This window comes from Sphingomonas sp. 1185 (assembly GCF_040544655.1).
Lineage (GTDB): Bacteria > Pseudomonadota > Alphaproteobacteria > Sphingomonadales > Sphingomonadaceae > Sphingomonas.
In genome coordinates, this window is sequence record NZ_JBEPKL010000020.1 from 1 (window position 1) to 57671 (window position 57671).

General features: G+C 62.3%; 40 protein-coding genes and 2 pseudogenes (1 of these 42 running past the window's edge). 16 read left to right on the forward strand and 26 right to left on the reverse strand.

From position 1 onward, the window contains the following. Window positions 1–168 precede the first annotated feature (168 nt). The 3 genes from ABIC44_RS13415 to ABIC44_RS13425 form a co-directional block, all read right to left on the reverse strand. A complete protein-coding gene (locus tag ABIC44_RS13415) occupies window positions 169–852 on the reverse strand; it encodes an HAD family hydrolase (RefSeq protein WP_354295992.1) in 684 nt (227 codons plus the stop codon). A 145-nt stretch (window positions 853–997) separates the two neighbouring features. After that, window positions 998–1801, reverse strand: a complete 804-nt coding sequence (locus tag ABIC44_RS13420) for a class I SAM-dependent methyltransferase (protein WP_354295994.1) — start codon at window positions 1799–1801, stop codon at window positions 998–1000. Window positions 1802–2098: 297 nt separating this feature from the next. After that, a complete protein-coding gene (locus tag ABIC44_RS13425) occupies window positions 2099–2638 on the reverse strand; it encodes a recombinase family protein (protein ID WP_354295996.1) in 540 nt (179 codons plus the stop codon). Between the two features lie 17 nt (window positions 2639–2655). On the opposite strand from ABIC44_RS13425, the gene ABIC44_RS13430 reads away from it, so the two are divergent. From ABIC44_RS13430 to ABIC44_RS13445, 4 genes and pseudogenes are all read left to right on the forward strand, one after another. After that, entirely contained in the window at window positions 2656–2964 is a 309-nt protein-coding gene (locus tag ABIC44_RS13430; RefSeq protein ID WP_354295997.1) for a transposase, read from the forward strand. Between the two features lie 21 nt (window positions 2965–2985). After that, window positions 2986–4209: an IS256 family transposase gene (locus tag ABIC44_RS13435; RefSeq protein WP_354295999.1), complete on the forward strand. Its 1224-nt coding sequence runs from the start codon at window positions 2986–2988 to the stop codon at window positions 4207–4209. Between the two features lie 102 nt (window positions 4210–4311). Next, window positions 4312–4782, forward strand: coding sequence for an IS5 family transposase (locus ABIC44_RS13440; RefSeq protein ID WP_354296079.1), 471 nt, complete (start codon window positions 4312–4314; stop codon window positions 4780–4782). After that, a pseudogene (locus ABIC44_RS13445) lies at window positions 4775–5185 on the forward strand (transposase); the annotation flags it as partial. The gene ABIC44_RS13440 and the pseudogene ABIC44_RS13445, both read left to right, overlap by 8 nt. Window positions 5186–5579: 394 nt before the next feature. Here the strand turns inward: ABIC44_RS13445 and ABIC44_RS13450 are convergent. From ABIC44_RS13450 to ABIC44_RS13480, 7 genes are all read right to left on the reverse strand, one after another. Next, window positions 5580–6101: a winged helix-turn-helix domain-containing protein gene (locus ABIC44_RS13450; protein WP_354296000.1), complete on the reverse strand. Its 522-nt coding sequence runs from the start codon at window positions 6099–6101 to the stop codon at window positions 5580–5582. A gap of 78 nt (window positions 6102–6179) precedes the next feature. Beyond that, complete coding sequence (locus ABIC44_RS13455; RefSeq protein ID WP_354296002.1) at window positions 6180–6935, reverse strand: SapC family protein; 756 nt, start codon at window positions 6933–6935, stop codon at window positions 6180–6182. A 45-nt stretch (window positions 6936–6980) separates the two neighbouring features. Beyond that, complete coding sequence (locus ABIC44_RS13460) at window positions 6981–7736, reverse strand: SapC family protein (RefSeq protein ID WP_354296004.1); 756 nt, start codon at window positions 7734–7736, stop codon at window positions 6981–6983. A 14-nt stretch (window positions 7737–7750) separates the two neighbouring features. After that, window positions 7751–8932, reverse strand: coding sequence for an invasion associated locus B family protein (locus ABIC44_RS13465; protein WP_354296006.1), 1182 nt, complete (start codon window positions 8930–8932; stop codon window positions 7751–7753). Beyond that, window positions 8919–27014: a YDG domain-containing protein gene (locus tag ABIC44_RS13470; RefSeq protein ID WP_354296007.1), complete on the reverse strand. Its 18096-nt coding sequence runs from the start codon at window positions 27012–27014 to the stop codon at window positions 8919–8921. Before ABIC44_RS13470 ends, ABIC44_RS13465 begins: the two co-directional genes overlap by 14 nt. Before the next feature lie 117 nt (window positions 27015–27131). After that, window positions 27132–28802 carry a ShlB/FhaC/HecB family hemolysin secretion/activation protein gene (locus ABIC44_RS13475; RefSeq protein ID WP_354296009.1) on the reverse strand — a complete coding sequence of 557 codons (1671 nt, stop codon included), beginning with the start codon at window positions 28800–28802 and terminating at the stop codon, window positions 27132–27134. A gap of 194 nt (window positions 28803–28996) precedes the next feature. Further along, window positions 28997–30190: an EAL domain-containing protein gene (locus tag ABIC44_RS13480; protein WP_354296010.1), complete on the reverse strand. Its 1194-nt coding sequence runs from the start codon at window positions 30188–30190 to the stop codon at window positions 28997–28999. Window positions 30191–30428: 238 nt separating this feature from the next. On the opposite strand from ABIC44_RS13480, the gene ABIC44_RS13485 reads away from it, so the two are divergent. Then, a complete protein-coding gene (locus ABIC44_RS13485) occupies window positions 30429–31508 on the forward strand; it encodes a tyrosine-type recombinase/integrase (RefSeq protein ID WP_354296012.1) in 1080 nt (359 codons plus the stop codon). 108 nt (window positions 31509–31616) lie between these two features. Here ABIC44_RS13485 and ABIC44_RS13490 read toward each other — a convergent pair whose 3' ends face one another. Continuing rightward, the gene (locus tag ABIC44_RS13490) at window positions 31617–32525 is read right to left on the reverse strand and encodes a LysR family transcriptional regulator (protein ID WP_354296014.1); all 909 of its coding nucleotides are present in this window, start codon (window positions 32523–32525) and stop codon (window positions 31617–31619) included. 152 nt (window positions 32526–32677) lie between these two features. Between ABIC44_RS13490 and ABIC44_RS13495 the strand changes: the two are divergent. The 3 genes and pseudogenes from ABIC44_RS13495 to ABIC44_RS13505 all read left to right on the forward strand — a co-directional run. Then, window positions 32678–33019 (forward strand): annotated as a pseudogene (locus ABIC44_RS13495) (helix-turn-helix domain-containing protein); the annotation flags it as partial. A 56-nt stretch (window positions 33020–33075) separates the two neighbouring features. Continuing rightward, window positions 33076–34341 (forward strand): IS256 family transposase, encoded by a 1266-nt coding sequence (locus tag ABIC44_RS13500; RefSeq protein WP_354296015.1) that lies wholly within the window; start codon window positions 33076–33078, stop codon window positions 34339–34341. Between the two features lie 88 nt (window positions 34342–34429). After that, a complete protein-coding gene (locus ABIC44_RS13505) occupies window positions 34430–34900 on the forward strand; it encodes an IS5 family transposase (protein ID WP_354296017.1) in 471 nt (156 codons plus the stop codon). 117 nt (window positions 34901–35017) lie between these two features. Here ABIC44_RS13505 and ABIC44_RS13510 read toward each other — a convergent pair whose 3' ends face one another. Genes ABIC44_RS13510 through ABIC44_RS13530 form a run of 5 tightly spaced genes read right to left on the reverse strand, consistent with a single transcriptional unit; the run spans window position 35018 to window position 41421 of the window. Then, complete coding sequence (locus tag ABIC44_RS13510; protein WP_354296019.1) at window positions 35018–35527, reverse strand: lytic transglycosylase domain-containing protein; 510 nt, start codon at window positions 35525–35527, stop codon at window positions 35018–35020. Further along, the gene (locus tag ABIC44_RS13515; RefSeq protein ID WP_354296020.1) at window positions 35524–36057 is read right to left on the reverse strand and encodes a restriction endonuclease; all 534 of its coding nucleotides are present in this window, start codon (window positions 36055–36057) and stop codon (window positions 35524–35526) included. The genes ABIC44_RS13510 and ABIC44_RS13515 overlap by 4 nt, the downstream gene beginning before the upstream one ends. An 8-nt stretch (window positions 36058–36065) precedes the next feature. Further along, window positions 36066–39023, reverse strand: a complete 2958-nt coding sequence (gene mobF / locus ABIC44_RS13520; RefSeq protein WP_354296021.1) for a MobF family relaxase — start codon at window positions 39021–39023, stop codon at window positions 36066–36068. Further along, a complete protein-coding gene (locus ABIC44_RS13525; protein WP_354296022.1) occupies window positions 39020–41125 on the reverse strand; it encodes a type IV secretion system DNA-binding domain-containing protein in 2106 nt (701 codons plus the stop codon). The genes mobF and ABIC44_RS13525 overlap by 4 nt, the downstream gene beginning before the upstream one ends. Beyond that, entirely contained in the window at window positions 41122–41421 is a 300-nt protein-coding gene (locus tag ABIC44_RS13530) for a ribbon-helix-helix protein, CopG family (RefSeq protein WP_354296024.1), read from the reverse strand. The genes ABIC44_RS13525 and ABIC44_RS13530 overlap by 4 nt, the downstream gene beginning before the upstream one ends. Window positions 41422–41945: 524 nt before the next feature. On the opposite strand from ABIC44_RS13530, the gene ABIC44_RS13535 reads away from it, so the two are divergent. Together ABIC44_RS13535 and ABIC44_RS13540 are read left to right on the forward strand one after the other, a co-directional pair. After that, entirely contained in the window at window positions 41946–43184 is a 1239-nt protein-coding gene (locus ABIC44_RS13535) for a tyrosine-type recombinase/integrase (RefSeq protein ID WP_354296026.1), read from the forward strand. Beyond that, the gene (locus ABIC44_RS13540) at window positions 43177–44460 is read left to right on the forward strand and encodes a site-specific integrase (RefSeq protein WP_354296027.1); all 1284 of its coding nucleotides are present in this window, start codon (window positions 43177–43179) and stop codon (window positions 44458–44460) included. The genes ABIC44_RS13535 and ABIC44_RS13540 overlap by 8 nt, the downstream gene beginning before the upstream one ends. Here the strand turns inward: ABIC44_RS13540 and ABIC44_RS13545 are convergent. Then, window positions 44457–47045 carry an N-6 DNA methylase gene (locus ABIC44_RS13545; protein ID WP_354296029.1) on the reverse strand — a complete coding sequence of 863 codons (2589 nt, stop codon included), beginning with the start codon at window positions 47043–47045 and terminating at the stop codon, window positions 44457–44459. The genes ABIC44_RS13540 and ABIC44_RS13545 overlap by 4 nt on opposite strands. A gap of 541 nt (window positions 47046–47586) precedes the next feature. Here ABIC44_RS13545 and ABIC44_RS13550 point away from each other — a divergent pair. The 5 genes from ABIC44_RS13550 to ABIC44_RS13570 all read left to right on the forward strand — a co-directional run bounded on the left by ABIC44_RS13550 (window position 47587) and on the right by ABIC44_RS13570 (window position 50607). Next, window positions 47587–48120 (forward strand): hypothetical protein, encoded by a 534-nt coding sequence (locus tag ABIC44_RS13550; RefSeq protein WP_354296031.1) that lies wholly within the window; start codon window positions 47587–47589, stop codon window positions 48118–48120. Next, a complete protein-coding gene (locus ABIC44_RS13555; RefSeq protein ID WP_354296033.1) occupies window positions 48117–48647 on the forward strand; it encodes a hypothetical protein in 531 nt (176 codons plus the stop codon). The genes ABIC44_RS13550 and ABIC44_RS13555 overlap by 4 nt, the downstream gene beginning before the upstream one ends. After that, a complete protein-coding gene (locus ABIC44_RS13560) occupies window positions 48644–49588 on the forward strand; it encodes a HEPN domain-containing protein (RefSeq protein ID WP_354296035.1) in 945 nt (314 codons plus the stop codon). Before ABIC44_RS13555 ends, ABIC44_RS13560 begins: the two co-directional genes overlap by 4 nt. 14 nt (window positions 49589–49602) lie before the next feature. Further along, on the forward strand, window positions 49603–49908 hold the full coding sequence (locus tag ABIC44_RS13565) for a sigma factor-like helix-turn-helix DNA-binding protein (RefSeq protein WP_354296036.1): 306 nt from the start codon (window positions 49603–49605) through the stop codon (window positions 49906–49908). Window positions 49909–50364: 456 nt separating this feature from the next. Next, window positions 50365–50607, forward strand: a complete 243-nt coding sequence (locus tag ABIC44_RS13570) for a hypothetical protein (RefSeq protein WP_354296038.1) — start codon at window positions 50365–50367, stop codon at window positions 50605–50607. Between the two features lie 64 nt (window positions 50608–50671). Here ABIC44_RS13570 and ABIC44_RS13575 read toward each other — a convergent pair whose 3' ends face one another. The 7 genes from ABIC44_RS13575 to ABIC44_RS13605 form a co-directional block, all read right to left on the reverse strand. Continuing rightward, entirely contained in the window at window positions 50672–51190 is a 519-nt protein-coding gene (locus ABIC44_RS13575) for a hypothetical protein (protein WP_354296040.1), read from the reverse strand. A 282-nt stretch (window positions 51191–51472) separates the two neighbouring features. Continuing rightward, window positions 51473–52444, reverse strand: coding sequence for a DUF2493 domain-containing protein (locus ABIC44_RS13580; RefSeq protein WP_354296041.1), 972 nt, complete (start codon window positions 52442–52444; stop codon window positions 51473–51475). 520 nt (window positions 52445–52964) lie between these two features. After that, window positions 52965–53261 carry a DUF4326 domain-containing protein gene (locus ABIC44_RS13585; RefSeq protein ID WP_354296043.1) on the reverse strand — a complete coding sequence of 99 codons (297 nt, stop codon included), beginning with the start codon at window positions 53259–53261 and terminating at the stop codon, window positions 52965–52967. Window positions 53262–53757: 496 nt separating this feature from the next. Next, the gene (locus ABIC44_RS13590; protein ID WP_354296045.1) at window positions 53758–54771 is read right to left on the reverse strand and encodes a DUF2493 domain-containing protein; all 1014 of its coding nucleotides are present in this window, start codon (window positions 54769–54771) and stop codon (window positions 53758–53760) included. Window positions 54772–54840: 69 nt separating this feature from the next. Further along, complete coding sequence (locus ABIC44_RS13595; RefSeq protein ID WP_354296047.1) at window positions 54841–55056, reverse strand: hypothetical protein; 216 nt, start codon at window positions 55054–55056, stop codon at window positions 54841–54843. A gap of 83 nt (window positions 55057–55139) precedes the next feature. Next, window positions 55140–55646 (reverse strand): DUF736 domain-containing protein, encoded by a 507-nt coding sequence (locus ABIC44_RS13600; protein ID WP_354296048.1) that lies wholly within the window; start codon window positions 55644–55646, stop codon window positions 55140–55142. A 424-nt stretch (window positions 55647–56070) separates the two neighbouring features. After that, window positions 56071–56577 carry a hypothetical protein gene (locus tag ABIC44_RS13605; protein WP_354296050.1) on the reverse strand — a complete coding sequence of 169 codons (507 nt, stop codon included), beginning with the start codon at window positions 56575–56577 and terminating at the stop codon, window positions 56071–56073. 162 nt (window positions 56578–56739) lie between these two features. On the opposite strand from ABIC44_RS13605, the gene ABIC44_RS13610 reads away from it, so the two are divergent. Further along, window positions 56740–57012, forward strand: coding sequence for a hypothetical protein (locus ABIC44_RS13610; protein ID WP_354296051.1), 273 nt, complete (start codon window positions 56740–56742; stop codon window positions 57010–57012). A gap of 25 nt (window positions 57013–57037) precedes the next feature. Here the strand turns inward: ABIC44_RS13610 and ABIC44_RS13615 are convergent, their stop codons facing one another. After that, window positions 57038–57247 carry a hypothetical protein gene (locus ABIC44_RS13615; RefSeq protein WP_354296052.1) on the reverse strand — a complete coding sequence of 70 codons (210 nt, stop codon included), beginning with the start codon at window positions 57245–57247 and terminating at the stop codon, window positions 57038–57040. Window positions 57248–57282: 35 nt separating this feature from the next. Continuing rightward, on the reverse strand, window positions 57283–57671 hold the 3' end of the coding sequence (locus ABIC44_RS13620; protein WP_354296054.1) for a S8 family serine peptidase. Its footprint extends 1102 nt past the window's final position; 389 of the gene's 1491 nt are visible here — the last part of the coding sequence; the start codon falls outside the window, past its right edge; it ends in the stop codon at window positions 57283–57285.

The following is a 57671-nucleotide window of genomic DNA, read 5'->3' on the forward strand; positions in this document are numbered from 1 at the left end:
ATCCCGAGCATGACCTTCAATGTACCCCATGCCCGAAGATTACACCGTCCCGGTACGCTCGGGAATCCACAACCCTGTTTTCGGACGGTCTGGATCCCAAACGGGACGGCCGCGGCCGTCTCGATCGCCGTTCCTTTGTGAGAAAACTCTCCCGGCCTCACTGCGCGCCTAGCGTACGGAAGAGACGCCGTCGACCAATGCGAGGACCTCTGACAATCTTTCGATCACCGCGCCAGGTGGGGGCGGCAGGTCAGCGGGCCAATCCATTCCGCATCGAAACCACGCGGTACTCAATCCGGCATTATGGGCACCAAGCACGTCTGCAACCGGGTTGTCGCCGACGAAAAGGCATTCCGAAGCTTGGACGCACAGCCGTGCCGCGGCCCGCTCAAACAACGCCGGATCGGGCTTCCTTAATCCTTCAGTCTGAGAAATGAGGACGGCATCCACCATGCGGTCGAGACCTAACGCTTCGATATGCCGTGACTGAAACGCAGTTTCTCCGTTTGTGATAATTCCAAGCCGCCTCCCTCGAGAGCGCAGTTCTTGCAGTGTTTCGGCCATACCAGCGAACGGCCGCGCGAAAGACGAGCATCGCTTCCGGTAGTCATCCAGCAACTCATCTGCCGCGTTGGGGTCACCGTTGAACTCCGCCAAAATCGCAGGATAAACGACGGATTTGTGCGTATGTCCGCGAGCATCCATCGCAATGAACCGATCTCGCCATGCCTCAAAAGCCGCATAGCCCAATCTTGAACGAAAACGACTATGCTGATCCGCTAGAAAAGCGATGAGCGATGTCGTCCGGTCCAGCAGCGTTTCATCAAGGTCGAAGAGAATGGCAGCCGTCATCGCTCATTGATGCCATCGGTTGGCGTCGGATTTCCATCCCCAGCCCGGCCTTTCCCGGAATACCATCCCAATGGGAATGTCCCAGCCGTCTTGCCCAACCTTCCCACTCGGGACGGCCGGAACCGGTCCAAGTGGGGCCTTCAGATCAAAGTGGCTTTAACGCCAACGTCGCAAGGAAGGTCGGCAGATATTGGTCGATGACGAAGCGCGGGGCCGGTGCACGGGCCTCCGCAAACCCTGCGATTCTGAAACCTGCCTCGGTCTGGCCACCAATCTGATCGGTCAGGCTATGGCCGTAGACCAGCGCTTCGCCACGCTCGACTTTTGCCTCTAGTTCGTTGGTCTCCATGTCTTCGGTATCGGCATAGGGCAGGGCGTATATAGGACGGATAAGCCCCTGCTCTCGCCATTGGGGATCGCGGTCACCCACGAAGACGACCGGGTTGTAAAAGCTCGCCAGCAGCCGCCCGCCCTTGCGAAGGGTCCGGTAACATTCCTTCCAGACAGGCCGGATATCCGGCACGTAGAGATTGGAAATGGGATGGAAGATGATGTCGAAAGACTCGTCCGGAAACACGGACAGGTCGCGCATGTCGCCTCGGATCGTGGACAAGGCCAGGCCCTCCCGTGCTGCCACCAAGCGGTCCTGCTCCAACTGCCCTTCGGACGCATCCAGGACGGTGACGGTTGCGCCCGCCGCAGCGAGAATGGGGGCTTGTTGACCACCAGCGGATGCAAGGCAAAGCACGTCGCGGCCTGCCACCTGCCCCAGCCAATGGTCGGGCATATCGTCCGGTATCAACCGCACCGACCAATCGCCTCGACGGGCTCCCGCAATGGCCTGCGAAGACACCGGGCGGGACCATTCGCAATCCTGCGCTGCGAGCTTGTCCCAAGCCGCTTGATTATGCGCGACAATGCTATCCGGCGAGCGGTTTGAAAATGTCATAACGATACCTGTTGAATTGCTCGTTCTGACGCAGCCGCCCGTGTAAGATTGGGGCGCGTTGGAACAAGCGAGTTGACCTAAAACGAAGTCATGCCCGCGACATTTTGGACAAAGGCTCAAACGGGAGCGCGCGATGCGCAATCGACCAATATGACTTCGTTACAGGATCACTGTCAGGGCACTCCGATATCGCGAAACAGATAAGCGCAAGCCGTTTGAAAAGCAAATCGGTCAAACGGTCGGTGTCTCAAAACTCAATTCCAATCGGCAAGAATTACGACATTGCAGCGGACTGGCTTAGCTATCTGGCGGCTCGCCTGCCGGGCAATGCCGATAAAAAGTCGATAAGCCAACCTGCAGCAATTTTGCGATTTTGGCCGGTTTGTCTCCTGCCGCCAGCAGCTTGCGCGCGGTGTCGATCTTGTCGGCCGTCATAGTTGGTTTACGGCCACCATCGGTGCCGCCCTTCGCCCGGGCGGCTGCCAACCCAGCGATCGTCCGCTCCCTGATGAGCTCTCGCTCCATTTCGGCGACTGAGGCGAGGATGTGAAAGAGCAGCCGCCCTGAAGGGGTGGCGGTATCAAAACCATCGGTCAGGGAGCGAAAGTCAATCTTCCGGTCGGAAAGACCCGCGGCAAGGTCGATAAGGCCCCGGATGGAACGACCAAGCCGGTCGAGTTTCCATATCACGAGCGTGTCTCCGGTGCGCAGGAATTGCAGAGCTTCCGTCAAACCCGGTCGATCAGTCTTCGCACCGCTCGCCTTATCGGCGAACATTCTCTCGCAACCGGCCCTGGCTAGGCATCGTGGACAAAGCTTGACGTCGTGGTGCGCCACTGATTCAAGGCTGCCTTTTGGAGGCAGACTTGGGCGAACGGATCGGTTTGTCGGATGAGGAATGGTCGCTGATCGGGCCGCTGCTACCGGCCGAGCGTGGACGAGGCTGTCGTCCCGCTGGTGACAATCGGCCCTATTTCGAAGGCATGATGTGGATTGCGCGGACGGGTGCGCAGTGGCGGCATCTGCCGGAGGAGTATGGCAAGTGGAATAGCGTGTTCCGCCGCTACCGTCGCTGGGCGACGACAGGTGTGTTCGACGCCATGCTGGAGACGCTGGCCGGTGCGGTGGGGCGTGTCAGGAATTTCGTGTGCGGGCGGGCATAGAGGGAAAGAAGGAGACCCTGTATGTCCCGACGCAAAGAGCCTGCGATACCGAACGAGCTGCTTGATCAGCTGCTGGCTGGCGCTGATGCTGGTGCCGCCCTGGCGCAGGGCGGCCTGCTGGATGCGCTGAAGAAGGCGCTGACGGAGCGCGCTTTGATCGCGGAGATGGATCATCATCTGGCCGGAGACGAGGGCGCCGGCAACTCGCGCAACGGCTACGGCCGCAAGACGATCACGACCGATACCGGCAAGCTGGCGATCGACGTACCACGTGACCGGCAGAGCAGTTTCGACCCGCAGCTGATCGCCAAATACCAGCGGCGCTTTCCGGGCTTCGATGAGAAGATCGTGTCGATGTACGCGCGCGGCATGAGCACCCGGGAGATCACGGGGCACCTGCACGATCTGTACGGCATCGACGTGTCGCCGGACCTGATCAGCACGGTGACCGACGCGGTGCTCGACGAGGTGGCGATCTGGCAGCAGCGGCCGCTGGATCCGGTCTACCCGCTCGTCTTCTTCGACGCCTTGCGGGTGAAGATCCGCGACGAGGGCATGGTCCGCAACAAAGCCATCCACATCGCGCTGGGCGTCCGCGCCGATGGCGCCAAGGAGGTGCTGGGCCTGTGGCTCGAGCAGAACGAGGGCGCCAAGTTCTGGCTCAGGGTCATGAACGAGCTGAGAAACCGTGGCACCGAGGATATTCTGCTCGCCGTCGTCGATGGACTGAAAGGTTTTCCAGAGGCGATCACAGCCGTATTTCCCGATGCCGTGGTTCAAACCTGCATCGTCCACCTGCTGCGCAATTCCATGGACTTCGTCTCCTGGAAGGACCGCAAGGGCCTGGCGACCGCGCTGAAGGAGGTCTACCGCGCGCCCAGCGCCGAGGCGGCCGAACAGGCGCTGACGGCATTCGAGGCCGGACCATGGGGCACCCGCTATCCCGCCATCGGCCAGAGCTGGCGGCGCGCCTGGGTCGAGGTGATCCCGTTCTTCGCCTTCCCCGACGAGGTCCGGCGGATCATCTACACCACCAACGCCATCGAGGCGCTGAACTCGAAACTGCGCCGGGCGGTCCGGGCCAGGGGCCATTTCCCCAGCGACGAGGCCGCCACCAAGCTGCTCTACCTGATCTTGAACCGCTCGGAAAAAGAGTGGAGAATGCCACCACGTGAGTGGACCATGGCCAAGGCCCAGTTCGCCGTCATCTTCGGCGAGCGCTTCATCCGAGCCATGGCGGCGTAATGTTCAGCCGCCCGCCCGCACACGAAATTCCTGACACTCCCGTGCGGTGGAACGCGATGGCCGCGCCGACATGATCGACAGTACGGTCGTCCGGGCACACCACTGTGCCGTGGGCATAAAAAAGGGACTGGTGCGGCCGAGGCGCTCGGTCGATCCCGCGGCGGCTTTACCACCAAACTCCACGCCCGCTGCGATGTCAGAGGTCGCCCGCTCGCCTTCGTCCTGACGCCGGGTCAGGCGCATGACACGCAAGGCTTTGGCCCATTGATGCGCATGACCGCCGACCGCATCGACGCGCTACTTGCAGATAAAGGCTATGACCGCGACGCGGTTCGCGACACCCTGGCCAGCATGAACGTCGAGGCCGTGATCCCGGCCAGGCGCAACCGCCGCAACCCGGCGGCGCATGATCGGGTCAAGTATCGCTGGCGTAACCAGATCGAGCGCTTGTTCAACAAGCTCAAGAACTGGCGACGTGTCGCCACACGCTACGACAAAACCACCCAGTCCTACATCGGCTTCGTTAGCCTCGCCTCAGTCCTGCTCTGGCTACCCTTTGTCCACGATGCCTAGGCAAAGCCAGGCATGCCAGTTGCTGATGTCGATCCCCGGCGTCGGCGCCGTCACGGCGACGACCTTCACCACCGCCATCGAAGACCCGGCGAACTTCGCGAAGTCACGATCGGTCGGCGCGTGGGTCGGCCTGACGACCAGGCGATACCAGTCCGGTGATGTCGACTATGACGGGCATATCTCCAGGCGCGGCGATGCGAACCTGCGCTCACTGCTCTACGAGGCCGCGACGACGATCCTGACCCGCGTTCACGCCGATAGCGACTTGCGAACATGGGGGCTGAAGCTTCGCGAGAGGCTCGGCTTCAAGAGGGCCGCCATTGCCGTTGCGCGCAAACTGGCCGTCATCATGCATGCCATGCTGCGATCCGGCGAGTTGTTCTATCGGACCGCTGCCGCCTGACTTTTTCACAAGCTTGGACGCGCTGCCCGCAGCGCCCCGAGGCGTCCCTGCCGGGACGTGAGCTGGATCATTCCGAGGATCGAGTTGCACCACCCAGCCAAGAGCAAGGCGCGTGCGTCCAAAACATTGGAAGATCCGCTTCGCAGACACCCATCATGCGGCGACATGTCTCGACCGCGAAGACGACCGTGCCCCGGCATACGACGTATCCTCGAACCAGAAAAAGGACTTGCCCTATGACATGCGATTAGACGACTCGATCCCGATCGGGACGGGACCGCAAACCTTGGGGTGTCATTCCGCCCCCAACCGTACCGACCACCAGCGGCGCATTTTTCAACAGCCACCGCCGTTTATGCTGCCGCTGTCTTGCGACGATACTCCCAATTGCTAACTAATCGCATGGTGCATTCTCGCCCAGCAGCGCGGTGATTCCCGCAACGACATCCGGAATGAGTCGATAACTGCGCCGACCGGTTTGGATAGCTTCAGCGGATATTCCCATCATGCGCAAGCCACATCGAAGGTGGCATATATAAACTTTGACGGCCTTTACATCGGCAGTACGGATACCGGCGGCACGAACCAGTTCGTCGCAAGCAATGTACACGCCAGGCTCATCAAGCAGGCGCAGGAGAATTGCAGCTCCGTTACGTCCTACACGGGGCTGCAATGCGACGAGACGATCTATGGCAGCGGTGCGCCTTCGGTCCTGCCCAATCTGCTTTAGCATGCGTTGCGGGTTGGGGCCGGATATCGACTGCAGCGACGGCGATCGCCTTGAACCGGAATGTGGCGCAGTCTGTTCGTCCAGCCGGTGAAGCATCGCGCGAGCGGTTGCCAAAGCCTCGAGCCCCGTCTCGATCAGGCTGGTCAATTCACGATAGTTGTCGAAACTTGCATGGTCCTGGACCATGATCCCGCACTCCCTCCATTTCCGACCGTCCATGATCCGGGGACCGCGGAAGACCGTGCCGCGCCCCCCGGTGTTCAATCAGAGCAACGGCTCGTCGGCAAACAGCGTGCCGATCCGGCGCAGCGAGAAAAGGTGCGCGAAGATCAGCGCCAGCGCACCCGATTGAACCAGCTTGCGATACTGGTCGCCACGCAGGCTCTTCAGCTTGTCTTCGGACACCATCTGGAAGCCGCGCAGGATACGCGGGGTGCCGTCCTCGCCCGCCACACTCGCCTCGGCTTCGATCAACAGATCGAGGTCGCACAGTTCGGCCACAAAGCTTTCGGTGCGTCGGATCGCCGCCTCGAACTGCTCGCAAAATGCCAGGATGGCGCGGGCCTGATCGGTGGGTTCATCCCCAGCAAACAGGTTGCCCGCCTCGCCCTCGACCAGTCGACCGCTTTCGCTGTCAAAGCACAGGGTGAGGTCAGTCGCCTTGTCGTCGAGTTTGGCGAGAAGAAAGGGATAGCGGCGAACATAGGCCGGGACATAGCGCTCCGCCTGCCAATGCCCCTCACCATCGACATGACGGTTCTTGCCCCCCGGCATACCGGTCATGACCACCGGCATCGGATTCTCACCGCTGGAGAAGACGATCGGGTAATCGGCCTGGGCCGCGATGAACTCGTCGGTGGTCAACACGATCGCAGGGCTGTCGGCAGCGAACCCGAAATTGGGCTTGGCCTGCTCCTCGAAGGTCAATGTGCCGTGAAGCTGGCTCATCAAAGGGGTTACCGCCTTGTAGAATTGCGGCAAGGTCTGGTCTTGGGTTTTGTCTTGGATCTGATCGGTCATGTCATTCGCTTTGTTTGAACGTTCGGGATATCCGGCAAAGAGGGCTTAACCCTCGTCTGCCACGTCGGAGCTCGGGGCCGGAAAGGTCTGCCCCAAATGGCGCAGCGAGAAGAGATGGGCGAAGATCGCACCTTGTGCGCCCGTGCTCATGAGCTTGCGCAGCGGCTCGGCCCGCAATTGGCGAAGCCGTTCCTCATCAACCATTCGGTAGCCCGGAACAGTGATCCGTCCGCCTGCGCCGTCATCGAGCCGCAAATCGACGAGCAGGTCGAGTTCGGCCAGTTCTTCCATGAAGCTGCGCGTGCGCCGCACCGCAGCCTCGAAACTCTGGCAGAATTCAAGGATCTGGCGGGTCGTCTCGCTGGGACTGTCGTCTTCGCCGAACAGATTGCCCTCGTCCCGATCACTCAGCCAGGGGCAGGCACCATCGAAGCACAGGCTCATCTCATCCAGTTCAGGGTCGAGCCGGGCGAGCAAGAAGGGATAGCGGCGAACATAGGCCGGAACATAGGCTCCGGGTCGCCATGCGCCCTGAGCGTCCACGAACTGGTTGCGCTGGCTGCCGGGCTGACCGGTCAAGACCATCGGCCTCGGCGCCTCACCACCGCCAAACACGATCGGATAATGCATGACGGCCGAGGTGAACTCGTCGATCGTCAGGTCGATCGTGTCGGCCCGCACGGCAAAGCCATAATCCGGTGTTTCGGGTGCATCATAGGCCAGATGACGATGAAGCCTGCTGATGAGCGGCGTCACGAAGCGATAGAAGCGCGGCAACGGCGCGCTAGGCATCGGTGTCATGGAGTTTCTCGCCTTTAACGAGGGGTGGTCGACGTGGCGGCTGGCTGAGCCGGACGCGCCTTCGCCCAGGCTTGGTTGCGTACGGTCATCACCTGCATCGCCTGAGAGAAGCCGTTGAGCGACAGCGGCAGGACAACCGGCTTGCCCGAACGATCGGCGACCGCAATCAGCCCCTTGGTCGCCTTGAAAAAAGGCTCGATTTCGACGCGGGTCATCACCCGGTCGATGAAGCACCCATCCGCCTCGCAACGGGTGATGCGAAAGCCCGGTATGTCGGTCTTCTCGTCCAGCCGGATCAGCGGCGCGGTCTGGACCAACACGCCCAACGGCACCTGAAACTGGACACCATAGCGGTCGCCCTGCCCGGCATAAGCGAACGAGAAGCGCAGCTGCTGGGTGTCACCGTCCTTCCGCTGCACGCCTTGCACCACTTCACACGGGGGCAATTCCGCGCGCTCAACGCATAGAACCGACCAATCTCCATAGCGCTCAGGTTGGCTGGCGGGCGCTGACTGCGCGGGTACCGCCGCTTGCGGGGGCGTCGCGGTGGACGCTGCCGACGCCAGAGCAGTGGCGGCCAATAGCGGAATCATCGTGTCTTTCCTTCCTTTGTTGAGGGCTGCCTGACCACCGGCCAGGATCGCGGAGTTACGGCCGAGCATGTCGGCGAAAGCGGCAGCAAAGCCTTGGCGAGCAATCGGAATGTCCTGCGAGCCCGCTATGCTGTCGCGAAAACGAAAATGGATGCCTGATGCACGAACCATCTCCCGCCCCAGGCTGAGCGGCAGTACCGCTCCGACAAGGCAGCGCACCGCGTCGCAGTCGATCACCGGTAGTTCCAGTGGCGTGGTCGCGCCGAGTTGGAGCAAGGCCCCCTGCCCTCTTACCAGGCTGGGCGGCAGGGCCAATTGGATGGCACAACGCTCTTGTCCATCACTACAGCTCAGCGAGACCTGCAGGATCGGTCGCCCGGCGCGGGCGCTATCTTCGACGCGCTGCGCCACCTGGCAATAGTCGACCCGGCCCGCAGCGCTCGGACATTGCACCGACCATGCGCCATGAATGGCGGCGGGCGCCGCCGGAGGGGATGGGCTGGCATCGGCGGCGGCCGGGATCGCGGCGGAGGCGATCAGAGCCGCCGCCATCACCTTTTCCCAACCGGCACCGGACATCGCCCGGTGCTTAGTTGCCGACATAATAGACCGCGTTCCCCAGATTCGTCTGCGGCACCACCTGGCGATAGACTGCCTTGGCGTCCTGATCGCCGAAGCGCGCGGTGACATAGGTTGTATCGGCCTTGGACGTCATGACCGTATCGGTCAGCATGCTGCCCGCGCCGCCCGCGATCGTAGCGTCGGCCGGCTCACCCCGAAGAAGAGCTGCGACGCCAGTCGCACCGGTAGAAACCGGAGTCCCCGCCATCGCCTTGAAGGCCGGGGCGCCAGGCAGAAGGCCGCCCACGGTTGCGGGGCCACCCGTGAACAGGTTGCCAGCCCCAATGGACGCTGCCCCCAATCCACCGCCAGAAGCGGAACTGATCGCCGCCGCGCGTGCAGCGAGGTTATCCGCCGCAACCCTTGCCTGATCGATCGAACCGCCCGCCGTGCAGGAGCCGGAAATCTTTCCGGCCCCGGACGTGCACGACACCGTGCCGCCGAAATGATTTCCGCTATTGGTCAACGTGATATCGCCGACCGCATTCAACACGGCATTACCCGTGACCGTGACATACTGATCCTGCAGGATGCGGCCCGTGCCGCTCTTGCCCGCCGTCACCGACAGGTTGCGTCCAACGCTGGTTGGCCCACGCAGGACAGCGTCGCCCCCCGCTATGATTGTCAAATCACGTAAAGCCTTGGTCCCGCCGACACGCACCGCCTGATCACCGACGAGCGTCACATCGCGTCCCGAAATCGACAACGTTTTAAGATCGGCCGCGCCCTGGTGAATTACCACGTCGCCCGTCATCGCGATCGAACCACCCGTCTGAGTGAACGCGTCGAGGACCTTCACATTGCCCGCCCCGGTCAGCGCTCCACCACGCTGGATCAGCGTATCGATGCTCAAATTCTGGGCGACGACCAGATTGCCCTTGAGCAGGGTCAGCGCGGTATCCGTGCTGCTGGGAACGGCGTCCGCATCCGGGGTGGTAAGCAGCCGGTCAATCGACACGCGCCCGACCCCGTCGAAGTTTATCGCCGTGCTGGCCGGAAGGACAACGTCAGCGACGTTAGCCCCATCAGGGATGGCTCTCCCCGCCCAGTTGGCCGGATCGAACCAGCTCTTACCGTCACCCTTCCCGGTCCAGAGGACGCTTGCCAGACGGGTGATATCGGCAGTCAGCCCAGTCGGCTGGACGATGGTGTAATTCCCAGCATCGGCGCCTCCTAGCGTATAGCCCGAGGCAATTACGATCTTACCCGTGCCGACATTGCGATCTTCGAACCGGGCGACTGCACCAGTGGTGACCAGGGCAACGGTATCAGGCGCAAGCGCCGTGACGAACCCGCCCGAGGTCGAGGCCGCAACATTGCCGTCATAGACCTTGTTTGCGACCGTGACGCCCTTCACGCTCAACTGCGCCGGGGTGATCGTGGCGGTCAGCCCGATCGGCTGAACGACGCTGTAATTCCCCGCATCGGCCCCACCAAGCGTATAGCCCGAGACCGTCACGGTCTTACCCACGCCTGCCATCCGGTTGGCAAAAGCCCCCCTCACGCCCTCCGTGTCGAGAGTCACGCTATCGCCTGCAAAGGCGGTCACGCCGCCCCCCGAAATAGCCGCCAGAGTGGTCGCATCATAAACCTTGTCGGCGGCGCGGGCACCGGTGACGAAGAGCTGCGCCGGCGTGATATCGGCGGTCAGCCCGGTTGGCTGGACTAGCGCATAATTACCGGCATCCGCACCGATCAGGGTCAGACCACTGACACTGACGGCCTTGCCGTTACCGACATTCTTGGTCGCAAACCGTGCCTGGGCGTTCTTCGCATCGAGTTGGACCGCATCTTGGGCCAAAGGCCGCACCTCGCCCCCTGCAAAGGTCGCACCGGTACCCGCGTCATAGCTTCGGTTCTGAATCATCATTCCATCCACCACCAGCGTTGCGCGCGTTATCGTCGCCGTCAGCCCAGTAGGCTGGATCAGAGTATAATTGCGGGCATCCGCGCCCGAGATGGCATAGCCCGACGCGGTCACCATCTTGGCGGTGCCGACATTCTTGTCGGCGAAACGCCCGCTGGCTCCTGCCGCCGACAGCGTGACCACATCGCCGCTCAAGGCGCTTACCGTGCCGCCCCGGAGGGTGGCGACCGTCGTCGCATCATAGGTCTTGTCGAGCGCCATCGCGCCCGACACCGCGAGATTAGCCGGGGTGATGTCCGCCGTCGCGGTCAGAGCGTTCGAGACAAGTCGATAATTGCCCGCATCCATCCCTGTCAGCGCGCCCATGGCGTCAAGCATCACACGCTTGGCGTTGCCGACATTCTTGTCCGCAAAGACCCCGTTCGCCCCGCGCAGGTCCAACCCGACCGTATCGCCCGCCATCACCCCCGCAAGCGACAGCCCGCTGACATCGACCTGTGCAGCGACGGTTGCGTCATAGACCTTGTTTCGAGCGGTGAAGCTGCCCGCCAGCGTCAGGGAAGCGGGTGTGATCGACGCGCTTAATCCAGTTGGCTGCACGAGCAGGTAATTGCCCGCGTCCGCCCCCGAAATGACGTAGCCCGACGCCGTCACGGCTTTTCCGACCCCGGCATTCTTGTCGGCGAAGCGCCCGGAAGCTCCGCTCTTCGACAGGGTTACCGCATCTGCACCCAAAGCCGATACCGTGCCACCCGATAAGGTCGCATCGACGGTCGCATCATAGACCTTGCTCAGCGCACTTACGCCCTGCACCGTCAGGCTGGCCCGCGTAATATCCGCACTAAGCCCGGTCGGCTGGATCAGGGTATAGTTGCCAGCGTCCGTGCCAGAGATGGCATAGCCCGATGCCATCACCGCCTTGGCGGTGCCAGCGTTCCGGTCCACAAAGCGACCGACCGCTCCCGCCGTCGACAGCGTCACCACGTCACTACCCAATGGCCGCACCACGCCGCCTGCCAGCGTGGCGACGGTTGTCGCATCATACACCTTGCCGATCGCGGTCACACCAGTCACCGCCAGGTTGGCCCGGCTGATATCGGCCATCGTCGTCGGCATGGCCGAGACGATAACGTAATTGCTAGCGTCCAGACCGATCAGCGAGCCCGCCGTACTGAGCGTGACGATCTTGGCCGTGCCGACATTCTTGTCGGCAAAAGACCCCGTCGCGCCGTTCAGGTTCAATCCGACCGTATCACCGGAGAGGACACCCGCGATCGACAGACCGCCGACATCAACCTGCGCCAGGGTCGTCGTGTCATAAACCTTGTTTCGCGCTGTAAAACTACCTGCGAGCGTAAGGGACGCAGGGGTGATCGACGCGCGCAATCCGGTTGGCTGGACCAATATGTAATTACCAGCATCGGCGCCCGATAGGGCATAGCCGGACGCCGTCACCACCTTGCCAGAACCAACATTCTTGTCCGCGAAGCGTCCGGTTGCACTGCCCGTCAGGAGGGTCACGACATCGCCGGGCAATGCGCTCACCACGCCGCCGATCAGCGCCGCATCGGCACCGGCGTCATAGACCTTGCTCTGTGCCGTCACGCCCCTCGCGACCAGCGTCGCCCGACTGATGTCCGCCGTCAGCCCGGTCGGCTGCGCCAGGAGGTAATTGCCAGCATCGGTGCCCGACAGGGCATAGCCCGAAACAAGCACGGTCTTGCCCGTACCGACATTCTTGTCCCTAAAGTTACCGCTGGCCCCAATCGTCACCAACGTCACGGCGTCGCCAACGAATGCCGTCACCGCCCCACCGCTAAGGCTCGCCAGGGTGTTGGCATCATACGTCTTGTTTGCCGCACGCACACCCACGACCGACAGGGTCGCCGGAGTGATGTTCGCCATCAATCCGGTCGGCTGGACCAGCAGATAATTGCCAGCATCCGCGCCCGAAATCGAAAAGCCCGATACGCTCACCCGTTTGCCGGACCCGACATTCTTATCGTCGAAGTGTCCCACTGCGCCCAAGGTCGACAAGATCACGACGTCCTGGCCCAACGGCGTCACTGCGCCGCCGGACAGTGCCGCCGTCGTAGTCGCATCATAGACCTTGTTCTGGGCGGCAACGCCCGTCACGGCCAGGGCGGCCTGGGTGATATCCGCTGTCAGACCCGTCGGCTGAACCAGAGCGTAGTTGCCTGCATCCGTGCCGGAGATCGCATATCCCGACGCCGTCACCGCCTTGGCCGTCCCGACATTCTTATCCGCGAATGCACCCGAGGCACCGTTCGTGGATAATAGGACGACGTCATGGCCCAGTGCGGTTACCATGCCGCCCGACAGTGCCGCCGTCGTCGTTGAATCGTAGACCTTGTTCTGGGTGGTCACGCCCGTCACGGCCAGGACGGCTTGGGTGATATTCGCCGTCAGCCCCGTCGGCTGGACCAGCGTATAGTTGCCCGCATCGGTTCCTGAAATGGTGTAGCCGGATGCGGTCACCGCCTTGCCGGTTCCGACATTCTTGCTCGCAAAGCTGCCGGTCGAGCTAGTCGTGACTAACGACACGACATCGCCGCTCAGCGCCGCGACCGCGCCGCCGGACAACGTGGCCGATGTACCGGCATCATAGACTTTGTTCGCAACGGTAACGCCTGTGACCAGCAGGCTGGCCTGCGTGATGTTCGCGGTCAGTGCAGTCGGCTGAACCAGCGTGTAATTGCCTGCGTCCGTCCCCGAAATGGCATAACCCGATGCCGTTACGGTCTTGCCCGTCCCGACATTCTTGTCCGCAAAGGCTCCTACCGCGCCGGCCTTCGACAGCGTGACCACGTCGCTACCGAACGCGGTCACCCCTCCCCCGGACAGGGCCGCAGCCGTAGTGGCGTCATAGATCTTGTTCGCAACCGTCACACCCACGACGAAAAGGTTCGCGCGCGTGATATCCGCCGTCAGTCCGGTCGGCTGAGCAAGCGTATAGTTCCCCGCGTCCGTACCCGAGATGGTGTAACCGGAGGCGAGCACGGACTTGCCCGTGCCGACATTCTTATCCGCGAACGCACCAACGGCGCCAGTGGTGACCAGCGTCACCGCGTCGCTGCCGAGCGGCCGCACCGATCCGCCCGTCAGGCTGGCAATCGTCGAAGCATCATAAACCTTGCCGAGCGCACTTACGCCGGCGACGTTCAACGTGGCAGGCGTGATGCTGGCCGTCGTCGTAGGGGCCGAAGCCGCAAAGCTGTAATTGCCCGCATCCGCACCGGTCAGCGAGCCCGCCGTGCTGAGGGTCACGAGCTTGCCCGTCCCGACATTCTTGTCGGCGAAGCGGCCGCTTGCCCCTGCCAGGTTCAGCCCGACATCGTCTCCCGCAACGACGTTGGACAGGCCCAAACCACTGGTGTCGATCGATGCCGTGGTCGTCGCATCATAGACCTTGTCCCGCGCAGTGAAACTGCCCGATATGCCCAGCATACGCGCGGTAATGTCGGCCGTCACGCCGGTCGGCTGGATGAGCGCATAATTGCCTGCATCCGTCCCCGAAATGGTGTAGCCGGAGGCCGTCACCGTTTTGCCGGTCCCGACATTCTTGCTTGCGAAACGTCCTACCGCGCCGCTCGTCGACAGCGTGACCACATCGCTGCCCAGGGCGGTTACCGATCCACCCGACAGGACCGCCGCGGTCGTGGCATCGTAGACCTTGCCTGCCGCTGTTACACCGGTGACAGACAAGTTGGCACGCGTAACATCCGCTGTCAGTCCAACCGGCTGAACAAGTGCGTAATTGCCCGCATCGGTCCCCGAGATGGTGTAGCCCGAGGCCGTCACCGCCTTGCCAGTCCCAACATTCTTGTCCGCGAACTCGCCGGACGCCCCCGTTTTTACCAGCGTCACGACATCGCTGCCCAATGCGGTCACCCGGCCGCCCGAGAGACCCGCGGTCCTGGTCGCGTCATAAACCTTACTGGCTGCGGTCACGCCCGAGATCGCCAGACTGGCCTGGGTGATATCCGCCGTCAGCCCACTCGGCTGAACCAGCGTGTAATTGCCCGCATCGCTCCCCGAGATGATATAGCCCGAGGCCGTCACCGCCTTGCCGGTCCCGACATTCTTGTTCGCAAAGGCCCCGCTCGCCCCGGTCGTGACCAAGGTCACCACGTCGCTGGCCAAGGGGTTCACCGATCCACCCGTCAGGTAAGCGATCGTCGAGGCGTCATAGACCTTGCCGGATACGCTCACGCCGGCAACGATCAGCGAGGCTGGCGTGATGGTAGCCGTCGTCGTCGGAGCCGAAGCCGTGAAACTGTAATTGCCAGCGTCGGCCCCCGTCAGCGCGCCCGCCGTGCTGAGCGTCACGGTCTTGGCAACGCCGACATTCTTGTTCGAAAAACTACCGGTCGCCCCGCTCAGGTTCAAATGGACATCGTCACCGGCCACCGCATTGGACAGCCCCAAGCCACTGACGTCGATTATCGCCGCAGTGCCCGCATCATAAACCTTGTTCTGTGCCGTGAAGCTTCCCGACACACCCAAGGCACGGGACGTGATCGTGCCAGTCAGGCCACTAGGCTGAAGCAGCGTATAATTGCCAGCATCGGTGCCCGACAGGCCATAGCCCGAAGCCGTCACCGTCTTGCCGGCGCCGACATTCTTATCCGCGAACAGGCCTCGACCGTCCGTTAGAACGACCGTATCACCCGACACCAAGCCAGACAGTGAGCCTGCGCTCAGCGTCGCAGCCGCCGTGCCATCATACACCTTGCTCGTCACCGTAACGCCGGTCACGGCCAACGCCTTGGCGGTGATGATCGCGGAAACGCCGCTTGTCGCAGACAGTGTATAGTTGGAGGCAAGCCCACCATTGCTGCCATTGGCCAGCCTATAGGCGACGGCCGTCGTGTAGCTGCCGACATTCTTGCTCGACAGCGCCACCCCGGTGCCGGTCATGTCCAGCGTCTCGCTGCCGATCAGCCCCGACACGGTGCCGACATTGACCCCACCGGCACTTGTCGTCCCGTCATAGATCTTGGCGGAGATGCTGGTGCCGCTGATCGACAGCGCTTTGGCCGTGATCGCCGCCGACACACCACTTGTCGACGTCAGCGTGTAGTTCGACGCCAAGCCGCCATTGCTGCCATCCGCCAGGGCATAGGCGACGGTCGTCGTGTAGCTGCCGACATTCTTGCCCGTCAGCGCTGCCGCCGTGCCCGACACGCCCAGCGTTTCGCTGCCCACCAGACCCGACAGGCCACCAAGGGTCAGCGTACCTGCCGCCGCTGTCCCGTCATAAGCCTTGGACGCGATGCTCGGCGCGCCGATCGTCAGCGATTTGGCTACGATGGCCCCCGATACGCCAGTGGTCGATGCCAGCGCGTAGTTGGAGGCAAGCCCACCGTTGCTGCCATCCGCCAGCGTATAGGAAACCATCGTCGTGTAGTTGCCGACATTCTTGCCCGTCAGCGCCGCCGCCGTGCCCGACACGCCCAGCGTCTCGCTGCCCACCAAACCCGACAAGCTGCCAATGGTCAGCGTACCTGCGGCCGTTGTCCCGTCATAAGCCTTGAATGCGATGCTCGGAGCACCGATCGTCAGCGACTTGGCCGTGATCGTGCCGGTCAGCCCGCTCGGTTGCGTCAACGTGTAGTTGCCGGCGTCCGTACCCGAAATCGTATAGCCCGACACGGTGACAGCCTTGCCCGAACCGGCATTCTTGTCAGCGAAGTTGCTCGTGACCCCGGTCGTCACCAACGTCACGACATCACTGCCCAGTGGACTCACCGCCCCGCCGGTCAAAGTCGCCGTCGTGGCGGCATCATAGACCTTGTCCACGACCGAAACCCCGGTGACCATAAGGCTGGCCGGCGTGATGTTCGCGGTCGTGGTCGGCGCCGACGCGGTGAAGGTGTAGTTTCCGGCATCCGCGCCCGTCAGCGATCCTGCCGTACTCAGCGTAACGACCTTGCCATTACCGACATTCTTATTCGCGAAGCTGCCGGTGGCACCGGTCAGGCTCAGCTGCACATCATCCCCGGCCACGGCGTTGGAGAGGCTGAGACCACTGGTATTGATCGACGCCGTCGTCGTTGCGTCATAGACCTTGTTCTGTGCGGTAAAGCTACCTGAAAGGTTCAAGGTCCGCGCGGTGATATCGGCCGTCAGGCCGGTGGGCTGGACCAGCGCATAGTTGCCCGCATCCGTGCCCGAGATCGCATAGCCTGACGCCGTTACCGCCTTGCCCGTTCCCACATTCTTGTTGGCGAAGGTCCCGACCGCATTTGCCGTCGACAGCGTAACCGCATCGCCACCGAATACCGTGATCGTTCCACCGCTCAGATCTGCGGCAGTCGTGCCATCGTAAATCTTGTTCGCGGCACTGACACCTGTGATGACGAGCGAAGCGGGTGTGATCGTGGCCGTTGCGGTCGGCGCGCCTGATGCCAACACATAATTGCCTATATCCGCGCCGGTCAGGACACCCGTGGCACTCAGACTTACCGTCTTGTTGGCGCCGACATTCTTGTTGGCGAAGCTGCCCGTTGCGTTGCTCGTCTTCAGGGAAACCGAGTCACTGCCCAGGACGCCGGACACCGTCAGACTGTTCGTCGTCACCGCGGCCACTGCCGTCGCATCATAGCTACGGTCGCTGGCCGTGAAGCTGCCGCCCAAGGTCAGCGAAGCAGGCGTGATCGTCGCCGTTGCGGTCGGCGCGCCTGATGCCAATACATAATTGCCTGCATCCGCACCGGTCAGCACGCCCGACGCGCTCAAGGTTACCGTCTTGTTGGTGCCGACATTCTTGTTCGCGAAATTGCCCGTTGCGTTGCTCGTCTTCAGGGAAACCGCGTCACTGCCCAGGACGCCGGACACCGTCAGACTGTTCGTCGTCACCGCGGCCACTGTCGTCGCATCATAGCTACGGTCGCTGGCCGTGAAGCTACCTCCTACGGTCAACGAAGCCGGGGTGATCGTCGCCGTTGCGGTCGGCGTCCCTGCCGCCAACACATAATTGCCTGCATCCGCGCCGGTCAGCACGCCCGACGCGCTCAGCGTTACCGTCTTGTTGGCACCGACATTCTTGTTAGCGAAATGACCCGTGGCGCCGCTCGCCTTAAACGACACGGTATCACCGGCGACGACACCCGTCATCGACAGGCCATTCGTCGCGATGGAGGCCAAAGTCGTGGTATCATAAACGCGGTCACTGGCGGCAAAGCTGCCCGACAACGTCAATGCGGCTGGCGTGATCTCGGCGGAAAGTCCCCCGGTCGAGCCGAGCGAATAGTTGGAGGCCAGCCCACCATTGCTGCCATTGGCCAGCGTATAGGCGACGGCCGTCGTGTAGCTGCCGACATTCTTGCTCGACAGCGCACCAGCCGTGCCGGTCACGCCCAGCGTCTCGCTGCCGATCAGCCCCGACACGGTGCCGACATTGACCCCACCGGCACTTGTCAGCCCATCATAGGTCTTGGCGGAGATGCTGGTGCCGCTGATCGACAGCGCCTTGGCCGTGATCGCCGCCGACACACCATTTGTCGACGTCAGCGTGTAATTGGATGCCAAGCCACCATTACTGCCATCCGCCAGGGCATAGGCGACGGTCGTCATGTAGTTGCCGACATTCTTGCCCGTCAGCGCCGCCGCCGTGCCCGACACGCCCAGCGTCTCGCTGCCGACGAGGCCCGACAGGCTGCCAATGGTCAAGGTGCCAGCGGATGTTGTCCCATCATAGGCCCTGGACGCGATGTTCGGCGCGCCGATCGTCAGCGATTTGGCAATGACGGCTGCTGATACGCCAGTGATCGATGCCAGCGTGTAGTTGGATGCCAAGCCGCCATTGCTGCCGTCCGCCAGCGTATAGGCGACGGTCGTCGTGTAGCTGCCGACATTCTTGCCCGTCAGTGCCGCCGCCGTGCCCGACACCCCTAGCGTCTCGCTACCAACGAGGCCTGACAGGCTGCCAATGGTCAGCGTACCTGCCGCCGTTGTCCCGTCATAGGCCTTGGATGCAATGCTCGGCGCGCCGATCGACAAGGCCTTGGCCGTGATCGTACCGGTCAGCCCACTCGGCTGCGCCAACGTATAGTTGCCGGCGTCCGTACCCGAAATCGTATAGCCGGACACGATGACGGCCTTGCCCGACCCGGCATTCTTGTCATTGAAAACTCCCGTACCGCCGCTCAGATTAACGGTATCGCCCGACACTAATCCGGAAAGAGTGGCACCTGTCAGTGTCGCGGTCGTCCCTCCGTCATAGACTTTGCTGGTGACGCCGACACCCGTCACCGACAGGGCCTTGGCGTTGATAATGCTGGCGGTGTTCGCGACCGAACTCGACGTCAGCGCATAGCCATAAACACGTTTGCCATTCGAAGTGGCGCTGGCGATGCTAAGGCCGCTGGCCGTCACCGTCTTGCCTGTGCCCGCGGTTTTCAAGTCATAGCTCGCACTGGTCGCCGCCAGCGTAACCGTGTCTCCCGTCAGCATGCCCGTGGCGGCCAGGCCGTTGACGGTCGCCGTCGTCGTGCCGTCATAGGTCTTGCTGCTCGCGCCCAGCGTCGCACCGAGCGTCGGGGCCAGCGTATAGAAAAGCCCGCTGCCTGAGCCCAGGACCGCACTCGAGCCGTAGCTCGCGGCATATTGCTTGAAATCGAAAACCAGCCCACCGACCGTGTCGTTGGCGGGATTGATTGACCAGACCTGCCAATTGCCGTTGGCCGCCGCAAGGGCGGACGAACCGGAATTATTGGTGAATTTCTGCCCTGCCAGAACGATGGCGTTGCCCGTACCGCTTGCCGTCAGGCTTGCGCCACTTGCCAGCACGATCCCGCTGCCGCTGGTCGTCCCAGAATTGACGGCACTGATCGTCCCGCCCGTGATCGAGGTCAGGGTGATGTCGCCGCTCAGCAGGTTCGTCTTGCCCGTTCCGGCGCGCAACTGCGCCACCACCGCCCCGGCCCCCGCATTGATCGCAATGCCCGACGCCATGGTGATCGCAGCCGCGCCCGAATCCCGCTGCGCATCGACCACGCCATTGGCCAGCATATCGTTGCCGATCAGCGTCACCGCGCCGCCCTGGGTCGTGATATTAGCGTTGATCAGCACCGAACGGCCGGCCTGAAGCGTCAGGCCTCCGACGTTGGACGGCGATCCGGAAACTGTGATCGCGCTGTTCACCGTGATGTCGTTCGACGCCTGCAGCGTGATCGCCGTACCCGCCGCGAGTTGCGACGCGATATCGGCCGCTTTCAGCGTGACAAGGTTCGCCGGCTCGAAACCATAGCTTTGCGTCATCGCATTATGGGACGTCGCGCTGAACAGATACACCGCGCCACTTTGCGGCAGGAGGTTGGAAGCACCTGCATCCGTTATGCTCCCTACCGCCAGCAGGTCGCCAGCCGCGTTGAGCGAGATCCCCGAACCGAAATGATCCATTGGGTCGAGCGCAGCGACATCGACATTCTTGCCACCGCTATAGCCCTTGCCCAACACACTCTGCTGCGCGACGCTGCCATAATTGGTGTCGGTAAAGTCGAAGATATAGGCGGCACCATAGTCGTTACTGGCCGATGAACGAGCGGCACCATCGTCACCTGAGGCACCTATGGCCAGCCGATTGCCAAGTGCGTTAAGCGACACAGCGGAGCCAAAATTATCGCCTGCGCTCAGGCTGACATTAACCTTCCCGCTTCCAGTATACCCGGCACCGATAGTCGCCAGGTTGCTACCAGCCGTATAATTACCCGAGCCATCCATCGACAGACCGAACAGATAGACGGCGCCAGTTGCCGATCCGCTCCCCGAAGAACCCTGATCATTTACCGCACCGACCGCAAGCCGATCGCCGATCGCGTTCAGAGAAACGGCACTTCCGAAATTGCTGCTGGCTGGCAACCCAACACTCAGCGACTTGCTCTTACCCAACGCGACGGGGGACGTGCCAGCGACGGCGAGATTGAACAGATAAACGGCCCCTGTGCCGCTTTGATCACCCGGAGCACCAACGGCCAGGCGCGTGCCAGCCGCGTTCAAGGACACGGAGCTGCCGAAGAGATCGGATGCCTGCAACCCACTGACATTGACGCTGGCGGAGCCATCGGCACTGCCATACCCCTTGCCCAGCTTGCCCGACTGGGCTCCGCCGCTGAAGTTCGTATCGGTGAAGCCGAACAGATAGACCGAACCGCTATTGCGCGTATCGTCATTCACTCCGCCATCGCTCGTCGCACCAACGGCCAGCGTCGTGGCATCCGCGCTCAGGGCAACCGACGCGCCAAAGCCGCGAACCTTGCCCAGCGATCCGACGTTAACGTTCTTGCCGCCGCTATATCCGCTCCCCAGAACCGCCTGCAAAGCGCCGCCGGTAAAATTGGTGTCGGTGAAGCTGAATAGATAGACGGCACCCACAGCCGTCGCACTGGACGCCGCATTCCCATCGTAAAGGGCTCCCACGGCCAGGCGATCGCCCCGTGCATTCAACGCAACCGATGCACCGAACCGATCTGCATAATCCAAGCGGGTGACATCGACATTCTTGCCGCCGGTATAGCCCTTACCGGCAGTGCCCATCAGCTTGCCGCCGGCAAAGCTGGTATCGGCAAAGCTGAACAGATACGCCGCGCCGCTATTTGCGGTGGTGTTACCATATCCGGCGTCCCGGCTTGCGCCCACGACAAGACGCGCGCCGTTCGCAGCAAGGGCAACGGAACGACCAAAACCGTCATTCGTTTCCAAAGCGCCAACGTCGATATTCTTGCCGCCGGTATAGCCTTTACCGGCAACGCCCAAGAGGGAGCCGCCGTTAAGATTGCTATCCGAAAAGCCGATCAGATAGACCGCGCCGCCACCCGTTGTAGTCGCGTTACTACTGGGGCCGGCGTGGTCCCATGCGCCAACAGCAAGGCGATCACCCATGATATTCAGCGATACCGATATGCCGAAACCATCGCGTGATTGAAGCGAACTGATATTTACATTCTTGCTTCCGCTGCTGCTATCATAGCCCTTTCCTATGATGACCGACTGCTGCCCCCCGCTAAACGGGGCATCGGACCGCGTATTGTCAAAGCTGAATATATAAACAGCGCCGGAATCCCCCGCGCTATTACCGTAGCCATCATCCCCGAAAGTTCCGACTGCCAGCTTATCGCCGGCCGCGTTCAAAGATACGGAAACACCGAAATAATCATCGACCTCCAGCGTGCTGACGTCGCGATATTTGGCCGTCCCGCTCGTCGGCGCATATCCCTTGCCAATCACCGATTCCAGGGTCGCACCGCTAAATGTCAAATCGGCAAAGCTGAACAGGTAAACGGCACCGGCACCTCTCACATTCTTCGAAGCACCCGAATCCAGATGGGCTCCTACTGCGAGTAACTTTCCTGTGCTGTCAAAGGATACGGAATGGCCAAATGCGTCCCCCGCACTCAGTCGAGAGACATCATAATTCTTGCCGCCCGTAAAACCTTTACCCAACACCGCATGCTGTACGCCGCCCGAGAAGTTGCCATCGGAAAAGGCGAATAAATAGACGGCCCCTGTATAGGCGCCCGTTGCGCGGTTTACGCCGTAATCGCCGACCGCCCCCACGGCCAGGCGGTCGCCAGCCCCGTTGAGCGCAACCGATTGCCCGAACAGATCACCAGCGACCAACGTCCCGACATTGACATTCTTGCCGCCGAAATACCCCTTGCCGACGATACCGGCGAGTGTCCCGCCGTTAAAATTGCCGTCATTGAAGGTAAAGAGGTACACGGCTCCGGCCTTGGCCGCCGTCCCGTCAAAGCCCGCGTCCCCAGGCGCACCGATCGCCATCCGTGTGGCGTCCCCGTTCAGCGCAACGGACGTGCCGAACGCATCCCCGGCCGACAGCCGCGAGACATCGACGTTACGCCCACCATCGCCGATATAGCCCTTGCCTATCGTACCAAGGAGCGTACCGCCGGTGAAGGACGTATCGCTGAAACCAAACAGATACGCTGCGCCGCTGTAGAGAGAATTGTTACCAGCGCCACTATCTAGCCATGCGCCAACCACCAAACGGTCGGCGTACTTATTTAGCGAAACGCCAGAGCCAAATTGATCATTCGAATCTAGAATGCCCAAATTGACATCTTTAGCGCCAGTATAACCTTTGCCGATAATCCCTCTCTTGACGACACCTGAAACGTTGCCGTTTGTGGAGATAAGGTTAAAAAGGTATGCTGCCCCTGAGTTTTTATCACCAGGCGCGCCAACTGCAAGTGCATAGCCATATGCATTCAACGCTACTGCACTGCCAAATCTATCGCCCGCGCTCAGCGCGTCGAGATTGAGATCGCTAGATCCGCTATAGCCCTTCCCAATAGTAGCAACCATCGCCGGATTTTTATAAGGATCGGAACTGTTAGAGTTGTCAAAACTCATCAAATACACGGAACCGGTACCGGATGCCGTATTATTAGCCCCGACGGCCAGCAGTTTGCCATCGCCGCTTAATGATACGGCAGAACCAAAGTGATCCTTATCATTTAGTGAATTTATATTGTAGTCTTTGCTGCCTGACTTTCCACGCCCAACAGCAGCAATCAGCGCACCATTAGAGAAATTATTATCACTGAAATTGAGCAGGTAGACTGAGCCGTACTGACCCGACCTACTGCTTCCTCCGTCTTGTTGCGCACCGACAGCAAGCAAATTGCCCGCACCATTTAGCGAAACCGAAGTCCCGAACCTGTCACCGGGCACCAACGCGTCCACGTTGACATCATAACCCTTGCCGACCGTCGCCCTTAGCTGAGCGCCAGAGAAGTTGGTGTCATTGAAAGCGAAGAGGTAGACGGCGCCACTATCTACAGTGGCATTCTGATACCCATCATCGAGCCAAGCCCCAACGGCAAGGCGATCTCCCGCCGCATTGAGCGCAACGGCTGACCCGAATAGGTCACCCCCCTGCAGCGCGCTGACGTTGAAATTCTTCCCACCGGTATACCCTTGACCAATAATCCCCTGAAGGGCCCCTCCAGAGAAATCACCGCCGATGAACGAGAAGAGATAAACGGCTCCATTGTTTGAATCGTTACGATTCACGGTAAAATCGCCCGACGCGCCCACGGCCAGACGATCACCATTGGCGTTCAGGCTAACCGAAGAGCCAAAATGATAATCAACTCCAATGGTCGATACATCAACATTCCGGCTGCCGGTATAGCCGCTACCCATCGTCCCCACGAGCACACCGCCGGTGAAGTTCGTGTCAGCAAAGGAAAACAGGCGCACCGCGCCGCTACCGCTAAGCCTGTTACCGGCACCGCCGTCACCGCTCGCGCCGACGGCTAATCGATTCCCCAGCGCATTCAGCGATACCGAAACGCCAAATAGATCACCGCCGTCAAGCGCACCGACGTCAACATTCTTGGCACCGCTGGCAGAGGTATAACCCTTACCCAGAACGGCTTGTTGCTGGCCGCCAGCGAAATTGGTATTGGAGGAAAATCCGAATAGATACACGGCACCGGCATTAGTCCCGCCACCATTGGCGTAACCACCGTCACCAGTAGCGCCGACCGCCAACCGATCCCCGGCTGCATTCAAAGATACCGATGACCCAAAGACATCCCGGGATTCAAGTCCTGATAGATTGATGTCGTTAGCGCCCGAATATCCTTTACCCAATATCGCACGCTGGGTTACACCCGAAAATGCCGAACCGCTGTCAAAGCTAAAAAGATAAACGGCACCGACGCTATCAACATTTCCAGAAGCGCCCTTATCACCAAGGGCGCCAACGGCAAGCTTATCCCCGGCGGCGTTCAGAGCCACGCCCTTGCCAAAATAGGTAGCGACGGCAAGCCTGCTTACATTGTAGTTTTTACTACCAGTGCTGCTGTCATAGTCCTTGCCTATCGTGGCTTCAAGTTTGCCACCGCTAAAGTTATAGTCTGTGAAACTAAACAGCCGTACGGCGCCAGCGGAACCGGTGTCACCTTTGAAGCCACTATCGCCATGGCTGCCGACTGCCAGCTTATCTCCAGTTGCGTTCAAAGACACCGAACCGCCAAACCAAGTGGTACTAACGGCTATGTTCTTTGCGCCAGTGTTGCTATCATAGCCTTTCCCGATGATCGCTTGGAGCGATCCACCGCTGAACATCGTATCGGTAAAGCTGAACAGATACACTGCACCGCTATTGGATGCATTTTTGCTATAGCCGCTATCTAGGACGGCGCCGACAGCCAGTCGATCTCCCGCCGCATTCAGCGCAACGGAATAGCCAAACCAATCTCCTGATCTAATATTTGTGACATCGATGTTTTTCCCACCGAAGTAGTTTTTTCCGATTATCGAAGCGAGCGAACCACCGCCAAAATTTCCATCCGTAAATGTAAAAAGATAGACGGCGCCGCTATCTTGGACACCACCGGTTTCTCCATCTGCTCCAATCGCACCAACGGCTAGACGATCACCCGTCGCGTTCAACGCTACGCCATAGCCGAACTGTTCGTTAGCCGTTAAAGTCACCGCATTAACATTGGCGCTGGCATAGGCCTTGCCGATGATACCCTGATAGGCCCAGGACTGAACCGATTTCAGGTCGCCGATGATGATGTTCTTCGGATCAAGCAGCAGGTGGCCGCCGCCGACCAAAACATGCCCGAGATCGGCGCGGCGAAGGTCTTTGCCTGAGGAGATTTCGACCGCACCGCCGCTGCCCTTCGCGCCGCTGCCGCGTGCGTCGACACTGCCCAGGAAGGTGGTCCGCGCATCCGACCAAATGACGGCCGCGCCACCCTGCCCCTTGGACGACGCGATGTCGACCAGCGTGCCGTCATTGACGAAGGCATGGCCTGCGGTTGCGAGCGTCGGCAGATCGCCCCAGCGGTCAAGGAAGCTATTATAATAGGACTGGGTCTTATCCGGCGTCTTCCCACCTTGAAACGGCCCGCCCAGGCGAACCAGGCCACCGCCGCCCCGCCCGGTCGCCGCGACCGTGGCGCTCAATAGGCGCAGGTCCATTGCGGTCATGTCGATCCGGCCACCCAGACCGTAAACGCCATCAGCGAAATAGCGGCCTGAGCTCATTGCCATACCACTGATCAGCGAGCGGATCGTGCCGCCATCGATCAGGCCGGAAACGTTGGTGCGTCCGCCATTATTCTCGAACAACCGCCCGGCTTGATAGGTCACGGTACCGCCTGAACCGAGCAAACTGCTCGCCAGCGTCGTGCTGCCCAGTGACAACAATCCGTCGGACTTGACGGCAACTGTGCCGCCGGTCTGCTTGATCCCGGTCGAGGACGCGTCGATCAACCCACCCAAGCCGACGCTGCCGCCGGTAATGGTCACGCTGCCGCCGGAGGCGCCTGCCACCGAGATTACCGATCCCGTCTCGGTCCCAATCCCGCCTGGGCCGGACAGGGTGATGACCCCGCCCTGCGAAGAGACGGAATCCGCGCGCACGATCCCCGCCACGTTGACCGAGGCATTGACCACCTCGCGTGCCGCCGTCGCGGTCAGCAGGATCTTGCCGCCCTGCGCCGCGATGGTGCCGTTATTCTCGACCAGCGCCTTGATCGGCTTGCCCTTGGCATCCTTCAGCGTGCTGGTGATCGCGTCCGACGTGGCGAAGCGGACCAGTCCGTCGCCGTACAGGTCGATGCCGAACCCCTTGCCCGCCGCCAGCGACACCCGGCCCATATCGGCCGTGATGAGCCCGGAGTTGCGGACATGCGGCGCGACGAACGCCGCCATGCCGGCATCGCGGATGGTGATCCGCCCCTCGACCACGATCTCCGCCTGGTTGTTGCCGCCGTCGTTGAAGCGCAGCAGCGAGTCGCCGCGCATGAATCCTTGCGCGTCGATGTCATGCGTCGAGACGATCAGCCCGGCGGTGTCGACCTTGGAGCCCTTGCCGAACAGCACGCCGTTGCGGTTGATAAGCACCACCTGACCATTGGCCTGGATCGATCCCAAAATGGACGATGGGTCGCCGCCCGTCACCCGGTTGACGGTGATCGACCTGGCGTCTGGCTGCTGAAACACCGCCATGTCGCCTTCGCGGAGCGAGAAGCGATCCCAGTTGACGATGGCGCGGTCGCTGGTCTGGGTGATCGTCGTCTGCGACGTGCCCTGCCCGCTGATCGTCGCCTGACCGGCGACGACCCGACCGCCCGAAACTTGTGCGAAGGCCGGTGCGGCGTGCAGCAACGCCCCCGCCGCGACCGTCATCGCAATCCCGCTCGTGCCCCCGTACCAGCGCTTGCCCCTGTTCATCATCCCACTACATCCTGAAAATCGATTGGCCCACACGGCCCGCGGCCGGACTCCCGACGCGGCCGCGGGCGGTCAAAACCGGAAGGAAACACTGCCGAGCAGCCGCCCGCCATGCTCGCGCTGGCTGCCGTTCGGTGTCCTGATGATGCGGCTCGCCTCGATGCCCCCGCTGATATGATCGGTCAGGCTGAGCCGAAGCCCCAGCCCCGCCGACGCGGCTGAGGCCTGGCGGCGCTCACCGGGCAAAAGCCTTCCCTGCTGCCAGACCTTTCCAGCATCGGCAAAACCGTAAGCCTGCACGCCCACCGGTATGTCGCCGATGTTGGCGGGTGCGCTCCAGCGCAATTCGACGCTGGAGAGCAGGCAATGATCCCCGACCAACGCGCCCGCGTCGAACCTCCGCCCGAAGCGGCGTCCGCCAAAGCTGCATTCCGCCGAACTGTAGAGCGGCCCCTTTGCCGCCGCCTGACCTTGCCCGGACATGAGCATCGACACCTGGCCGCCCGCCACCCGCGCGATGGGCTGGAGCCGCTGCACCTCCATAGTCAGCAGCAGATAGTCGAGCCGCCCGTTCGCCCTGCTATTGGCGCGCGCGTCGAGCTTCTTGATGCCCTGCTCCAACCCCAGCCGCAGCGAATTGGCCGCCAGATGCGCATCGGTCACATCATAGGTCAGCGCCGTCACCACCGAACGCAGCCGGTCGCGCATCTCGGTACGCCCCAGCAGTTCGGAGTCGGTATTGGCGATGGCGCCCCCCACCTCGATCGCGAGATTTTCGGTTCGCGACCGGATGAAAGGATAGCTCAGGCTGACCCGCCCGGTCGTCGCACCGCCCTGATAGCCGAGCAGGCGCAGCAACGGCGTGGTCGGGCGGGTGTGCGAGTAGTTGCCCGACACCGCCAGGCTCAAACCGTCCTGGTCGAGGATCGAGACATAGTCGCCCGACAGGCTCCAGTATGCATTGCTGGTGATGCTCTGATAAGCCCCCAGTCGCAGCCGGTCTCCTCCGGTGAGCAGCGCGTTGCCCTCGACCGTCCCGCCCACGACATGGGTGCCGAGCGTGCGCGGCATGAAGCTATTATAGCCGACATCCATCGAACGCCGCTTCCGCGCGATGTCGATGGTCAGGATCGAGCCCCCCACCACATCGGGTGCCGGTGACAGGGTCGCACGTGCGGTTACGCCGGGCACGTCGTTGATGAGCAGCAGGTAACGTTCGAGATCGGCATTGCGCAGGGGCCGCGACTGGCGGATGCGCTCGGCGATATCGGCGACGGGCCCGCGTCCCAGCAGGCCGCTGGGCAGTTTCGCGCCGGTAAAGTCGATTCGGCTGACAAAGCCCTCGACGACGCGCAGCGTGACGACACCGTCCTTGATCTGCTGCTCGGGCACCACCCCGAACGAAATGGCATAACCCTTCTTCGCATAGAGCCGCGTCACGGCATTGGCGAAGCGGAACACGTCCTCGACGCTGACCTCTTCGCCCGGCGCATGCTTCCATTCGCGCATCAGCCGCGCGACGGGGATTACCGTGGCCCCCTCAATGCGCACGTCCTTCCACACGAAGCGGGTGGCCGCCGCCGCTTCCGGCGCGGCCTGCTGCGGCGATACCTGGATCACCGGCGGGGTTGAGGGCACCGGCTCAGATGGGCGCGAAACATTGTCCTGCACCCGGTTTGGGTCGAGCGTCGGCGGCACGACCTGCGGCGGCACGGCCTGCGCCCCCGCCGGTGATGCCAGCATCAGCCCCAGCGGCAAGGTCGTCGCACCGCCCAGGCCCCGGATCGAAAATCGGGAGGAGCGCAGTCGGAGACGGAAAAAATGGGTATTGGGCAGGTACACGGAAACCTCGGGGAACGAAGCCCGCCGGTCGACGGGACGTAAGCTGACGAAAGAGGAAAGCACGCAGGGTTTCACGGCAGCGCGGAACCGCCGCATCAGCGCACCGCGCCCGCCGCATCGGACAGGGCGGTCCAGCCCTGACGCCACAGCCGGGTCAGCGAGGGCATGGCGTGGAGATAACCCTGCTGCCACACCGCCCCCGCCGCCTCGACGATCTCGGCCTGGGCGCGGGTCTCGATACCCTCGGCCACCACCTCTGCACCGAAGGAGCGGGCCAGTTCGACCAGTTGGCGAAAGATCGCCGCGTCACGCGGGCCCAGCACCGCCCGGTCGAGGAACAACCGATCGATCTTGATGATGTCGGGCGAAAAGATGATCAACTGCCGGATCGACGTGAAGCCCACCCCGAAATCGTCGACCGCGATGCGACACCCCAGCGCCCGGACCCTCGCGACGAACGCCACCGCGCGGTTCATGTCGGCAACGAGCGCGGTCTCGGTGATCTCCCAGACCAGCCGCCGCGCCACATCGGGCCGCCGTTCCAGCCGCTCGAGCACCTCGCTCCACATATACGTACAAGACAGGCTCTGCGCCGAGACATTGGCCGCCAGCACCACGCCGGGCGCCGCCTCCAGTTCGTCGATCACCGCCGAGACGACATGCCGGTCGAGCAGGCACGCAAACCCCAAGCGCTCGAGCGCCAGCAGCAAGGGCTCGGGCGACTGCACCGCACCATCGGGGCCGCACGGACGGCTCAATGCCTCATGATACAGAACCCCGCCTTGAGCCCCCACCACAGGTTGCCAGTACAGGACCAGAGACCTGTCGCCCTTCGGCGCAGGTCCCGCCTGCGGCGCAAGGAGCAAAGGCAGCACCTCGGCGGCCAACGCCATGTCGGCGCGATAGAGCGCCGCTGCATCCGGTTCACTTCCGATCGGCGGGCCACAGAAGGGGAATATCCGCTCCCCTTCATCACTTCCCAGCGCCCCTTCACCGGACAGCCAGACACATAGCGCTCCAGCCTCGGTAGAGACAGGCCGCACCAACGTCGCCGAGCAGAACGACGCAACCCAGCGCGGCAGGAACTCCGCGACGACTCCGCCCACCCCGCAGCCCTCATCAGACATAGTGACGAACAATGTCTCCGGACCAGCCGCCCGGACCAGACCGCCCGTCGGCAACACATCGACCAACCGGCCCCGGATTTCCTCCACGACCATATCCGCGACCACCGATCCATAAGCGCGGCCGATATGGGCGTAATTGCAGATGCTCAGGGATAAACGCACCCCCACGGCATCAACGGGGCGATGAGCCAACCCTGGAACGAACGGCCGCTCCCCCGCCCGCATCAAAATGCCGCGCCCCATCTGCATCATCACCCGCACCCCCCCGGAAACACGCCTGTCAAGTCACCGCTCCGGTTACGCTTTAGCCAAAAGTGTATCAGCTGTTCCGCAGCGATACGTTGCACAATATTTTTTTATAAAAATAAGAGGCGAATCATATTTTATGGGAGAACTCTCGATGAATACCATGATCTTTAACCATGACGGACAGCGAAAATACCTAAACCCCAACGAAATTGATTTGGTAATTTCTCATTCCAAAAATTTTCCCGCATCTGTTCAAATGTTTTGCATGATGATTTCTTATACCGGCTGCCGTATATCCGAAGCATTATCTATGACAACTAACAGCATTGACTTTTCATCAAGACACGTTGTCATCCGGTGTCTGAAAAAACGGGGAAAGACGGTATTTCGGTCGATTCCTTTGCCACCCCTATTCCTAAACTTGATTGGAAGATGGATTAAGAAAGAGAAGAATAATGGCGAACGTCTTTGGCCATGGTCGCGCATGACGGGATATCGTCGCATTCGCGATGTCATGACGGCCGCCAATATTCGCGGTCGCCATGCCTCCCCCAAGGGATTACGCCATGGATTTGGCGTGCGCGCGGTTCAGGCGAGCGTCCCGCTTACACTTGTTCAGCGCTGGCTAGGGCACGCCGACATCAAGACGACGGCAATCTACACCAATGCGACTGGACCAGAGGAGCGGCGAATTGCATCGCGCATGTGGCGCAAAACTATTGTTGGCGATATGAAACCCCAAGGATGCGAGCCCCCGAAAGGGGGTGGGGCAGCGGTCGAGAATGCATGGGTGGAGCAAAATGCCTGTGCCCCTAAAGTTGTGGCGCCCGTCGATCTGTTAAATTTCCGTTTACCAATTTCACCTGTCGGCAATTCTCCCAGGGAAATTTCTCCAACAATCAAAGCAACTTCTGGAATAATCTCAACAAGTAAAGACGCCGGTTGCACTTTGATACACTTTTGGCTAAAGCGTAACAGATATTATCTCAATAATACAAAATCTTATGTGGGCAGCCCACGCTGCGAGCGCCATCATGTGCCCACCGGGTGTTTTAACCTGTCTTTAGGAAATCCTGACGGGGAAATTAATTCAGATCTATTCCACAGAAACGGCGTGATGCTGACTCCTTCGTCGCGGGCCATGGGGCGGACGACGTACGGCGCATACTCTAATCCGTATTCTTTATCGCCCGATGGAAACTCCATCTTGGTTGCAACGGTCACAAAATGACGCCGGGTAGGCCATGCATGCCCTTTATCGCAGCCAAACCGCCGCGCTGCGAGGCCATGCATAGCCCGATCACCTTACTTCCGGCCTAACCCTTCCATCATGCCGTCATCATGCTCGCTCCGATACCGGCTCTTCGCGCAAGGCTAGGACGGCCATATCGATGAAGGCCCGCAGTCCGGCCGTCATCCGGCGGTCCGGCAAATGAACCATCGTCAATGGCCGCGCCTCCGGGGCATAGTCCGGCAGGACACGGCAAAGCCGCCCAGCGGCCAGATCGGCGTCCAATGTCACGCGGGATTGCATGATGATGCCGAAGCCCGCCACCGCCGCCTCGCGTAGCGCCCCACCATGATCGATACAGAGCCTGGAGGGCGGCAACGGAACATGATGCACGCCATCGCGACCAAATAACGTCCATATCACATTGGCTTGCCATTGGGGAAAGCCGATCAACCGGTGAGAACATAGGTCCATCGGTGTCGAGGGCCAGCCATAACGCTCTAGATAGGCGGGCGCCGCCGCGAGTATCAGCTGATAAGGCGCAAGCGGCCGGGCGATCAGCCAATCCTGTTCGAGTGCCCCGATGCGAAAGGCGAGATCGAAGCCCTCTTCCATCAGGTTGACCTTATCATTGCTGAGAACCAGCTCCACCCGCATCTGCGGATAGCGATCGAGATACGCCGCAACTAGCGGTGCAACACGCGCGGCACCGAATGCCACCGGTGCTGCAAGACGTAAAAACCCAACCGGCGTCTCCGCGACCTCCGCGGCTACCGCTTCTGCTTCCGCAACCTCGGCGAGGACGTGGCGACAACGTTCCGCGAATCGCCTCCCGGCATCGGTGGGGGACAATCGGCGCGTCGTCCGGTGCAACAATCGCGCGTGGAGCCGCGCCTCTAACATATTGATATGCTTTGCGACCATGGTCGAAGATATCCCATGAACGTCGGCCGCTGCAGTGAAAGTGCCCCGATCGATCACGGTCACAAACACCGCCATGCTGGTCAGACGATCCACAAGCCACCTTTTCCTTTTCCGAACTCACAGTTGTGACAGGTCGCACTCAACCCCTCTTTATCATATCGAACGTTTGAACACGCCTAGTGGATTGATCGGGACGGAAGAGTCCCGCTGGTAATTCCGCGCGGCGCGTTGGCGTGCGAAGATGGGTGAAGCGCAGAGGGATCGAGATCAGCGTCACGGCATCGGACAGGGCACGGCTTGAGGGGATCGTTGCGGCGCGGGGCTCGCCGCAGAAGCATGTGTGGCGGGCGCGGATTGTGCTGCTGAGCGCCGATGGTCTGGGGACGGTCGCGATCATGGCGGCGACGGGCAAGTCGAAGACCTGCGTGTGGCGCTGGCAGGAGCGATTCATGGCCGAAGGCGTGGATGGCCTGCTGCGTGACAAGACGCGGCCGCGAGGGATCACACCGCTCGAAACCACACTGGTCGACAAGGTCGTAGCGCTGACACTGGAGCCGCCAGACCACGAGGCGACGCACTGGACGGTGGGAGTGTCAGGAATTTGGTGTGCGGGCGGGCATAAGGGGAAAGAAGGAGACCCTGTATGTCCCGACGCAAAGAGCCTGCGATACCGAATGAGCTGCTTGATCAGCTGCTGGCTGGCGCTGATGCTGGTACCGCCCTGGCGCAGGGCGGCCTGCTGGATGCGCTGAAGAAGGCGCTGACGGAGCGCGCTTTGAACGCGGAGATGGATCATCATCTGGCCGGAGACGAGGGCACCGGCAACTCGCGCAACGGCTACGGCCGCAAGACGATCACGACCGATACCGGCAAGCTGGCGATTGACGTACCACGTGACCGGCAGAGCAGTTTCGACCCGCAGCTGATCGCCAAATACCAGCGGCGCTTCCCTGGGTTCGATGACAAGATCGTGTCGATGTATGCGCGCGGCATGAGCACCCGGGAGATCACGAGGCACCTGCATGACCTGTATGGCATCGACGTATCGCCGGATCTGATCAGCACGGTGACCGACGCCGTGCTCGACGAGGTGGCGATCTGGCAGCAGCGGCCGCTGGATCCGGTCTACCCGCTCGTCTTCTTCGACGCCTTGCGGGTGAAGATCCGCGATGAAGGCATGGTGCGCAACAAGGCCATCCACATCGCGCTGGGCGTCCGCGCCGATGGTGCCAAGGAGGTGCTGGGCCTGTGGCTCGAGCAGAACGAGGGCGCCAAGTTCTGGCTCAGGGTCATGAACGAGCTGAGGAACCGCGGCACCGAGGACATCCTGCTCGCCGTCGTCGACGGGCTGAAAGGTTTTCCCGAGGCGATCACCGCCGTGTTTCCCGACGCCGTGGTTCAAACCTGCATCGTCCACCTGCCGCGCAATTCCATGGACTTGTTCGGCGGGAGAATGATCCCCCGGATCATTCTCACTTCCGCCTCACCCTGGAAGGACCGCAAGGGGCTCGCGACGGCACTGAAGGAGATCTACCGCGCCCCCAGCGCGGAGGCGGCCGAACAGGCGCTGGGGGCATTCGAGGCCGGTCCCTGGGGCACCCGCTACCCCGCCATCGGCCAGAGCTGGCGGCGCGCCTGGGCAGAGGTGATCCCGTTCTTCGCCCTCCCCGACGAGGTCCGGCGGATCATCTACACCACCAACGCCATCGAGGCGCTGAACTCAAAGCTGCGCCGGGCCGTGCGCGCCCGAGGTCATTTCCCCAGCGACGAGGCCGCCACCAAGCTGCTCTACCTGATCTTGAACCGCTCGGAGAAAGAGTGGAGAATGCCGCCACGTGAGTGGACCATGGCCAAAGCCCAGTTCGCCGTCATCTTCGGCCAACGCTTCATCAAGGCCATGGCGGCGTAATGTTCATCCGCCCGCCCGCACACGAAATTCCTGACAGTTGCGATGGCCGCGCCGACATGACCGACAGCACGGTCGTCCGGGCCCACCATTGTGCGGTGGGCATAAAAAAGGGACTGGCGCGGTCGAAGCGCTCGGCCGATCGCGCGGCGGCTTTACTACCAAACTCCACGCCCGCTGCGATGTCAGAGGTCGCCCGCTCGCCTTCGTCCTGACGCCGGGTCAGGCGCATGACACGCAAGGCTTTGGGCCGCTGATGCGCATGATCGCCGACCGGATCGACGCTCTGCTTGCAGACAAAGGCTATGACAGCGACGCGGTCGGTGACGCCCTGACCAGCATGGACGTCGAGGCCGTGATCCCGACCCGGCGCAACCGTCGCAACCCGGCTGCGCATGATCGGGTCAAGTACCGCTGGCGCAACCAGATCGAGCGCATGTTCAACAGACTCAAGAACTGGCGACGGGTCGCCACCCGGTACGACAAAACCGCCGAATCCTACATCGGCTTTATCAGCCTTGCATCAGCCCTGCTCTGGTTTCCCTTTGTCTACGATGCCTAAGTACGAGATTTCTTCCCCGACATTAACTACGCTGGTTAATTTTAGCAGTGCATGAAACGCTTCTCGTGAAGCCGCATCAGACTTGTGTCGACTCCCCGATTGTACGGTTTACTTCATTCAACGTTCGAATATTTGTCCGCCAAATCGCATATGCAAGTGAAACGCTACAGACGCGGCATAACGCTGCTGCCGCCAGTGAACAGGACTATGAAATTGCCCAATTGCCCGCCAATAGGATGTATCGGAGTTCAATCCCGTCAGATAAATCCACCGCGCCGCCTCTGCATTGAAGCATGGATCGTGTCGTAGCCAGTGGGCAACGGACGTCGCATCCCGATCGAGTTCCGCCGCGATCTTCGGCACCCACCAGCTGTTGATCTGGAATGGTCCGAGGTCATAGGTGCCGTTGCGATTGCGCACGGCCGCGCCGATCCAGCCGCCTTCCTGATCGCGTAGTCCCCACAGTGTTTTTTCCAGCCAGGGTCGGCCAAGCGCTGCGCGGCGGATGCAGCGCGCGATAAGACGCTCCTCTGCGATCGTCCCGTGCCGGGAAGCCGCGCATGGCGATGAGAACAGCATCATGAATGCGATCGCCGCGTACCGAAACACGAGCGGACTGTGTCTCATCGCCCTGCCCTCTTCAGACCCAGCCGCTCGCCTGTGACGAGGGCAATTAGGTCGCGACCGGACAGGATGACGACACCCGTCGCATCGCTCATCCGACGGCTGCCGGGTCCGGTACGCCCGGTGTGGATGAACAGCCCCTTTTGCCCACGGGCTCTGCAGACCTGCGCGAATGCGGCGACATGCGCCAGCTTGATCGCGCCGTCGTAGCGCTTGGCCTGGATCAGCCAGCGCTCGCCATCGATGATGACCTGGCCATCGACGCCACCATCTCCGGTATAGCGATGGTTGCGGACTACGGTATGTCCCTGCCGCTCGAAGCTCTCGAGCAGCAGTTCCTCGAACGCCAGCGGATCCATCGCCCGCAAGCGCGCGAAAATCAGCGCGGGCGGCTGGTCGCGATCGATCCCACGAAACTTCTCCGCCATTGCTCGCGCCTGGCGGCGGCGCCAGCGATGCCGCCAGGGCACCGGCGAGTGCCGCCATGCGATCAGCAGGATGACAAGAAGAATAGAGACAAGGGCGATGGTCATGGTCGATCTCATCGTTCAGGCCCGCGTGCGTGAGGGGCCGCTCCAAGGGAATGGGGCTCGCGCCCGGCGGGCGTATGCGTGGGGGCGTTGGCGCTTGCGCGGTCCGGGGTCCGCTCGCGATCGAGCACGGCCTGGAGGAAGCGATCGAACCGGACCGCGATCTCGCGGGCACCCTTGGCAAGCTGCTCGGCGATGCCAGGGGGAGGGGCCGGACGTCGGTCGGGCCGACGACCCAACGCGTGCTGACGCCGCTCCTCCCGCCAGCGTTCCTGCTCTGCCCTGCCCCGGCCAAGTTGCTCAGGGTGGCGCATGGCAGCGGCGCGGTGCCCATCCTTTTCCAGCCGTCCGAGACCTTCAAGCGACGATGTCTTCTCGCCGCTGTTCGTCGCCAGCTTATCGGCGAGCGCCTTGGCGTCTTCGGTCCACAGCTTCACCCCGAAACGGGCGCGCGTGATCGCAGTATAATAATTCTGGCCGTTGACCAGCGCCGACCCTACCGGTGCCAGGACATAGACGCGCCCATAAGTCTTCGACTGGGCCGAATAGACCGTCTCCGCATAGCCATGATCCCAGGTCCGGTAGCAATCGAGGTCGACATCCTGCACCCGCCTGTCACGGTCCCAGCGGATCGTCGCGATCGTGTCGACCAGCTTCTCGACCGTGCCCCGGTCGGCGTTCTTGAGGCCCAGGTCATGGTTGACGAGGCGCCACTGGATGCGGTCTCCCTCGGCAAGGTTTCGCTCCTCGACGTTGAAGACGTTGACATGGCGCACCTGTCCGAGCCGGGGATCCCAGCGAATGATCTGCCCGTTGCCGTCGACGAGCCTGACGATCTGGCGTCCGCCAGCCTCGCGGCCGAGACCGACCACCAAGTATTCGGTGTCGCGCGCGATCCCCGCCGCGACGACATCGCGCCCGAAGGTGAGCACCTGCCCCCTGGCGTAGAAGCGCGCATAGAGCTTCTCCTGGTCGGTCATCGGTGCCGCGGACAGCACCTCCAGCCGGGCATCCTCCGCGGCGAGGGCACCCTCCCGCTTCAACGTGTCGCGGATCAGCGCGTGGACGAACTGCCGGGTGCGATTTTCGAGCACCAGGATGTTGGTCGAGGCGCGTGCATTATCGCCCAGGCGGGTCCATTCGGCGACCAGATCCCGCGCCAGGTCCTCGGTGTCTCCGCCGCTGGCCACCCGGTCGAGCGCGGCCATCGATCCCGCATAATCTCCTGCGCGGGCGCGCGTGACCGCCACCTTCATCGAGCGGGTCTGCTGGCGCATCGACTCCGTCAATTCGGCGGTGGGCAAACCCAGCTTCTGCATCAGCCAGAAAGGCTTGCCCTGCTCGATCGCGCCGGTCTGGCTGTTGTCGCCGAGCAGCAGCAGTCGCGCCCCCGACAACCGGCTGATCTCCAGCATGCGCAGCGCCTGGCGATTGCCGAGCTGCCCCGCCTCATCGAGGATCAGGATATGGTCGGGCGTGAGGCCCCTGCCCCCTCCCGCAAGAAGGCTGGCGACGGTCCGGGAGGGAATGCCCGCGCCCTGCCCGAGATTGGCGGCGGCCGAGGAGGTCGGCGCCAGCGCGATGAACTGGGTGCCGGGCTCCGCAGCCGCGCGCAATGTCCCGACCAGCATCGACTTCCCCGCCCCGGCGACGCCGTGGATGCCGCTCACGCGGTCGCGGGTCAGGGCGACAGACACAAGGGCCTGTTCCTGCTGCGGCGTGAGGCCAGCCGTCTCGAGGATAGGAAGAATCCGATCGGCGCGGGCGATCGGCCGGGCATCGTCGAGGCCGAGTGCGATGTGCTGCGCGAGTGCCTGTTCAAGGCGTGCGGTTCGCCTGGTCGTGCGTCCTTGCAGAATCGCCTTGCCGCCGGTCGGCTCGCGCGTGGTCAGGAGTTTGCGCCGGTCTTCATGTTCGTCCATCCGCGGGCGAACGTCCCCCAGGCGGACCTCCCCGACATGGCTTGCGAGTCCCGCACGCAGCATCCGGCCATGCTCGTTGACCGCTTCGCGGGTTTCGGTCTGGCGGATACCGAACAACGTGGCGCGAGCAGCGGTCGCTGGCTCGATGGGCACGTCGCGACGGGTGGCACCATCGCGCAGATCCTGCAGGTCTTCCCGGTCGAATGAGGATCGCTTGGCCCACCGGCCGTGAAGGTCGTCCAGCGCCAACCGCTCCTTGGCTGGCCGGGTAGCGTAGAACGCCTTCCGCCGTGCCGCCTGCCCTTCGAGGCCATGTTCCTCGGCATAGGCGTCGATCTGCTCGGCCCGCTGCGAGAAGGCATCGATGAGGCGGTCGGACACGCCGCGAATCTCGAACAGGCCGGTGCGCGGGTCGCTGTCGATCTCGTAGCCCAGTTCCCGGACCGCGTGCGCGAGGTCGTTGCGGTAGACCTGTCCGGCGGTCATCTGCGCGGCGTACATGGCACGCGTCTCGAGGCTCGCCATCGGTCCGCCATCCTCGCGGTTGGTCATGTTGAGCACCACGGCATGGGTATGGAGGTGGGGATCGAGCTCGCGGCTGGCGTGCTCGGTGAAGCGTGCGACTAAGAAACGGCCGGTCGTCTCATGGACGATCTGGCCATCCTCGCGACGACGCAGCGTGGCATGTTCCTCGAGATAGGCGAGCGCGGTACCGACCGCGCGCTCATGCGCGGCGATGATCCGCTCGTCGCCCATGACGAGCGCCATGATCGACACGGATTTCGGCGCGTTGACCGCGAAGTCCCAGCCCGGATGATGCTCGATTCCGCCCTCATGGCGAAGTCGTCCAAGCTGTTGTCCCGCGACCTTGCCACCAAGCAGGTCCTTCAGAACCGCAGGGTCGACCTTGCCCTTGAGACCGAGATCGGCGGCCAGCGCCCCGCCCCATTCCGAATGCTCGTCGCTGCCCTTGGTGTAGTAATCGCCGACCGTGTAATAGCGGGCGATGTTGGTCGGGGCGCCCTTGAGGCGGCGGGGATGGATCATGCCGGCCTCGCGTCATGACGGGGGCCGTCCGCATCGGCATGCTGGACCAGATGGCTCGCGAGCTCGCCCGCCCGCACCCCGATCACCTGCCAGGCGACACGCGGCGGGATCGGCAGTTCGCCGTCGGCGGCGGCGAGGATCACTTCCTCGATCGGCGCACCATCCGCCAGGCAGACGGGGTCTGCAAAGAGATCGGGCTGCAACGTGCCGGTGTCCGCTGGCGCTGCTTCCGGAGGCTGGTCGATCGGGGGTGAGGTGGCCGTTGTGGTATCCACCTTCGGCACGGTCCTGGCACCGGCGGCCTTCCCCACCTCCATGACCTCGCGCACCTTCGCCTGCGCGTGGGCGACCTTGATCAGCACCCTGGCCGCCTCCAGCCGGATCGCTGGCGTCCCCCGTTCGAGGAAGCCCGCCGCGACGGTTGGCAGCGAATTGAAGCGGTCGTCGAAGCGCACGACCGGCAGGTTGCGGCCGAAGCGCAGGTAGCCGGAAAGGTTGGGCAGGTTGGTGACCTCGGTGTGCATCACCAGCGGCCGCGTCACCTGCATCCGCGATAGGTTGACCCCGTCGCGCATGTCGTTGACGCCATAGCTCATCCCCTCGTTCGCCTCGACCTGTTCGACCTGGCCGAGATTCTCCGAGACATGCTTGGCGGTAGGCGTGTCGTTCGCCCTCAGCGCTACCCAGGTCGAGCAATAGCCGGTGATCGCGGCGGCATCCTGGATGCCGTAGGTCGCCTCGAGCTGGGGATAGGACTGGAAGCCGAGGATGCCACAACCGCCATATTTGCGCGCACGGGCGAGGAAATCGGAAAGCGACGGAAGTTTCTGGAGCGTCGGCAACTCGTCGATGACGCAGTAAAGCCGGCGCTGGCGATCGGGCGCGAGGCTCATGATCGCGGAGATCGCGATATCGAGCCAGACGGTGATGAGGGGACGCAGCGAGGGGATCTGGTCGGCCTTGACGGTGATGAACAGCCAGCTGTCCGCCCGCCCCTTTTCCACCCAGTCGCGGATCGAAAAGCCGTCCTCGGTATCGTCGAGATAGGCGAAGGAGCGCATCACCGATGCGAGTTCCGCCTGGACGCCGGCCGACGTGCGTTCCCCCTCGGTGGAGATGAAGGCGGCGGCATCGGTGCCCGCAGCGAAGGCGGCCAGATCCTTCAGCTTGGAGCGGACGAGCCGGTCGAGCAGCACCGAAACATAGGTGTGCTTCTGGCTCGCGAGCTTGCGCAGCACCGCGACCAAGGTGCCGCGCGCGGCCTTCGCCCAGAACGGGTCGCCATGCTTGTCGGGGATCGTGGACTCGGCGATCTGGTCGTAATGATAGTCGCGCGGGACATCGACCCATGGCGACCAGCGCGCGGTCCGCGCATCGAGCGGATTGAGCAGCGTGTCGATGCCGGGGCGGTAGAATTTCTCCACGAAGGTACCCGCGGTATCGTAGACGATCGCGCGGCGCCCGGCCTTGCGGATGCCGGCCAGCATGGTGACGATGAGGTTGGTCTTGCCGGTGCCCGGCGCGCCGCAGAGCAGGACGTGTTCGGGCTCGAACGCCTCCGGCACGGCGATGCCGCCGATGCTGAGCGGCCCCTTCTTCTGCCAGCGCAGCGACCGCCGGACATCGCGGCGTGTGCCGAAGTGGGCGCCGCGCAGATACTCGTTCGAGCCGAGCCCCTTCCCCGTCCGCATGAAGGTGAACCAGGCGCAACCGAGCGCCGCCAGGGCAAAGGCCCCGGCGATCAGCGCACCGTGGATCAGGTAGGTCTCGAAGGCGTGGAGCGTGCGCTTGGCGAGGCTGGAGGCGAGCAGCCAGTCCGCCGATGTCCAGTATTCGCGCCCATGCGGATCGTGGAAGCGGACGGGATCGTTGGTGCCCGGCGCAGCGTCGACCTTTATGGCGGCTTCTGCGAGTTTTACGAGGACGAACCGCTCATATTCGGTGGACTTTTCGAAGGCGTACCAGACGATGCCCATCACCCAGATCACGAGACAGGCGGTGGCGGTCTGGATGAAGACCTGGGTGGTCATCCGGACGTTGTGGACGATGGCCTGGCCGCCCCGCGTCCAGGACCCCAGCGTGTCATGGCGGAAGATGCTCACCGGGTCGCCTCCGGCGCGAGCAGCCCGCGCTCGGCCAGGATCGCCCGGGCATCCGCCATCCCCTGTTCGAGCGCCTTCGGTGACTGCTGGCCTATCCCCGTCGCGACGATCGAAAGGATCTGGATGCAGGTCGCCAGGATCTCGTCCTGCGACGAGAAGACATAGCCGCGCGCGGGATCGGCGGCCTGTTCCAGGGCGGGACGGATGAGGTGGGACAGCGAGACGCCGGCCGCATCGGCGCGGCGGTTGAGCCGGGCGTGCAGCGCCTCGTCGATGCGGATACTGATCTTGGTCACGGACGCTCCGATCGAACGGAGCCCCGTCACGGGTGATGAAGCGGGACGGTTATAGCCGATCGGTTACGGCACGGCAAGGAAATGGCCGCGTCGGACCTGTCCGACGGCATAAGCTTTTGAAGACAGGGGCTTCTACCTGCGCCTCTCGCCGACGTGTAGGACGTGTCCGACCCGAATGGCGGCAGTGTCCGACAGCCAGTTGATCGCTATCCCATTGAAAGAATGTGGGTTTGCTCCGCAGCACCCGTGCGTACGGTGCAATACAACATACGCCCTCCGGGGCGTGCGTCGATCCTCCCGCACGAGCCTGCTGGTGCGCCCGACCAACGGCCGGAAAGGGAGGTAAACCGCTGATCCAAAGGGCGACTTTCAACGCACCGGAGGGCCAGCGATGATCGTCCGGCAGGGCGGTCGAGCCGTACGAATCAGGTGCTGACCATAAATCCCCGTGTGTCCTGGGGAACATCGCCCCGGACGCTCGCCACCGGCCCCATACGGGTCGGGATTTGTGGATCACCGACGCCATGCGACGCGCCGACACCATCGACCTTTCCACCATCGATCCTGTCTCCATCGAACTGCCTGCCACTGGCGAACGCACACTGCGCGATACGATCGTGCCCGGCCTCGCGCTGCGCCTCCGCGCTTCCGGTTCGCGGACGTGGGTCATCTTCGGCCGCGAGGCTGGCCGCACCACCCGCCACACACTCGGCAACCCCTCCGCGATCCCGCTAGCCGCTGCCCGCCGTCTCGCAACGGCCGATACGCCCTCCCCTGCCTCAACCACTTCCGCGCCCCTCCACGGCCCCGACGCACGGGTCGCGGACGTCATTCCGGTCTTTCTCGCCGCCGGGTCGGGCACGCGTTGGAAGCGCAGCACCTTGGCCTGTATGGAAGCGGCAAGCGCCAATCATATCCTGCCAGCATTGGGGCGGCGGCGGGTGCGCGATCTGACCCGTGAGGAGGTCGCGCGCTGGCATCTCGACGTGACCGCACGCAGCACCGCCGCACGGATCGCGCTATCCACCCTGTCGGGTTTGATGCTCTATGCCGAGGATCATGGCTTGCGCCCGATCGGCACCAACCCGTGTCGCGGCCTGCGCAAGAAGGAGCGCGGCCATCGCGGGCAACTTCTGCCCGCCGCCAGCATCAAACGTCTGTGGGCGGCGCTCGATCGGTTGCAACAGCGGATGCCGGATGCCTGTGACGCGGTGCGGCTGCTGCTGCTGACCGGCGCGCGGCGTAGCGAGATATTGGGGCTGAAATGGGACCGCATCGTCAGCCCCCGGGCGGTACTGGAAGACTCCAAGACAGGTCCGCGCACGATCTGGCTCAACACCCCTGCGCGCGGCATCCTCGACGCCCGCAAGGCTGTTGCATCCACATCGTTCGTCTTCCCGATGGCAACGCTTGATCGTCCAATGACGACCATCGATCGCCAGTGGACCGCGATCCGATCAGAGGCCAAGCTGGAGGGGTTACGGCTGCACGATCTACGCCATCATTTCGCCTCTGTCGCCGTCGCCAACGGGATCGACCTGCGGGTGGTCGCGCAACTGCTCGGTCATCACGAACTCGACAGCACACTCGGCTATGCGCATCTGGCGATGGGGGCGCTCGTCAAGTCCGCCAGCCGAGTGTCGGGATATATCGACCGATCCCTTCGCGGTGGCGGCGGAGCCATACGACCCGCCCACCGTCTCTCCTTACGCGCAGCGCAATCGGCGCGGGCCAATCCCTCGACGGAGGCGAGCCGTGGCTAATCTGCACCTCGCGCTGACCGACACCCTTGCCAAGAAAGCTCGCCCGGAAGCTCGCGAATACGCCCTGCACGACACCCGCCAGCCGGGGCTCATCCTGCGCGTCCAGCCCTGCGGCGCGCGGAGCTGGATCGTTCGCGCACGCTCTAATGGCCGACAGGTACGCCACGCACTCGGCACCTTTCCCGAGACATCCGTCAAGGCCGCGCGCCAAATCGCAAACGCCTTACTGGCGGCCGCAGCGACGGCCCCGCCGTCGCCCTCAACCGCACCGCTGTTCGAGGTGTTTCAGGCGGAGCATGACCGGCGCTGCATGTCCCGGCTCAAGCCGGAGGGGTTGCGCACATATCGCTCCTACATGCGTTGCCACCTGCTACCAGCCTTCGCCGGGAAACGGCTGGATGCTATCACACGGACGGATGTGATATGCTGGTTCGAGCGGTATAGCGCCGATCGTCCCGGCGGGGCCAATCGCGCGCTGGGCATTCTCGGGCAGATGCTGAATGACGCAAAGGCATGGGGCCATTTGCCGGAGGGATGGCGCAACCCGGTCTCCGGGGTGAGGATGAACCGGCGGCGGCAAGTCGGGACCTTCCTTAGCGAGGAACAGATGGGCCGGCTCGGTGCCGCGATGGACGCGCGCAGCGTACAAGGCTGCACCGCATCAGCGTTGCTACGCTTTCTGACGCTGACCGGATGCCGGGTCAGTGAGGCAGTTCAACTTGAATGGCGCGACGTATTGCGGGACCGGCTCAGTCTTCGCGATAGCAAGACCGGCCCGCGTGACATGCCACTTGGAATGCCGGTGCGCCGCTTCCTCAATGCGTATCGTGCGAGCCTGCCGCGTTCCAGTCGCGTCACCTCCGCGCCGGTATTCCCGCTGCCGGGCGGGCAATGCTACGAAGCCGTGCGCGTCGTGTGGACAAAGATCCGCAAGTCGGCTGAACTTCCCGCTACGCTGCGCATCCATGACCTGCGCCATAGCTTTGCCAGCCATGCGGTCATGTCCGGCGAAACGCTGTTCTGCACGTCGCGGCTACTCGGTCATAGCAAAGTACAAATGACTGCCCGCTATGCGCATCTTGCCGACAGCACCATGACAGATTGCGTCGAAGAAATCGCCACTTTCATTACATCGCCAATATCGCAACGACATCGTTCAGGAACATCACGAGAAAAAGTGAAACCAACCGAATCCGGGCCAACATTACTAACTCAAGCCATTGCCGAGCCGGGTGAAGCGATACTGCACTCCACCCGGAGTCGAACTATGACCTAGTTCGGCGAAACAACGCCAACTAGCGACCTAACGGAAATATTTAGTTCCTGATACAGTCCACCGACTCTCTCGCTGTGACGGATTTCTTCATCAAGAATTTTTTCTTGAAGCATTTTTACTTGCTTCTTACTTTCCGCCCCCTTCTTGGGAATCAACATTCCTTGGAGACTTTTAGGGTAAAGTCTATCTCTAATCGAACCTGTAGTAATGACATCGATATAAAATTTATAAAACGGCGTTCGCAGAAGCGCTATAAGGTACTCAGCATCTATTCCATTTACCTTCAAGACATGATAGTCTGGACTTGCAAGTGGGTTGGAAATCCCACCCTTCAGTATCCCAATACTTCCAATATTTGCCCTCATAGGGTTGTAAACGATATCACCCTCCTCAATGTGTTTTTGAGGCGTTGTGATATCTTCGCCCTTAACAGTATCTCTTACCGTTACCTGACCATCGCTAGCCACACTCAGGAGGGAATAGTCCTGATCCAACTCTTTATCATCTTTAGGAAAAAAGCGCTCGGCCCTTGGCACGACTCGAAGCCCTATTGGCTCCATATCTTTACTAATTTCCCGAAGCTTATGTGAAAAAAGATAATATGTGGGATCCATACGATTAGCCAACTGACTTGCTCGAACGGCAAAAGATGCCTTAGTACCAACTTGGTTCCCACGAACAACCTGATCCCTTCGACGTCTACTTTTCACGCCATACAGTCGTTCTGCGTAATCAAAGATGTCTAGATCCCCAATATCCGCAGTACTACCGATTTTAAAATCTTCTATCACTTCTTCTAAATCCGTTTTTCTCCCCGCCACTCGCGTGGAGCGCCCGCTCGGCTCAAAACCAACATCTTCACAATCCGCCATGAATATATCGTAATCTAGTTCGGGCCGTCGTGACAGAAGGGCCGAAAAGTCCTCGAATGTGTCGGTAGTAAATCCCGCGCTTACCGCCTTCATCATTTCATTGGAATATTTTTGCAGATAAAGGACAACTGTATTTACAGTTGGAACACCTGACTGAACAAAAGTGTGGGTCGGCAAGTTAATAACTCCCCTTACCCAAGCATTTTTGGCAATATGCGAACGCAAATCAGCGTAGGAGTCAGCACTCAATAAACCGGTCGGAAGAACAATCAAGAGACGCCCTTCAGGGCGAAGCAGACGAAGAGCCTTCTCAACGAAAAGAACCTCCGTCTTCTGCGATTTCCTCATCTTTGACTGAGAACCAAAGTGGTAGCTTTTGAGCATGGCAGCATCTGCCTCCCGCGCGCCGAACGGCGGGTTGGCTAGGATCAACGTGCAACCACTATCACTGACGTCGGGATCGTAGTCTTGAATTGCGTACGGTGCGCCTGACGAGTCTTTGGCTGCGAGAGCATTGCCACGGACAACACACTTCCCGTCACCCCATAGCAGCATGTTCATCCGTGCCGTTCTAGCGGCACGTGGCTCGGCATCGATTCCAAATATGTGATTAGACTTTATGTCTTCAATAAGTTCAGCCCGAGACGTACCAATTCGGCGCAGCGTACCCTCTGGGAGAAGATCAACTTCACCACGCATCTTTTCGTAAGCTTTGATCAGGAATCCACCAGAGCCACAAGCGAAATCTAGCACAATATCTTTGATCGAAATATCAGCCAATTCGCACATAAAATTCACGATGGGTCGTGGCGTAAAAAATTGTCCAAGACCTTTACCACGTAATTGCGAGGGCAAAAATTCCTCGAACGCGCGCCCCTTCACATCCATATCGTCGCTTTTAAGCGAAAATGGCTTCAACCTCTTGAGCAACTCCTCGGCCGTGGCAGGTGATATATTGATCTTGCTCGTTTCCTCTGCAAGCAAAGGAAATGCCTTTCGCACGACTGTGTCAAAATGGAGGTTCAGGTGCTTCTTCGAAAGGTCCGTTGATGTGCTAGCCCACGCAGCTACACTCTCTGACGTCAGCTTCTGATGCTTTGGATTAGACGCATAAAGGGCCTCATCAGCAGCACTCAACAACAACATCATGCTAAGCTCATCAAAAGCAGCAGCTGGGTCTAGCTTGTCTCGATCTCTGATAACACTATGAAGACCCTTGAAAAATCGGCGGTAATCCTTGATTTTTTCAGCGTCGGGCTCAACGGCTTCTGGGGGCGCCTCATTGATCGCCGCAAGAATCTCGCTTGCGCCAATTAGGCTAATCAGCTTCTTAAAGCTCGATTTGTTAATTTTGTCGATGTGGCCGCGGGTTAGGTCAACGCGCCGATTGCCGTGATAGTACGCCCTTAGCACATATTCTCGGCCGTTCGTAATCAGAGAAAACGGACTTCCAAGGGCAAATGCGTATGAGTCCGCTTGCCCGGTTGCGCCAAAAATCGCCTCGGTTGGCTTCTTTGCCTCGACGACTACAAGTACGTCGTTCCCGCGCTTGATTACGAGATCGGCTTCCTTGGTACGCACCTCACGACCAAAATTCATTTGAACCGGAACGGCCCAATGCATGTGATCGTCCTCATACCCCAGCACGTCTTTGAAAAGGGGTGTGATTATTTTCACTTCTACGTCACGCTCGGAATTTATAGTTATCGGCATTTATAAAACCTTTAGAGGCGACCACGATAGAGTAGATTGACCCAGCCTTCTTATCGAGACGAAGCGCGCTAGGATCTTCGCCAGCTTGCACGCGCGGCTTTTAAGGCAATGAAACGGCAGAACGTTGGCTACGCGTGAATCCTCAATCTCCACAATCGGTCTGCGACAGAGCTTAATCTCCGGCTCCCCAATCCGCAATGAAGGAAGGCTTTAACGCTGCGCGATGGCAGGCGGCACACAGCCTTCCGCCGCTCGAGTTTCAAGTGACATTGGCCATGAAAGCCAACCATGCTACAAAGCCGCCGCGCTGCGCAAAGGGCAGCGCCGGGACTGGTAATCCCGCCAACGACGCAACTCGGAAACTCGTTTTCCGGGGTGCCGCCGCGCATGTCCAGAGCTTCGGCTTAAAGACGGCGGCGCATGTCGTTGGCATGTTACCAGCCCCGGCGGCTCCCGCGCCTAGCGCGCGGGAGTTCGGGACCGTCACCGCATCCGCCCCGGCACTCTCGCCTCATCCGCAGGATGCGGAACGGAGGTGTCTGTGACCGACCTTGCCCCCGACCCCATCTTGCTGCGCCCCACACCGGAAGCCCGCGCATTGGGCCGATACCGCTACGAGCGCGCCTACAGGTTCTTTCCCCATCGGGAACCGCGATCGGTGCACGGCTACCGCCGTTTCTTCCGCGATGCGGGAATGACGGCCAATCTCGGACTGCTGTCCTTTCTGAACGCGATCGGCTTTGATAACGACTGGTGCGTTCGAAATATCGGCTGTCGCCCAGCGCTCGCGCTGCACTACGCCAGCCGCTACGGCCTCGGTCACGATCGCCCCGATACGGAACGTTTGGTCCACCTACTGTCACCGTTATGGAATGCAGGTCGCCCCGGCATGATGGCGCTGGGTGATCTCCTGTGCCCCGTCTGGCTTTGGAAACGACTGCACCAAGGGGACGGCAATACTCCAGCGCCGCTGGATTTCTCGCCGGTGCAAATCCGCGTTCTGCTGAGCGATATGCTTCGACATATCGGCCTCGCTACCGGGTACGCCACGCCCGATCAGGAACCGGCGTCGTGACCGATACACCGGAGGGGACATTTCCGCCGTGGCACCCGGCTTTGCGAGCGCTCTGCGATCATTACGCCGCCCCATGTCCAGTCTTGTTGCCGCATGGGTGGCAGGAAGAGGATAGCCGGTTCCGCTATTGCAACGCGGAAGGCTTCTTCGCGGGAATTGAAGCGGGCTTCCATAACGAAGGCCGCGACCTGCTATACGTGGCCGGGATCGTCTCAAGTCTGGCGATAAGCGCCCATCTGCTGTTCGTCGGTTTCCCCGACGCCTGGTGCGCACGCTACATCCGCATGTACGTCGCCCGATCGCTGGCTTATGCCAATGTCAGCGGGTTCGGCCATCACTGCCCGAAGATGGCGCGGCTGGCGATCGTGCTCGATCCCTATTGGAAGTGGAACCAGATGCACCGCTACGACCGGCCTGCGCCGGATGATGGCGGCTTCACGGTCGATCAGGTCCGCCCGTTGCTGAGTGTGCTGCTTGACCATGTACGCGTCGTCACCGGCATTTCCGACCGGGAGGCGCGGCCATGATGCTGCCCACCGATATCAGCCATCTATCATCAACCGTACGCCACGACCTGCGGCGAGCCACGGCGATCGTTTTAGAGGGCTTCGCCGAATTGGTCGCGGGCAAGACCGCGATGCGGTATCGCACGGGTCATATCGACAAACTTATCCTGCACGGTGAACATGTTGCGCCCGCACTGGATGCAGGCAGGGTTGGCATGGTCATCCGGTTGATGGCGATCGTCAACGATCCGAAGCTCGCCAGTTGCCGGAGCGACTGGGCGATGGTTCATGACCGGCTGCGTCAAGAAACGACGTTCGGGAAAATCGCCCACCCGGTTAGCCTCACGGTCCATAGCCTGCAAGAAGTCAACAGCGCGCTGGTGGATGGCGTACCTCATTTCGTCACGGTCGCTACGAATGGGATCGCGCTCTACGAGGCGGACGGATCGCGGCTGTCGTCACCGCGCCGCCTGTCGCCACCGGAACACCGCGCGCGTGGACTGGCCGAGTTCGAGCGCTGGCACGGACGCGCCATCGACTTTCTCGCTGGAGCCGAGTTCTACCACGATCGGGGCAGCACAACGATGGCGGCCCTGCTGCTCCATCAGACATGCGAGCATCTTTACCAGTGCGTCGCGTGGGCGCTGGCGCTGCATGGTCGCCGCAGCCACGCACTGGACGAACTGCGCGACGTGGCCGAAACGCTCGAACCACGCCTTGCCGCCGCATGGCCCCGCGCTGCCCGTTTCGAGCGACACGCCTTTGGCTGCATCCGTCGCGCCTATGTCGAGGCGCGTTATGGCCGCGATTTCACTGTCGCACCCACGGCCCTCGCTTGGGCGATGGAACGCGTCGTGATCCTTGATCGGATCGTCACGGCCGTCTGCCAAGAACGGCTTGGACGCGGCGACCCTGCCTCGGCAGTCCAACTCAACTACGATCGTGAGCAGAGGGCTGGATGATTCCACATTCTGTCATGGCCGCCCGCCTTGCCGCATACCAGACGGCGTTGACCCGCCTGCCGCCGGTTACGCAAACGCTGTTTCGGCTCCACCGGGAACGCGAGTTGTCATACCACGAGATTGCCGTGCGCGTCGCCATCGACGCCAGAGCCGTAGAAGGTGCGGTGGCAGAAGCTCTCTACATGCTGATGGCGATAACCCGTGGCGAAGAACCGTGCCGAATGGTCGACCGGCATCTCTCGGTGGCGGAAACCATCCTCGATCGACGCCATGCGGATGACATCGGATTTTACCTTCAGACGCTGCTGACGGACGCTTGAGATGGGGGCAAGGTCGCGGGCGCGCAGTATGCGCGATCAGGCCCACCGGGCCGCGCAAGCGGCCCGGTGGGCCTGACGCTGACCGCCCGAAATTCCGCTTGATTTTGTCCAAGCCGGGGAACAAAGTGTGTCCTGACAGCGCGGCAATAGTCGCCGTAAGCTGTTGAAATGCCGCCATTTATGGGCAGCATCTATGCGTACGGTGCATCAACAACGGCTATGGCCGTGCGTCCTCACCAGCGCAGCGGCTCGACCGCTGCGACCATCGATCGCCACACGGGCGGCCATCCCCCGGTAGGGGGCATTTCCACTTCTTCCGGCGGCACGCCGGTCCCCGACGCAGCACCGATACGAGACGATGGTGTTCATGACACGAACCTCCGATCCTTGTTGCGCACGCCCCGCGTGCGCTGCACATTGAGAGGTGGCGGGCAGCCCGACAGACGTGAGTTGGACATGCCCAAGATGAATGAACGCGAGCGGCTGGCGGACCTCGAAGCGCGCCAGCGAAGGTTGGCCGATGACGTCACGCAGGCGAGAAGCGCCCTGCGCGATCGCTACGCGGCGATGGTGAAGGACGTCGGCATCGAAGCGCTCTCCGAGCGCGAGTTTCGGGACGTTATGACCCATGCGATCCGGGTCGGTGGCACCGCAGCGGTCGGCGCGCTGAAAGCGCTGCCAACCGTGAAGACCGCATAGAAAAAGGCGGTACGCTGATGCCCTGAAGGGTCGCAGCGTACCGCCCCGGTGGTACGGAAAATGTTCAATGTGCGCGGCAGGGATAGTGGGCCACGAACGCTGCCCGCTTAGCCTCCGAGTTGAGGTTCTCGAACCTTGCCTCGGCATCCAGCCACACCGCGACGAAGCACGCGCGCTTGCAGAGGCGGTGGATGTTGGCGAGGCTACCGCGGCTCCTGCCATCCCAGATGACCAGACCGGCCCCGGCTTCGGCGGCCATCGCGCGATCCTTCGTGGCGTGAAAGCCAGCGGTGCCGGCTCGCCCCTCACCGGGTATGGCCCTGACCGGCCACTCACCGAGATTGTTGCGCGGGAAGCCGCCAGCGGTGAACACGGTCACGTCACGGGCCTGCTGATTCATGAGCAGGCGTTGGACCGTCGTATCGACGCCGCGCGCGTCTCCGATCAGGACGGGAAGCCGACGATCGATGACCTCCAGCAGCCGCTCGACAACGCTGGTTGGCAGGTGTCGGATCGCGATCGACCCGGAAATGAAGACGGATGGCTTATCACGGGGAATGTCCGCAAATGGGTTCATGGTCATGGCTCTGATCTCCTTCGTTCGGCCACACCCCGAAAATCCCTCTCTCCTCTGGTGAAGGTGGCCCCGTCCGCCGGAGCGCAATCGACACCAACGTCATCCCGCAGGGATGTCCCAGCGACGAGCACGGCGGAGCCGCGCGCAGGAGGCCGGCGGCCATGCCGCCGCATCGGTGCGGCGACGGACACGGCCTGCCAGGGCCGTGCTCCCGAGCCGAACCGAACGCCCCGACCGACAAAAAAGGGGGAGCCGGCCGGAAGGACCCGACCGGCTCAGACGCGCGGTTCACGCCGCCGCCCGCTGTCCGTCGCAGCGGAAGAAATGCGCCGGCACCCTCGCCGCACGGACCAGCCGCGCGAGGTGCGACTGCAACCCCGAGCCTTCGCACACGACCGCTTCGACCGGTTGCAGCTTCACCATCTGCTCATTGCGTGCGAACCCTGCGCGGTTGCCGAGACGGTGGTTCAACGTCATCGCCACCAGCGTCACCCCGCGACTGGCCGCCCACGATGCCGCAATCGCATCGCACCCCTTGGCCTGCGCGGTCGTGACCAGCACCATCGCCGGCACCCGCGCGCGGATCTGGTCGAGCCGGTCCCACAGCTGCTGGTGATCGTGCCACTGTTGCCCGCCCGAGAAGATCACGACCGGCCCCTGCGGCGCGTTCGCTTCGATCCGGCGCTGGCGACGGGCGGCGAGGAAGTTGATCCCGTCGACCACCGACGCGGTGCGCTTGCCTGACACCAGCGTCGCGCGTGGTGCCGACCACGGCCGTCCGGTCTCTGCGTGAAACACGCCCGCCGCGTGATCGCGCATGCACGCGACCGCCTCGCGCGCTTCGTCCAGCGACTGACACACCGTCTGCGCCTCCTCCAGTTCGACCGTACCGATTTCGCTGCCATCGGCGCTGCGAATCAGCTCCTTGATCTTCTGCGCGGCCCGATCCGCCTCGTTGTCGAGCTGGTCGGCGGCCTTGTGGAAGGCGTGGACGATTTGCCATGCGAGCCGGTCGGCGATGCCCTCGAGCCGGGTGTCGCGCATCAGGTCGAAGATCGTAGCGACCATCAGTTCGGTCGCACGCTCGGCCATCAGGGGGTCGGGCAAGTCCGCAGAGATCGCATCCTCACCGACGTCGATCCGGAAGCCGTCGACCGTTTCGGTAAAGGCGGTGGCAAAGGCATCGGATGCTTGCGTCTCGGCGTCGTGGAGTTCGGCGATGTCGGTGAAGCTGCGAACCGAACGCATGATCTTGGTCATTCTTACCTCCTCTTCAAGAAGGTCTCCTTCTCTGCACGGGCTCCGAGCGCCGGGGTCAAGGATCGGGCTTCAGCCCGACCGCTTTAGCGGCGGTGGGGGTCACGATTTTTTTCGGCGGCCACTTCGCCGGAGGTGGGGGAACCACGTCTGCTCCGCCGACAAAAATGGTGGGGCCCCGCCGTCCTTGAGGCCGGTGCGGTCCCGTGGAACACTGGGACTTGTTGAGAGCCCCTTTCCCCTCGGGGGGCTCGATGCCCCCCGAGGGGAAGCGCTCTCCTCATGGTGCTGCGGGTAAAAGGCGGCGGGGTTGAGGGCAGCAGTCAAGGAGCGCGAAGCGACCGCGAAGCGGCGGTAGGGGTCACGATTTTTTCGGAGAAAAAGGTGGGGCCCCGCCGTCCTTGACGGCAACCGACGACCCTGTGACAAAATCGGACTCTCCGGCTCATCGCCCCGCGATGAACGGGGTGCCGGACTCTAGCGATCGCCACGCACCCCATCCGCGGCGCAGCCGCAATCGATGTCAACTGCTGCGCCACCATGCGATCCGATCCGTCCGTGATGCATTCGCCAGCCACCGCAACATATCCCCGTGGCACGGCAGCGGCGCGCAGAAGCACACCAGATCGCGATCCCGCAGTTCATCCAGCGCGCGCAACAGATCGTGCTGCGTCCGTAGCCAACGCTCGTATCGCGCGATAACCTCGGTCCGATTCCCGTCGCGCCCGATCACGAACGGATTGCCCCATTTCGAACCGCGCCCGACATAGACCGCGCCCGCCGGAACGCCGCTCAGCCGCTTGTTGAGTACCCTGCACATCGTCACCTCCACGAAAGAGGCTTTCCCCCGCCACGGGCTCCGAGCGCCGGGGTCAAGGATCGCGGCACGCGACCGGCATCGCCGGCGGTGGGGGTCACGATTTTCCCACAGGGAAAATGGTGGGGCCCCGCCGTCCTTGAGGCCGGCGCGGCCCCGTGGGACCATGGAAATCCGTCGGGAGGAGAGTTCACCCCGACGCCTGCCCCGGGCGGCGGTTGGCCTTCGCGGCCGGTTCACGGATCATCCCGGAAGTCCTCGGTGACCGCAGGTTGTGCAGGCGACGGGTGACAGGGTTTGATGCAGTTCCCCCAGATGATGGACGAAGCCATGGCGCACCGGTGCCCGGATGCGGGACAAGGCACCAAGACGCGGTCCACCCGTCGCTGCCGACGTCCATACCCCCCAACTTCGATGCAGCCAGCATACACCCGCATGATGGATGTTTCCGGAAGGGGGATCCCGCGCGTCGCGCGATCCCCGGAGTCGACAGGATGGGTCAGCCCACCCGCCGCTGTATCGTGCCGCCGGGGCGGCCGACCTGCTCGATCGGGGCCTGATCGGCCTTGCGGAACGCATGGATTGGGACGCCGGCCTGCCGCAGCGTCTGGTAGAGATTGGCCTGAATACCGGACCCCTCGCCGAGGACCGCCTCGACCGGGTTCAACTCGGCGAGCTTGCGGTTACGCAGGAACGGCGCGCGTTTGCCGCCGCCGATCAGGCCGTAGGCAACGAGCGGTACCTCACGGCTCGCGCACCATGCGGCGACGATCGCATCGAACCCCTTTCGCTGCGCGGTGCTGACTACCGTCATCGCCGGGATGCGCTCGCGGATCGTATCGAGGCGATCCCAGATGGACTGCCAGTCATGCCACTGCGCGTGCCCGGACGCGACCACCAGCGGTCCGCGCGGCAGGTAGCGGTCACGCTGTTCGAGGTCGCGGTGCCGGAGAAAATCCTGTATCGCGACCTGCGTCGCGGTCGAGGCTTTCGAGGCGCGGCTGCCGCGAGCCGGCGACCATGGCCAGCCGGACTGGACCCGGTACATCTCGGCGGCATAGTCGCGGCACACTTCCATCGCCTCGCGGTGTTCGGCGATCGACTGGCAGAGCAGCTGCTTCTCCTCCATCTCGCGATTGTAGACTTCGCTGAGGTCTGGCCGGCGGGCGAAGTCGCCGAGTTCGTCGGCGAGTGCCTGTTCGCGTCGCTCCAGTTTCTGCGCCGTGAAGTGGAAGCTGTTGACGAACCCCCAGGTGACTTCGGCTGCGAGTGGCGCCAGGCGGGTGTCGGCGAACAGGTCGAAGATCGTGGCGATGATCGCGCCGCATTCGGCCTGCACGGCCAGCGGCTCTGGCATGTCGTGCTCGCCCGGCTCCTCCCCCGGTTCGATGATCGACAGCGGGATGGGATCGCCGAAGGCCCGCTCGAAATCGGGGGTGGCGGTCAGTTGCTTATAGAGGTCCGGCAGGTCGGCAAGGCTGCGGACGCTGCGCGGCGAAGCGGTATCGGTCATGATGCTGACTCCGAAAGACAAGGAAACCGGGGAGCGCGGAGCGTCCCCCTTTCGCGCTGGGTTAGGCCGTCAGGTCCGAAGTGGGCGGCGCGCGCCGTTGACCAGTCCTGACGCGACCTGCGGCGCGAAGGACTCGAGGCTGGAGGCTTCGAGCAGATCGAAGATCCGCGCGATCAGGGCTCCGGTTTCGATGACGGATCGGCCTCGCCGATCGCTGCCTCCGATCGACGCGAGTGAGGGTTCGGCGGCTGTGCCGGTGCGGCTGGAAATGCAACGATGGCTCACGAGACTGGCTTTCGACTGGCGAAACGAAAAAGGGCCGGAGAAGCGATGCTTCCCCGGCCCCGATCTGCGCTTGGTGCGGTCGATCAGAACGGCATATCGTCGTCGAGATCGTCCGGGCCGCCGGCACCGACCAGCTCACCGCGAGCCCCGGCCGTGCTTTCGCCGAAGCCGCTATCCCCCCGGTCGCGACGATCGCCACTGCGGGTGCGGTCGCCCTGCACTTCACGATCGTAGTTGCTCGCCCCGAAACCGGTGCCGAAGTCGGACCGCATCGTATCGCGGCGCCACGCGACCATGTAGCCATCGAAGTCGGCGGCAGGGAACAGCGCGATCGACAGCGGTTCGGGCAGGCTCGGATCGTCGATCGAACCGGCAAGGAATTGCTCCCCCGACCGCTTCATCGTGGCTTCCCAGACCGCACCGATCTGGACCCAACGCCGGGCGACGTTGAGCGCCAACACCTCATATTTCGGCGCGCGCGGATTGTCGTTCTGGACCGGATTCAGCCCGATCCGCGGCAGATCGATCGTGCGGGTTGCGATCGAGCCGATCAGCCGACCATTGACGTTGCGAAGTTCACCGATGTTCATCGTTTCAACCTTTCGACAGTCACGTCGCTCTCGAGTTCATTCCCGGCGACACAAAAGCCGATCCTCCTCTCCTCTGATCCCGCCCCCGCCCCACGCCCCGAAGCCCGCCATCTCCCCCGCCCATCGCCGCGCATCCCGTCCCCGGAACACGACGCCGTCATCTGCGAAACGCCAAGATCCGATCCACACGTCCGCGCTGAACCACGACGTCTGTCGGTCGGAGGTGGGTGGGACAGGCGATGGTCCCGTCGCGGAGCCTGCATGGTATCGATGATCCGGCCGGGGTCAGGGTGCTCGTCACCGTCGTCGCGCAGACGAATGTTGGCGGCGGGCAAGGTCACTCGGTCGGGGGACCAACGTTCGGCGTGTCGCGCACGGGTTTCAGACCGCTGTGCCTGCGCGTGTGCGAAGCGTCAGGAAAGGGTCAGCCGTTACCCGCGATCGCCCCGCCCGGGACAAGAGTGAGGTTCACGGCGCGTTGACGTCCGAGCGAGTGCAGCACCCGATCCTGCATTGTCGCGCGCTCGGTGGGATCGGGCAGAATCTCGACCGAATAGGCGGATCGGGCGAACAGGTCGGAAGCGTCGCCCGCAAGCGCAACGTGATCGATCGGCCAGCGGCATAGCAAGATCCACGGCCAGCCCGGTTCGGGCGGATCGTAATGGGCGAGGATGATCGTGTCCGCGTGGAGTGCGGACGGCCGTCGATCGAACAGGTCGGGCGCGACAGGGGTATGCCGATCGACGGTGAGGAAGCGGTCCCACTCATCCCATTCGAGATCGGTTTCGAGGATGACCGGATAATAGCGGCCGAGGGCCAGCGAAGGCGACGCGTATGGCGGCGGAACGTCGATGAGGCAGATGTCCGGCATGGTCGGAAGAGGCCGGGCATAGCGCAGGCGTCGGCGGGCGAGCGTATCAGCGAGCCGCATGTTCGATGCCGATCGAGAGACCGGACGCCGCCCCTGCTCTTCCGATGTGGAGTTGGCGAGCCTGTCGTGCGTACGCGATCATTTCGAGGCCTCCTTTCCCCGATAGGGAATTGCGGCGATCGATATTGCCTCGGGTCCGGGTGCATCCGTAAGGTGCGACGGATGCGTTATGTTCTCACTATCGATGACCGTTCGGCGAATGTCGTCTCCACGATATTCGTCAGCCGTGATCAGGCGATCGCGATCATGATGATGGCGCCGGGGGATGCGGTCGAACTGGATGACGGGGCAGCCCATCATCTTGGCGAGCCGAATGAAAAGAATCCGCTGATAGAGTTCGTCTCGCCGGGTGTACGGCCATCGGCGCGGCGATCGCGGCTCCTGCCGCAGCTACAGGCGATCCGCGATCGCAAGGGTGTTCCCGTGGAGCCGTGAAACGTCGTCGCCAACGCCGGTGAGGCTATAGCGTGGAGTGGCCGATCAGGGGTTCGACATGCATGAAGCTGCCGAATCGGCGGCGCACCTCAGCGACGGCCTCGTCGCTGGCGTCGACGACGATACGATCCGGATTGGAAGCACCGACGAGCGTCACGCCGGGCACCTGTCCGGCGTTGGTCGCTTCGATACCCTGGCCACGCAGGCCCCGTTTGATCGCGACGACGAACCGCATGTCCTGTCCACTTGCTTCTGACATCACCATAGCAGCTATGGCATGAACGCGATACCGCGCCCCTGATATTTCGGCGCGAGGCCGATATCCTGCAAGCCCGAGGTCAGCAGGCTTCGACATAATGCGGCACGAGAGGCATCCCGTGGCAGCGCTGCAATGCCGGGATATTGGGAGAGCAGCGCTGCGGCGATGCCGCAGGCGACCGGCGACGCCATCGAGGTACCATCCATCGCAGCGTAAAGCGTATCGCTGTCGCCGACTAGGTCAGGGATCGGCGCGATGATGCCGACGCCCGGCGCCGCGCAGTCGATCTCCGGGCCAAAACAACTGAAGTTGGCGAGGAAAAGATTGTCGCGGCCAAAGCAATCCGCTGCTTGCGGCAGGCGCGTGGCGCTGAGCGATGTCGGGGGAGCCCAGCCGGCCA

Excerpts from the sequence above, each read along its gene's own strand:
- ABIC44_RS13415 (WP_354295992.1), bottom strand. The coding sequence starts at position 852 with ATGACGGCTGCCATTCTCTTCGACCTTGATGAAACGCTGCTGGACCGG.
- ABIC44_RS13420 (WP_354295994.1), bottom strand. The coding sequence starts at position 1,801 with ATGACATTTTCAAACCGCTCGCCGGATAGCATTGTCGCGCATAATCAA.
- ABIC44_RS13435 (WP_354295999.1), top strand. The coding sequence starts at position 2,986 with ATGTCCCGACGCAAAGAGCCTGCGATACCGAACGAGCTGCTTGATCAG.
- ABIC44_RS13450 (WP_354296000.1), bottom strand. The coding sequence starts at position 6,101 with ATGGTCCAGGACCATGCAAGTTTCGACAACTATCGTGAATTGACCAGC.
- ABIC44_RS13455 (WP_354296002.1), bottom strand. The coding sequence starts at position 6,935 with ATGACCGATCAGATCCAAGACAAAACCCAAGACCAGACCTTGCCGCAA.
- ABIC44_RS13460 (WP_354296004.1), bottom strand. The coding sequence starts at position 7,736 with ATGACACCGATGCCTAGCGCGCCGTTGCCGCGCTTCTATCGCTTCGTG.
- ABIC44_RS13465 (WP_354296006.1), bottom strand. The coding sequence starts at position 8,932 with ATGTCGGCAACTAAGCACCGGGCGATGTCCGGTGCCGGTTGGGAAAAG.
- ABIC44_RS13470 (WP_354296007.1), bottom strand. The coding sequence starts at position 27,014 with ATGACGGTCGCGGCGGGGGCGTTGCTGCACGCCGCACCGGCCTTCGCA.
- ABIC44_RS13475 (WP_354296009.1), bottom strand. The coding sequence starts at position 28,802 with ATGCTGGCATCACCGGCGGGGGCGCAGGCCGTGCCGCCGCAGGTCGTG.
- ABIC44_RS13485 (WP_354296012.1), top strand. The coding sequence starts at position 30,429 with ATGAATACCATGATCTTTAACCATGACGGACAGCGAAAATACCTAAAC.
- ABIC44_RS13500 (WP_354296015.1), top strand. The coding sequence starts at position 33,076 with ATGTCCCGACGCAAAGAGCCTGCGATACCGAATGAGCTGCTTGATCAG.
- ABIC44_RS13510 (WP_354296019.1), bottom strand. The coding sequence starts at position 35,527 with ATGAGACACAGTCCGCTCGTGTTTCGGTACGCGGCGATCGCATTCATG.
- ABIC44_RS13515 (WP_354296020.1), bottom strand. The coding sequence starts at position 36,057 with ATGACCATCGCCCTTGTCTCTATTCTTCTTGTCATCCTGCTGATCGCA.
- mobF (WP_354296021.1), bottom strand. The coding sequence starts at position 39,023 with ATGATCCATCCCCGCCGCCTCAAGGGCGCCCCGACCAACATCGCCCGC.
- ABIC44_RS13535 (WP_354296026.1), top strand. The coding sequence starts at position 41,946 with ATGCGACGCGCCGACACCATCGACCTTTCCACCATCGATCCTGTCTCC.
- ABIC44_RS13545 (WP_354296029.1), bottom strand. The coding sequence starts at position 47,045 with ATGCCGATAACTATAAATTCCGAGCGTGACGTAGAAGTGAAAATAATC.
- ABIC44_RS13560 (WP_354296035.1), top strand. The coding sequence starts at position 48,644 with ATGATGCTGCCCACCGATATCAGCCATCTATCATCAACCGTACGCCAC.
- ABIC44_RS13565 (WP_354296036.1), top strand. The coding sequence starts at position 49,603 with ATGGCCGCCCGCCTTGCCGCATACCAGACGGCGTTGACCCGCCTGCCG.
- ABIC44_RS13570 (WP_354296038.1), top strand. The coding sequence starts at position 50,365 with ATGCCCAAGATGAATGAACGCGAGCGGCTGGCGGACCTCGAAGCGCGC.
- ABIC44_RS13575 (WP_354296040.1), bottom strand. The coding sequence starts at position 51,190 with ATGACCATGAACCCATTTGCGGACATTCCCCGTGATAAGCCATCCGTC.
- ABIC44_RS13580 (WP_354296041.1), bottom strand. The coding sequence starts at position 52,444 with ATGACCAAGATCATGCGTTCGGTTCGCAGCTTCACCGACATCGCCGAA.
- ABIC44_RS13585 (WP_354296043.1), bottom strand. The coding sequence starts at position 53,261 with ATGTGCAGGGTACTCAACAAGCGGCTGAGCGGCGTTCCGGCGGGCGCG.
- ABIC44_RS13590 (WP_354296045.1), bottom strand. The coding sequence starts at position 54,771 with ATGACCGATACCGCTTCGCCGCGCAGCGTCCGCAGCCTTGCCGACCTG.
- ABIC44_RS13600 (WP_354296048.1), bottom strand. The coding sequence starts at position 55,646 with ATGAACATCGGTGAACTTCGCAACGTCAATGGTCGGCTGATCGGCTCG.
- ABIC44_RS13605 (WP_354296050.1), bottom strand. The coding sequence starts at position 56,577 with ATGCGGCTCGCTGATACGCTCGCCCGCCGACGCCTGCGCTATGCCCGG.
- ABIC44_RS13610 (WP_354296051.1), top strand. The coding sequence starts at position 56,740 with ATGCGTTATGTTCTCACTATCGATGACCGTTCGGCGAATGTCGTCTCC.
- ABIC44_RS13615 (WP_354296052.1), bottom strand. The coding sequence starts at position 57,247 with ATGCGGTTCGTCGTCGCGATCAAACGGGGCCTGCGTGGCCAGGGTATC.